The 56,369-nt window shown below is 49.8% G+C and carries 47 protein-coding genes and 2 pseudogenes; 14 read left to right on the forward strand and 35 right to left on the reverse strand.

Annotated features, from left to right (window positions below; all coding sequences use genetic code 11):
* Window positions 1-101: 101 nt before the first annotated feature.
* The 11 genes from BUB16_RS14995 to BUB16_RS15045 all read right to left on the reverse strand — a co-directional run bounded on the left by BUB16_RS14995 (window position 102) and on the right by BUB16_RS15045 (window position 9,038).
* Window positions 102-539, reverse strand: coding sequence for a type II toxin-antitoxin system VapC family toxin (locus tag BUB16_RS14995; protein WP_073066226.1), 438 nt, complete (start codon window positions 537-539; stop codon window positions 102-104).
* Window positions 536-790: a type II toxin-antitoxin system Phd/YefM family antitoxin gene (locus BUB16_RS15000; RefSeq protein ID WP_073066229.1), complete on the reverse strand. Its 255-nt coding sequence runs from the start codon at window positions 788-790 to the stop codon at window positions 536-538. Before BUB16_RS15000 ends, BUB16_RS14995 begins: the two co-directional genes overlap by 4 nt.
* 71 nt (window positions 791-861) lie before the next feature.
* Window positions 862-1,647 (reverse strand): hypothetical protein, encoded by a 786-nt coding sequence (locus BUB16_RS15005; RefSeq protein WP_073066231.1) that lies wholly within the window; start codon window positions 1,645-1,647, stop codon window positions 862-864.
* Between the two features lie 273 nt (window positions 1,648-1,920).
* Window positions 1,921-2,145, reverse strand: a complete 225-nt coding sequence (locus tag BUB16_RS15010; RefSeq protein WP_084088329.1) for a DUF3185 family protein — start codon at window positions 2,143-2,145, stop codon at window positions 1,921-1,923.
* A gap of 239 nt (window positions 2,146-2,384) precedes the next feature.
* Window positions 2,385-3,023, reverse strand: coding sequence for a LysE family translocator (locus tag BUB16_RS15015; RefSeq protein ID WP_073066237.1), 639 nt, complete (start codon window positions 3,021-3,023; stop codon window positions 2,385-2,387).
* Window positions 3,024-3,190: 167 nt separating this feature from the next.
* The gene (locus BUB16_RS15020) at window positions 3,191-4,033 is read right to left on the reverse strand and encodes a maleylpyruvate isomerase N-terminal domain-containing protein (protein ID WP_073066239.1); all 843 of its coding nucleotides are present in this window, start codon (window positions 4,031-4,033) and stop codon (window positions 3,191-3,193) included.
* Between the two features lie 169 nt (window positions 4,034-4,202).
* Window positions 4,203-4,709, reverse strand: a complete 507-nt coding sequence (locus tag BUB16_RS15025) for an SRPBCC family protein (protein WP_073066242.1) — start codon at window positions 4,707-4,709, stop codon at window positions 4,203-4,205.
* On the reverse strand, window positions 4,699-5,031 hold the full coding sequence (locus tag BUB16_RS15030; RefSeq protein WP_073066246.1) for an ArsR/SmtB family transcription factor: 333 nt from the start codon (window positions 5,029-5,031) through the stop codon (window positions 4,699-4,701). The genes BUB16_RS15025 and BUB16_RS15030 overlap by 11 nt, the downstream gene beginning before the upstream one ends.
* A gap of 324 nt (window positions 5,032-5,355) precedes the next feature.
* Window positions 5,356-6,213 (reverse strand): DUF3037 domain-containing protein, encoded by an 858-nt coding sequence (locus BUB16_RS15035; RefSeq protein ID WP_073066249.1) that lies wholly within the window; start codon window positions 6,211-6,213, stop codon window positions 5,356-5,358.
* Window positions 6,210-6,998, reverse strand: a complete 789-nt coding sequence (locus BUB16_RS15040) for a HipA family kinase (protein WP_073066252.1) — start codon at window positions 6,996-6,998, stop codon at window positions 6,210-6,212. The genes BUB16_RS15035 and BUB16_RS15040 overlap by 4 nt, the downstream gene beginning before the upstream one ends.
* Window positions 6,999-7,322: 324 nt before the next feature.
* A complete protein-coding gene (locus tag BUB16_RS15045; RefSeq protein ID WP_211483198.1) occupies window positions 7,323-9,038 on the reverse strand; it encodes a hypothetical protein in 1,716 nt (571 codons plus the stop codon).
* Window positions 9,039-9,405: 367 nt separating this feature from the next.
* Between BUB16_RS15045 and BUB16_RS22270 the strand changes: the two are divergent.
* The 4 genes and pseudogenes from BUB16_RS22270 to BUB16_RS15060 all read left to right on the forward strand — a co-directional run.
* Window positions 9,406-10,371 (forward strand): annotated as a pseudogene (locus BUB16_RS22270) (glycoside hydrolase family 43 protein); the annotation flags it as partial.
* Window positions 10,372-10,398: 27 nt separating this feature from the next.
* Window positions 10,399-11,301 (forward strand): SMP-30/gluconolactonase/LRE family protein, encoded by a 903-nt coding sequence (locus BUB16_RS22275; RefSeq protein WP_350354142.1) that lies wholly within the window; start codon window positions 10,399-10,401, stop codon window positions 11,299-11,301.
* Between the two features lie 139 nt (window positions 11,302-11,440).
* Window positions 11,441-13,867: a DUF5686 and carboxypeptidase-like regulatory domain-containing protein gene (locus BUB16_RS15055; RefSeq protein ID WP_084088330.1), complete on the forward strand. Its 2,427-nt coding sequence runs from the start codon at window positions 11,441-11,443 to the stop codon at window positions 13,865-13,867.
* A gap of 214 nt (window positions 13,868-14,081) precedes the next feature.
* Window positions 14,082-14,615: a hypothetical protein gene (locus BUB16_RS15060; RefSeq protein ID WP_073066256.1), complete on the forward strand. Its 534-nt coding sequence runs from the start codon at window positions 14,082-14,084 to the stop codon at window positions 14,613-14,615.
* A gap of 54 nt (window positions 14,616-14,669) precedes the next feature.
* Here the strand turns inward: BUB16_RS15060 and BUB16_RS15065 are convergent, their stop codons facing one another.
* The 3 genes from BUB16_RS15065 to BUB16_RS15075 all read right to left on the reverse strand — a co-directional run bounded on the left by BUB16_RS15065 (window position 14,670) and on the right by BUB16_RS15075 (window position 17,668).
* Entirely contained in the window at window positions 14,670-14,951 is a 282-nt protein-coding gene (locus BUB16_RS15065; protein WP_073066258.1) for a GlsB/YeaQ/YmgE family stress response membrane protein, read from the reverse strand.
* A gap of 159 nt (window positions 14,952-15,110) precedes the next feature.
* Window positions 15,111-16,157, reverse strand: coding sequence for an ABC transporter ATP-binding protein (locus tag BUB16_RS15070; protein ID WP_073066262.1), 1,047 nt, complete (start codon window positions 16,155-16,157; stop codon window positions 15,111-15,113).
* Window positions 16,154-17,668, reverse strand: a complete 1,515-nt coding sequence (locus tag BUB16_RS15075; RefSeq protein ID WP_073066265.1) for an ABC transporter permease — start codon at window positions 17,666-17,668, stop codon at window positions 16,154-16,156. Before BUB16_RS15075 ends, BUB16_RS15070 begins: the two co-directional genes overlap by 4 nt.
* Window positions 17,669-18,033: 365 nt before the next feature.
* Here BUB16_RS15075 and BUB16_RS15080 point away from each other — a divergent pair, with 365 nt between their 5' ends.
* The 5 genes from BUB16_RS15080 (at window position 18,034) to BUB16_RS15105 (ending at window position 22,641) form a co-directional block, all read left to right on the forward strand.
* Window positions 18,034-18,528 (forward strand): SPOR domain-containing protein, encoded by a 495-nt coding sequence (locus tag BUB16_RS15080; RefSeq protein ID WP_073066268.1) that lies wholly within the window; start codon window positions 18,034-18,036, stop codon window positions 18,526-18,528.
* A gap of 199 nt (window positions 18,529-18,727) precedes the next feature.
* Window positions 18,728-19,648: an alpha/beta hydrolase gene (locus tag BUB16_RS15085; RefSeq protein WP_139240332.1), complete on the forward strand. Its 921-nt coding sequence runs from the start codon at window positions 18,728-18,730 to the stop codon at window positions 19,646-19,648.
* A 465-nt stretch (window positions 19,649-20,113) separates the two neighbouring features.
* The gene (locus BUB16_RS15095; RefSeq protein WP_073066276.1) at window positions 20,114-20,473 is read left to right on the forward strand and encodes an STAS domain-containing protein; all 360 of its coding nucleotides are present in this window, start codon (window positions 20,114-20,116) and stop codon (window positions 20,471-20,473) included.
* 7 nt (window positions 20,474-20,480) lie between these two features.
* Window positions 20,481-20,903: an ATP-binding protein gene (locus BUB16_RS15100; protein ID WP_244545709.1), complete on the forward strand. Its 423-nt coding sequence runs from the start codon at window positions 20,481-20,483 to the stop codon at window positions 20,901-20,903.
* Between the two features lies 1 nt (window position 20,904).
* Complete coding sequence (locus BUB16_RS15105) at window positions 20,905-22,641, forward strand: GAF domain-containing SpoIIE family protein phosphatase (protein ID WP_073066281.1); 1,737 nt, start codon at window positions 20,905-20,907, stop codon at window positions 22,639-22,641.
* On the opposite strand, the gene BUB16_RS15110 is transcribed toward BUB16_RS15105, so the two are convergent.
* The 5 genes and pseudogenes from BUB16_RS15110 to BUB16_RS21960 form a co-directional block, all read right to left on the reverse strand.
* Window positions 22,628-24,136 (reverse strand): MltF family protein, encoded by a 1,509-nt coding sequence (locus tag BUB16_RS15110; RefSeq protein ID WP_073066284.1) that lies wholly within the window; start codon window positions 24,134-24,136, stop codon window positions 22,628-22,630. The genes BUB16_RS15105 and BUB16_RS15110 overlap by 14 nt on opposite strands.
* Window positions 24,137-24,788: 652 nt before the next feature.
* The gene (locus BUB16_RS15115) at window positions 24,789-27,233 is read right to left on the reverse strand and encodes a TonB-dependent receptor (protein WP_073066287.1); all 2,445 of its coding nucleotides are present in this window, start codon (window positions 27,231-27,233) and stop codon (window positions 24,789-24,791) included.
* 22 nt (window positions 27,234-27,255) lie between these two features.
* On the reverse strand, window positions 27,256-27,558 hold the full coding sequence (locus BUB16_RS15120) for a hypothetical protein (RefSeq protein WP_073066290.1): 303 nt from the start codon (window positions 27,556-27,558) through the stop codon (window positions 27,256-27,258).
* Between the two features lie 81 nt (window positions 27,559-27,639).
* Window positions 27,640-28,143, reverse strand: a complete 504-nt coding sequence (locus BUB16_RS21955) for a DMT family transporter (protein ID WP_244545712.1) — start codon at window positions 28,141-28,143, stop codon at window positions 27,640-27,642.
* A 33-nt stretch (window positions 28,144-28,176) separates the two neighbouring features.
* Window positions 28,177-28,494 (reverse strand): annotated as a pseudogene (locus BUB16_RS21960) (EamA family transporter); the annotation flags it as partial.
* Here BUB16_RS21960 and BUB16_RS21605 point away from each other — a divergent pair.
* Window positions 28,409-28,621, forward strand: a complete 213-nt coding sequence (locus tag BUB16_RS21605; protein WP_170864419.1) for a hypothetical protein — start codon at window positions 28,409-28,411, stop codon at window positions 28,619-28,621. The pseudogene BUB16_RS21960 and the gene BUB16_RS21605 overlap by 86 nt on opposite strands.
* 29 nt (window positions 28,622-28,650) lie before the next feature.
* Here BUB16_RS21605 and BUB16_RS15130 read toward each other — a convergent pair whose 3' ends face one another.
* The 16 genes from BUB16_RS15130 to BUB16_RS15205 form a co-directional block, all read right to left on the reverse strand.
* Window positions 28,651-29,058 (reverse strand): DUF4293 family protein, encoded by a 408-nt coding sequence (locus tag BUB16_RS15130; protein ID WP_073066294.1) that lies wholly within the window; start codon window positions 29,056-29,058, stop codon window positions 28,651-28,653.
* Between the two features lie 331 nt (window positions 29,059-29,389).
* On the reverse strand, window positions 29,390-32,743 hold the full coding sequence (locus BUB16_RS15135; RefSeq protein WP_073066297.1) for an efflux RND transporter permease subunit: 3,354 nt from the start codon (window positions 32,741-32,743) through the stop codon (window positions 29,390-29,392).
* A 30-nt stretch (window positions 32,744-32,773) separates the two neighbouring features.
* Entirely contained in the window at window positions 32,774-33,811 is a 1,038-nt protein-coding gene (locus BUB16_RS15140; RefSeq protein WP_084088332.1) for an efflux RND transporter periplasmic adaptor subunit, read from the reverse strand.
* 20 nt (window positions 33,812-33,831) lie between these two features.
* A complete protein-coding gene (locus tag BUB16_RS15145) occupies window positions 33,832-35,466 on the reverse strand; it encodes a TolC family protein (RefSeq protein WP_073066303.1) in 1,635 nt (544 codons plus the stop codon).
* 1 nt (window position 35,467) lies between these two features.
* Complete coding sequence (locus tag BUB16_RS15150) at window positions 35,468-36,139, reverse strand: TetR/AcrR family transcriptional regulator (protein ID WP_073066307.1); 672 nt, start codon at window positions 36,137-36,139, stop codon at window positions 35,468-35,470.
* Between the two features lie 281 nt (window positions 36,140-36,420).
* On the reverse strand, window positions 36,421-37,389 hold the full coding sequence (locus BUB16_RS15155) for an aspartate carbamoyltransferase catalytic subunit (RefSeq protein WP_073066309.1): 969 nt from the start codon (window positions 37,387-37,389) through the stop codon (window positions 36,421-36,423).
* Window positions 37,382-37,945 carry a bifunctional pyr operon transcriptional regulator/uracil phosphoribosyltransferase PyrR gene (pyrR, locus tag BUB16_RS15160; RefSeq protein WP_244545710.1) on the reverse strand — a complete coding sequence of 188 codons (564 nt, stop codon included), beginning with the start codon at window positions 37,943-37,945 and terminating at the stop codon, window positions 37,382-37,384. Before pyrR ends, BUB16_RS15155 begins: the two co-directional genes overlap by 8 nt.
* 94 nt (window positions 37,946-38,039) lie before the next feature.
* Window positions 38,040-39,269 carry a sensor histidine kinase gene (locus BUB16_RS15165; RefSeq protein ID WP_073066313.1) on the reverse strand — a complete coding sequence of 410 codons (1,230 nt, stop codon included), beginning with the start codon at window positions 39,267-39,269 and terminating at the stop codon, window positions 38,040-38,042.
* 376 nt (window positions 39,270-39,645) lie between these two features.
* The gene (locus tag BUB16_RS15170) at window positions 39,646-40,638 is read right to left on the reverse strand and encodes a flagellin (protein WP_073066314.1); all 993 of its coding nucleotides are present in this window, start codon (window positions 40,636-40,638) and stop codon (window positions 39,646-39,648) included.
* A 333-nt stretch (window positions 40,639-40,971) separates the two neighbouring features.
* Window positions 40,972-41,964: a flagellin gene (locus BUB16_RS15175; protein ID WP_073066316.1), complete on the reverse strand. Its 993-nt coding sequence runs from the start codon at window positions 41,962-41,964 to the stop codon at window positions 40,972-40,974.
* A 272-nt stretch (window positions 41,965-42,236) separates the two neighbouring features.
* Window positions 42,237-43,217 carry a sulfotransferase gene (locus BUB16_RS15180; protein ID WP_073066317.1) on the reverse strand — a complete coding sequence of 327 codons (981 nt, stop codon included), beginning with the start codon at window positions 43,215-43,217 and terminating at the stop codon, window positions 42,237-42,239.
* Window positions 43,218-43,224: 7 nt separating this feature from the next.
* Window positions 43,225-44,217, reverse strand: a complete 993-nt coding sequence (locus BUB16_RS15185) for a sulfotransferase (RefSeq protein WP_073066319.1) — start codon at window positions 44,215-44,217, stop codon at window positions 43,225-43,227.
* On the reverse strand, window positions 44,210-45,172 hold the full coding sequence (locus BUB16_RS15190; RefSeq protein WP_073066322.1) for a hypothetical protein: 963 nt from the start codon (window positions 45,170-45,172) through the stop codon (window positions 44,210-44,212). Before BUB16_RS15190 ends, BUB16_RS15185 begins: the two co-directional genes overlap by 8 nt.
* A gap of 54 nt (window positions 45,173-45,226) precedes the next feature.
* Window positions 45,227-45,931 (reverse strand): WbqC family protein, encoded by a 705-nt coding sequence (locus BUB16_RS15195; protein ID WP_073066326.1) that lies wholly within the window; start codon window positions 45,929-45,931, stop codon window positions 45,227-45,229.
* Complete coding sequence (locus BUB16_RS15200) at window positions 45,924-47,015, reverse strand: DegT/DnrJ/EryC1/StrS family aminotransferase (RefSeq protein WP_073066328.1); 1,092 nt, start codon at window positions 47,013-47,015, stop codon at window positions 45,924-45,926. The genes BUB16_RS15195 and BUB16_RS15200 overlap by 8 nt, the downstream gene beginning before the upstream one ends.
* 12 nt (window positions 47,016-47,027) lie before the next feature.
* Window positions 47,028-53,234: an FkbM family methyltransferase gene (locus BUB16_RS15205; RefSeq protein WP_073066331.1), complete on the reverse strand. Its 6,207-nt coding sequence runs from the start codon at window positions 53,232-53,234 to the stop codon at window positions 47,028-47,030.
* Between the two features lie 531 nt (window positions 53,235-53,765).
* Here BUB16_RS15205 and BUB16_RS15210 point away from each other — a divergent pair.
* Genes BUB16_RS15210 through BUB16_RS15225 form a run of 4 tightly spaced genes read left to right on the forward strand, consistent with a single transcriptional unit; the run spans window position 53,766 to window position 56,272 of the window.
* Window positions 53,766-54,092 carry a flagellar export chaperone FliS gene (locus BUB16_RS15210; protein ID WP_073066334.1) on the forward strand — a complete coding sequence of 109 codons (327 nt, stop codon included), beginning with the start codon at window positions 53,766-53,768 and terminating at the stop codon, window positions 54,090-54,092.
* 34 nt (window positions 54,093-54,126) lie between these two features.
* Window positions 54,127-55,521, forward strand: a complete 1,395-nt coding sequence (gene fliD / locus BUB16_RS15215; RefSeq protein WP_073066337.1) for a flagellar filament capping protein FliD — start codon at window positions 54,127-54,129, stop codon at window positions 55,519-55,521.
* A gap of 9 nt (window positions 55,522-55,530) precedes the next feature.
* Window positions 55,531-55,869, forward strand: coding sequence for a hypothetical protein (locus tag BUB16_RS15220; protein ID WP_073066339.1), 339 nt, complete (start codon window positions 55,531-55,533; stop codon window positions 55,867-55,869).
* A 43-nt stretch (window positions 55,870-55,912) separates the two neighbouring features.
* Entirely contained in the window at window positions 55,913-56,272 is a 360-nt protein-coding gene (locus BUB16_RS15225) for a hypothetical protein (protein ID WP_073066342.1), read from the forward strand.
* The last annotated feature ends 97 nt before the right edge of the window (window positions 56,273-56,369 follow it).

The raw sequence follows: 56,369 nt of genomic DNA on the forward strand, positions 1-56,369 counted from the left end.
AGAAGGTACAGAGTTGGTACAGACTTAGGGGAAAGCCTCTATTGTCCTGAATAAGGAGATAGATTACTTTGGCGGAATTCACCTATCGGTAAACAGTTCAGTCAACTGCCACCCTGATACTCCCAGGGATTAATCAACTCTACGCCTGAGGCTTTCATGTCTTTGGTATTTCGGGTAACAACGGCCAAATTATGGGTTAGGGCCGTTGCCGCAATGAGCGCATCAACAGCCGGCAGCGGCGTTCCTCCTCCTTCTTCTGCTTCCGCTAAAACTTTTCCCCATTGATTGACTTCCTTAAGCGTGACATCTAATGCTCTGTTTTTAAATCGGTGAAGCAAATCTTCATTTATCCAGTGGGTGAGCTTTCGTTTCTTTTTAGAGGATGGAAGTTTTTCAATTCCTTTTCGCAACTCACCGAAGGTAATCACACTCAGGTACAGATCAATTTCATTATGATCTGAGAACCATTGGATCACATTATTGTCGGGATCTGATTTGGTCAGCTCAGAAATACAACACGTATCGACCAGATAACTCATAGTGAAATGTCCCGAGCCGGGGATTTATCCCGTTCAAGGTCCAATGCTACCGAAGCGAGCGGGGATTGTTGAAAGAACGCTGCCAGGCTTGTTTCAGGTCGTTCCATTTTTTTATAGTCTTCAACAGAGATCACCACTACACTATCTTTTCCATGCTTTGTAACCGTTTGCGGACCTTCTTCCGTTGCCTTTCTGACTACTTCGCTGAATTTATTTTTTGCTTCCTGGAGTTGCCACTTTTTTAATTTCATATCTATCCTCTCTTAGTTTAAGCTAGTCTGTCTATAATATACATGATGCTAACCAAAAGAAGAAAGAAAAATTACTCCCTGACATCCACTTCCACTTCGGTATAATAAAGCGAAGTAGTAGCTTCAAATCCCGAGCGGGTACCGACCAGCAGCCAAAGGCCGCCCTCAGCGTCGGTCGTAGCGGTTCGGTTTCCCCCGGAAAGCGTCTTGATCTCATACTGCCACCCCTCCTCGCATTCCCGCGAATTGGCTACGTCACCAATCTCGGTGGCCCGGTACCAGCTCTGGGCCTCTCCCTCATATTCTTCTGCGAGGTTCAGGCGATAAAATCCCTCGTCGCGGCTGTCATCCACGATGCGACCGGGCTCTATTCCAGAAGCGTCAACATGCACGGTCACGGCTTCCCCCGGCGGTCCGCCTGCGCCCACGCATCCCGAGGGAGCAGCCGTAGCAAACGATACGTCAAACGCCAGCTCATACGTGGTTTCCGGCTGCAGTCCGCTGATGCGATGCTTTAGAAACATATTCAGATCATCACTGATATTTTTGCCGGACAAATAAAATCCCGTTTCCGTGCTGTCCAATGGGGCGGGCAGCGGACGATATCCGCTTTCGAGCTCAAAATCATCCTCGCGTCCCACTCCATAGTTGCTGAATAAGGCGGACCAGTCGCCGGGCTCTTCGTCAAACTGGTACTCGTAGGATTGCTCGGGATCATCAGATCCGGTAAAGGAATCGCATCCGATGTGCTGAAACGACAGGAGAATCAGAAATATAAAAGAAAGGATCAGTAACGGGGTCGCCCGGGATGAGAAGGAGTTTTGAACGTGATCAACGCTGATGTCAGGGGTTTGCATAACCGTTTCGTTTGAAGCAGTTCGCCTTCTGATTCACTTATCCTACGGGAAGGACCGCCGGATTATTGTACGGAGCGGGGCAACCCGGCCTGACGGACTGTTTCGGACGTCATTGTGCCACTCGTTTCGGTAATATCGTGCCAATTTCCGCCACTACCACGGTTTGTCGCGGACCGAAACGGATCGGAGGAAGCGTTCCCTTACGCTGTGCCATCCAACCCCGTCTGGGTGCGGGTTGGGGTCCCTGCTAAACAACCATATAAAACTTCCAATCTATAACTCGCTGCCTGAATCCTCCAGCCTGTCCCTGAATAAGCCGGTTAATCCGGCGATAGCTGCGGCAGCTCCGACGATGATCATCCACAAGCCCTGGCTCCGTGCGGAAATGCCGAAGAAGGGTTTCGTTTCTGACAGCGGGGACTGGTATTGCTCGCTGCCGATATAGAGAAGCAGCAATCCGCCGAGGAGTAATATGACCGGGATGGCTTTTTTCATCATCACCTGTTAGTAGAGGATTAAAATATAAAAATGGCAAATTAATAGGTGATTGAAAAGTTATTTCAAACGATCTCTAATATTATACTGACCTCGAAAAGGCGCTGAACGGCTGGATCGGTTTCCTTTTGGAAATAATAGAATGCTATAACTACTTCAATTGTTATGCCGCATTCTTTGCCGATCAAATCGGGATTCATAGTCTTGTTGGCATGGGGGTGGCCGCTAAATAGGAATTTTGATCACTTTTCTGAAGTGGCTATTCCAATGCCCAATAAAATATAAACAGTCCCGGAAACCCAGGATTTTACCTTATGAAACAGCGGTCTACCCGTCAGCCATTCCCCCAGTTTCGAAAAGAAATAAGCCACAATAATGAGGATGGCCGTTCCACAGATATTAAATAAAAGTCCCAATAGAATTATACCTGCCGTAAAATAGGAAGAGGCCGGATCAACAAACTGGGGTAAAAATGCCATGAAAAACAAAGCGACTTTTGGGTTAAGCAGGTTCACTAAAATTCCTTTTTTATAAATTTCTGTCAGACTCTTTGTTTTATTAATTAAAGCATCATTTTGCGTGTTGACATTTTTGTAGGCGTTAAGAATAGCTTTTATGCCCAGGTACACCAGGTAACCCGCTCCAATCCATTTTATAAGTTGAAAGGCCACCGAAGAATAGAAAATAATAGCAGACAAGCCAATAGCAGCGCCTATAATATGAAAAAGAGAACCTGTTGCGATACCCAGCGAAGAAACGATTCCAGCCATTTTACCCTGGGTTGAACTCCGGGTAGCGACATATATCATATCCGGGCCGGGGCTAATATTGAGGAGTAAGCCGGCTGAAATGAATACGAAAAAGTGTTCTATCCCAAACATTGTTGTCAATTTATTTAAAATTAAGTCCACCTGATGGCATTGTACCTAAGTGGCGCACGTAAAAAACTTGAGTTGTTTTGCTGAATATTGAACGTAAAACTAAATATCCTGTGTCGACAGAGAACGGGCGAAGTGTCTCCCCCTTAAAAGCGGATTATATCCCAGATTCATTTCATATATGAGACTGTTTTTGAAATCAATTGACCCAGCTTTTGATTTCCTGCAATTTTAATTCTTTTCAGGGCTTCCTGTTCGGTAATATTTTTAGTAAATACGCGCCAGGCGGTATCATCATCCAATTCTATTGTAGTTTTTGCTTCGTCACCATTTGATTCATAAAGTTGCCACCGGTTATTTTCTGTGGTCAGAATCCAACTGTTGTCAATGACACCAGTAATATAAATTTCAATCTGCTCATCCGCATTCTTGTCAGCATACTTATCATAAACGGGTGGAACTCCCCGAATCAACGTATTAAGCAGAGGTGACAACCATTGCTCTCCAACAAGAAGTGGTCTGCCTGTAGCTTCTCTGACTTGCTGCTGGTGATGCCATTTTTCGGTGTATTCACGGGCGATATCGAACCAGTTCTCAGACTCTGCTTCGCCAGCCCATCCTACACTAAATAATGCAGGGTCTTTAGGGTCTAAACCTTTTAGATGCTGAATTACTTTTGGAGTAGTAAATTCCGTTAGCTCAATAAGTAATCTCGGGCTCAATCTCTTTGAAGCTCGAACCCAGGTGTTATTTAAGTCATTCAAATAATCTACCAGCGACTCGTAGCTATTGATTGGATCAGAGGGATCTTGCATTTTATGATTATCTCTGTGAAGAGACAACCTTCTCAAATCACCATCAAGCAGGTGAGCAATAACATCTTTTACATTCCATGTTGAACTTGAGGTAGAATACTCCCACTCATCGGTGGATAGTGATTTCAGTAAAGAGATTAGTTCATGCTGGGTTTTCTCAAAGATTGGAATAGCATCTGTTTCTGGTAAAGGTTGCATCTATACTTTTTGCTACAATTTTGTGTTATAGTGATCATTGTGTTTTATGGGTAGGCGGAACAGCTGAAACTTTTTAAAACCTGGTAGCCGTCGGATAGGTGAATCCGAATGTACCATTCGGGCGATTAATAGTGACTAACATTCCCGGTTTATTAAAGCTTTCTTATAGTTATTGATTGCTTTTAGCGGGCAGTATTTCGGCCAATTCTTGCAGTGTAGCTGTGAACCCTTCCCTGAAGCCCATTTCCAGTACTGTTTCCAAATCAGAGAGCTTTTCATGCCGGATTTCAACATCTACCGCAGTCAGACCATCCGATTCTGCAAAATCAATGTTCCAATCCGACTGAGGCATATCCTGGTTTATATTTCCTTCGCTATCGCAAAAACCTGCACGGTATTTCAAATTTGTTTTGGGAGTAATAGATGTGTAATCGGCAATAGACCAATGTCTTTCTCCTTCCGGACCAACCATGGCGTATAGGCGCCGGCCTCCTTCTCTGAAATCCATTGTCTTGGTTTCAGACTTCCAGGGTTTGGGCGCCCACCACTGGTCGAGCAGCTCCTTCTCGGTCCAGGCCGCCCACACATGGTTTAATGGAGCCATAAACTCTTTTCTTACTTTTATGGTGTTGTTCTGCTTATCTACAGAAAAATCTGTCATTAATTTATTCTTCATCGTCTTGGTCTTTTAGATTAGTGAGTACTTGGTCAAGCTGATCGAAACGGTCTTCCCAAAGCTGCCTGAATTGCTGAAGCCACTGGTCTACATCCTTCATTTTTTGAGGACGAATGTAGCAAAACCGCTGCCTCCCTTTTTTTCGCATGACGACCAGGCCGCTTTCATCCAGTACTTTGATGTGCTGTGAAACAGCGGGGCGGCTCATGTCAAAATTTTCCGCAATGGAATTCAGGTTTAACGGCTTTTTGGCAATCAGGGACAGTATTTCGCGCCGGGTTGGGTCGGCTATAGCCTGAAAAACATCTCTTCGCTTTTCCATATAAGTCTTTATGTAAGTATTTGATTACATAAATATAAGCGTAAGCAAATACTTACGCAAGTTTATTTTTTCTGTTTACTGATTCAACAATGAAAGAGGGAGGGAGGAACTATACGGATAAGTTGCCAAGAGAAGCCCTATAACATAATCTTATTCACATGACCTCTATGGCACATATTGTGTGTATAAAGTTCAAAAAGGTGGGTACAACATCCCACGTTTCTGCTACAGTTTATCCCACGCGAAAGGTTAAAGTGGGTTTGTGTCTATGCCCCTTTAGTTACTTTTGGTAGAAGGCTTTAAACCCAAAATATGGTTTTACGCTTAAGCGCAGGATGAAAGGTGCTCGGCAAGTCGATGGATATAAGTGGATATATGGTCTAATTCGTGGATCTCTTTGGGAGCGCGATTATCTTCCAGAATCTTTAAGGCATTGTCATAAGTTTTAAACAATTTTTGGTCCCGGGGACGGCTGATAATCAAATCAAATTTAAGATTATCCTTCTCTGCTTTTTCTTTAAACTTATCCAGTCTGCCGTGCCAGTTTAATGCCTTATTTTCTATTGAATCTTCAAGCTTTAAATCCAAACCAATAGGAGTAACAAGATTGGTGGTCCCGTTATCCCACGCAAAATTAAATTTTTGAGATAAATAGGGAGTTTCGATGGTATAATCCCGCTTAATTTCCCGACTATAGTTGAAATTAGTATCTTTCAGTCCCTCTTCGAGCTTGTTAAGAATATACTTTTCATCCTTTCGTTCACGCTCTTCACGATTCTCATAAACCGAGAGATATTTATCTTTATAAAAGGACAGTGTTTCTTCTGCATCTTCATATGTCCCCCTGGTGATATCAGAAAAAAGCAGCGCAGTAGCATCTTCTCTGAGGAAAAATTCTTCGATAATTCCCTGAAAATCAGAAGCTTCAAAAAATTTGGGATCTCCGGAGAACTTCTTCGTCAGTTTCCGAGCCTGTTTATTAAAGGCATTCAAATATTTCCGAAGAGTATGAACGTTAAAATCGGGATAAAGTTGAGAAATACGTTGTAACCGCGTGGGATATACAAATTCCACCCTTCCTTCAGTGGGAAGGAAAAAGAGAATACCGACATTTACTTCTTCCGCAAGAAAATAGGAATGACGGTATCGAAGCAGACTATATTGAAATTGCTGTTTGTTCATTGTATTGTCCCCTCCACTACATTCATAAAATAGGAGATATCTTGTTTAAGTTCCCGAAGATACTGTTTAATAACGAGACAGTCATCCGTTTCATATCCCTTATCGAGTAACGCCTCTGCATAATCATCCAAGATATCTATATTTAGACGATGAAAAAGCTCTCGAAATGTTCCAAATTCAGGTTTATGTCCATATTTTGTCTTTCTGTTTAGGACTTCATAAAAGATGTGATCCTTGAAGCCATACCGGCTTAATAGCTGTCTGGGTTCAATATCATTCGCCGGAAGCGCAAATGTATGTTCATGATCAATCAAATAGTATTGGTCATCCCTGAGTAGAATATTTGGTTTCTTATTTCGCCGATCCATGTTCAATACGAGTACATCAAAGGCAAATATAGATTCGATATCATAGTCAGCCAATTCTCTGGTAAGCAACGTCGGGGTATACGTATTAGCGCCCGGGATAAATTTAGATCCGAAAGCAAATCTTGTATGCTTCCGCTCTAATTTTTTTTCAAGTCCAGGCGGTAATGATTCTTTAAACGCTTCATCCAAGGTGATTAATGCAAAGTCCGGTGTAGAAAGACCAAGCTCTCCTGCGAGTACGCTTGTATAAATTTCTCTGCTAAGTGCATTCTGTTGTTCAATATCACGATGTACGAAAAATTTTGTGACATATGAGGCTAATCCATCTTCTGTTTTTACTGTAAGCAACCACGGAATATTTCTACCACCAACCACTTCTCTCTCAAACGTTAACGCTTCATAGACAGCTAAGGACATATTTTTCCATCAACTCGTTTAATTATCCTCAACTATTTTATTAAACTTGTTTCTTTATTCAAAGAATGACTTCTGATGATTAAAATGATCCTGTACGGAACGCAGCCGTTAAGTGGCTGCCCTACCCCCCCACCGCAGCGTCAAATATCCGGACGAATCCAGCTCGACCAAATGGCCAAAGGGTTCGCACGCCCCCCCTGTAACATTCCATGCCAGATGGATTTCCTGCATTTCCTCTTATACTAACTAATCTAATAGCTAAGGGCTTCTTAAGTTAAGCTTTTAAAGAGGAGCTTCTCTTAGCTTATTCAATAAGACCCTAATTTATTCAACGGAACGCAGAATAAATCGTTGTTCTTCTCCTGATTCAAGGGAAACAGTTACGCCATCTAATAACTCATTTCCTTTATGGCTGGTTTGCTCATTTGTCAAAAGATTAACAAGAATATAGTCTTTATCTTTCTCAACCGTAAACCATTCAGCAAACTGATTAATGCGCGGCCAATCGAGGGGTAAGTTTAAATAATATCGATGCCGTGGACGATCAAAAATAAGCTTCCCCGACCAATTTTCATCGGCCGATAGATTGATAAAGAGCTCGTCTTCCTTTTGTATAGCCCCGTAAACCACATCTTTCCGCCATGGCTGTATACTTGTACCCTTTGTTTTCCACATCGCATACATCATCGATGTCCGGGCAAAATTGCCATCCCCATGCCATCCTTCAATGATGCCTGATTCCCTCCACTGTCCTTCAGGGTCATGTGTCCAGGCCGAATCTTGTTTACTCCACATAGTCTGGATTTGTCGGTCCATCCATTTTGCAGTTGAAGAGACAGGTTCGCGGTTATACAGATATAAAACACCTTCAATCACATCTGCGTCACCGTCAGCACTTCCATTTTCCCAATCATAGTCCCCGTAGCCCGAAATCGCATTAAGCCCAGCAAGTGTTGCGTTGTGATAAGACTCAACATTATCTAATTGATATATTGTATAATAGGCATTTAATATGTAACCAAAAGTGTCGGTCAATCCATCATTTAACACTTCACCTGTCTGTGGATTTATCACATTATAAAATAACCCATCATCATTGCGTCCGACTTCAAGAATACGATCAAGCATTTCATATAATGGATCTTGGTATATCCGTGCCTTTTCAGGGCGAGCATAATGAACAGTAGCGTAAAGCTCAGTAAGTCCGGCCACAATTTCTCCGCCGTGATCGCGCAAACGTAGCCGATCGAAGTCACGCGTTGGGTGGTGATCTTCCAGTAAATAATAATCGCCAAGCCGAATTGCATATTCAAGATATTCTTCATTCTGTGTCATCCAATAAATCCGTGACAGGACCTGTAGCAACTCACCATTTACTTCATAGTTAGTCGAAGGAATAAAACCTGAAGGGGTTTTGACCGATGCATGCTCCCAGATATCGTCCATAATACCGATCATTCGTGCGTGCCATGGTGTTTGTCCCAATAGTTCAACAATCGTAATCAGCCCATCTTTAATATACTCAGAGGCTCCAAAAATAATGCGATCAAGGTCTGGTTTTTCATTATTGAAATCACCCTTTGAAAACGAATAGGTGTCGGGTAAACGATCGATCCTGGAAGTTAAGGCTGTTTCGGTAAACAAGATTTCCTGCATTCGTCCATTAAACAGTTCCTGATTGGTAAAATAGGACGTAAGCACGAGAAAGGGATAATTATCAGCTGCTGAATCCTTGGCATTCCAGATATCCTGAGAATCAGAGTCATAAAGTCTTACCGGGAGAAGTCCCGTCCGTGCATCTGTAAAAGTAAGCCAACTGGACATAAGCCGCTGAGAGCGCATAAATGCCTCATTTGCTAATTTCCCATTCTGTGCAGCTTTCTTAAAAGTTTCTTTATTCCTACTGTCTTCAGGGGCTGATTTAAAAGAGCATGAAGAAAATATCATAAGAAAACATACAAACAGGAGGAAAAATACTGTGTTGCTCATTATTTTTATTTCATAAAACACTGTTTTACTAAATTTATTATTTTTCATCATTTTAATGATTATGCTTTTTAAAAGCTATTTATATATAACGCATGGAGCGGTTAAATTATAATGTTTAAAAAATAAAAAAAGCCATGCAGAAGCCTTTGATAACCAGGAATTTTATTCAAAGTCAAGGCAGAGGGAGGTTGGAATCGCAGCATATTAGCCCATATGTAAGAATTTCAACCGACCGATAACGCCGACATTGACCAAAAAAACGGTCTTGCAAAGCGCTCTCGTAACTATTAAACCCGGTATTTTGATGATACGATTTCCTTTTCAGTCAGATCGATTTCCGTTTTTCGCTGTGCTCATAGCAGTGCTGTTTCTTTGGACCGGCCTTACCGCTCCTGAAACGGCCCGCGCCCAGGCTTCCCTGGGCTCCTCGGCATCTGTCGCGGAAGAAGTCCCCTACACGAACCCGCTTATCCTTCAGCGCGCCGATCCCTGGGTCTACCGTCACAGGGACGGCTATTACTATTTTACGGCGACGGTGCCGGAGTACGACCGCCTGGAAGTCCGCCGGGCCAAAACCATAGAGGGACTCCGGGAAGCGGAACCGAAGGTGATCTGGCGCAAGCATGACGAGGGTCCGATGGGGGCTCATATCTGGGCGCCGGAGCTCCACTATATCGACGGCAAGTGGTATATCTATTTTGCGGCGGGCGGGGCTGAGGACGTTTGGGCGATCCGGATGTACGTGCTGGAAAACGACTCCGACGACCCGCTGGAAGGGGAATGGACGGAAAAGGGTCAGACCAAAACCAGGTGGGAAACCTTCTCGCTGGATGCCACGACCTTTGAGCATCGCGGCACCCGCTATATGGTGTGGGCGCAGCACCCGCCGGATATGGATGGGAATACGGCTCTCTATATTGCCGAAATGGATACCCCCTGGAGTATCCGGCAGCCGCAGGTAGAGCTTACGCGTCCCGATTACGAATGGGAAAAGCAGCTGTTTGAGGTCAACGAGGGCGCGGCGGTGATCAAGCGGGGGGACAAGATTTTTATGACGTATTCAGCCAGCGGCACGGATCACAATTATGCGGTGGGCCTGCTTACCGCGGATGCCGGTGCGAACCTTCTGGACCCGGACAGCTGGGAAAAGTCCCCGGAACCGGTGTTCCAAACGTCGGAGGAGAACGGGATCTACGGACCGGGACACAACAGCTTTACGACTACGCCGGACGGGGAGACGGACCTGTTTATCTATCACGCGCGCAGTTACAAGGAGATTGACGGGGATCCGCTGGACGACCCGAACCGGCATACGCGGGTGCATAAGGTCCGCTGGACGGAAGACGGAACGCCCCTTTTCGGGGAGCCCCTGCCGGATAACAGGTATCAAAAGATCGGCAGCATTGAGCAGATGGACCCGGAATTGAGTCGGCTGTTGGACCCGGAGGCCCGGCCGGAGCTGATCGGCGGGGGCTATGCGTGGTCAGAGGGCCCCCTGTGGGTGGATGAGCACCGGTTCCTGCTGTTTTCGGATATCCCCAACAACATTATCTACAAGTGGGAAGAGGGCGAAGGCATTTCTGAGTATCTGAAGCCATCGGGATATACCGGGAAGGAGGAACGGGGCGGTGAGCTGGGCTCCAACGGGCTGATGATCGGACGTGAGGGCGCCCTCATTCTCGCCCAGCACGGGGACCGGCGGATCGCCCGGATGGACGCCCCGCTGACGGACCCGGAGCCCCGCTTTGTTACGCTGGCTGACAGTTTTAATAACAAAAGGATCAATACGCCTAACGACCTGGTGCAGCACAGCAACGGCAGTATCTATTTTACTGATCCGCCTTACGGTTTTGAGCAGCGGGGCGAGGACCCGGCCCAGGAGCTGGATTTCCAGGGCGTGTATCGCCTGGACCCCTCCGGGGAGATGGAGCTGGTAACTGATGAGCTGCATCGCCCGAACGGCGTGGCTCTTTCCCCGGATGAACGCACGCTCTATGTGGGCAACTCCGGCTCCGAGAATCCCATATGGATGGCTTTTGACGTGGATGAGGAGGGGGGTACGTCCAACGGGCGGGTGTTCCTGGATCCCGCGGAGGTGGTGGACGAGCCCGGGGGACCCGATGGCATGGTGGTGGATGAGGAAGGGACTATTTATTCTACCGGTCCGGGCGGCGTCTGGGTTATCACGCCCGAAGCAGAGGTGCTGGGCATTATCAAGACGGGAAGACCCACCTCGAACTGTACCATCGGCAACGACGGGAAGATGCTCTATATCACGGCCGATGACTACCTGCTCCGCCTGCCGCTGAAGTAAGAAGTATCGGCAGCACCTGCAATATCCCGGAACCGGTATCGATCATTCTGATAACTGCATTTGGACATGCAACATCGGCATTGAAAATCAGTATAACGGCATCGCAACAGATGATCCCCAAACAAGATAACCGAATCAGATGTGCTGCTATCCCGATATTGCTAAAAAGATCTGCCTCGCCCTCCTGTTATGGCTGATCGCCCCGCCGGGCATTGCCCAGAAAGTTATACGGGGGACCGTCACCGATGCGGAGACCGGCGAGACGCTGCCTTCGGCCAACATCTCTGTGGATGATACCTTTCGGGGAACCATCTCAAACGAAGACGGCCGCTACTCGCTGGAGATCCCGGACTCCCTGCTGCCCGCCGGGCTGACGGTGCGCTACATCGGCTACCAGACCCGGAGCAGGGTGATCGATGAGGATACGCCCGCCCAGCAGGATTTCGCGCTGCAGCCTTCCGTTACGCAGATGGAGGAAATAGTGGTGACCGACGAAAATCCGGCCGTCCGCATTATGCGCGAGGTCATCCGGCGCAAACAGCAGTGGCGCCGGGAGCTGAATACCTACGAGGCGGAGGCCTACACCCGGCAGTCCCTGGCCAACGACACCAGCATCGTCTCCATTACAGAATCGACCTCCCGGATCTACTGGGATAAGCAGCAGGGTCATCGCGAGGTGCTTACCTCCAAGCGGCAGACGGCCAATATCGAGGCGGGGGAAAACTTTGCGGGCGTCAGCTACCTGCCGAATCTGTATGACGACAATGTGGAGATCGCCGGGTTCAACGTGATGAGCGTTACGCATCCCGATGCCCTGGATTATTACGATTTCAGGCTGCGGGATCAAACTTCCCGGGACGGGCGGACGGTCTATGAAATCGAGGTCAACCCGGCACGCAAGCTTCAGCCCCTCTTCCGGGGCACGGTCTTTGTGCTCGATGAAGAATACGCCCTGCTGGAAGTGAATCTAAAACCCAATGGAGTAGTCAGATTTCCCCGGCCTGTCCAGTCCTTCCGCACCACCTACCGGCAGCAGTTTAACAACTTCGGGCAGGATTTCTGGCTGCCGATCGACATGCGCATAACCGGCGATGTCAAAGTGTCTATGGTCGGACTCGATTTCCCGCTCATCCGGTTCAGGCAGCTCTCGCGCGTGACCAACTACCGGATCAACCCCTCCCTGCCCGACTCGCTCTATGAGCAGGAGGGGACCGTGGCAATCGACAGTACCTCGTCCTCAGCAGCTTCCGATTCGCTCATGGCCCGGCAGGCCTCTGCGGTGCCGCTCTCCGAGGAAGAGGAAGAAGCCTACGCCACCCTCGACAGCACCGCCACGCTCGATAAGGCGTTCAGGCCCAGCGGATTTCTCGCCCGCTTTGTGGATGAGGATGAAGAGAACGAGGGAGAGGGCTCCGGTGACGGCAGCGGATTCCGTCCCCTGCGGCATGTGCCGGGACGCCTTACGCCGGCGGGACGCTTTAACCGGGTGGATGAGGTTTTTGCGGGAATTAACTACCGGTACCGGCCCCTCGACCGACTCACCGTGCGGGGCAACGGCGGCTACAGCACCGGCTACGGGGAGTGGAGCTACGGCGGCGGATTTTCGCTGCGCTGGCTCGACACCCGTGCGATTGACGCTACGCTCGGATGGGATTACAGCGCCCGAACGTCTACCCGCTACACGTCCCATATCTACCAACCCTATTTCACAATCATCCCCAACCTGCTGGGGAATGACGGCTATTTCGACTACTACCGCTCGGAGGGATTCCGCGCTTTTTCCCGGTGGACCCACCCCAGCCGGAATCTCTCCCTCGAGGTGGGCTATAGCAGCGAAGATCACCGATCGCTCCCCACGACTACGGCCTACGACCTCAGGGGCAAATCAGATAATTACCGCTATAATCCCGCTGTTGACGAGGGACGCATGCAGACGGTGGATGTGGTGGCGGGATATAATCTCAATGATGCATATAATTTTGGCGTGACCGGCCGCAAATATATACGCTTCGAGATCGAACACTCCGCCGGAGCTCTCGGCAGCGACTTCGATTTCACCCGGTACGAAACGCGGCTCTCCTGGGTTTTCCCCACTTTTTACCAGCGCCGGCTCCTTCCCAATACGCTGGATATCGGCCTCAAGGCCGGCACCTTCAGCGGAGATCTCCCGTACCAGAAGATGGGCATCGTTGACGGCGCCGTCGGGGTCCTGAGTCCCTACGGCATTCTGCGCGCGGCGCGGGGCCATCCCTATGAGGGCGAGCAGTATGTGTCCGTTCACGCCGAGCACAATTTTCGAACCATCCCGTTCGAGGCCATCGGGCTGCAGCCGCTGGTCGACCGTAATATCGGGCTGATCCTCTTCGGGGGCGCCGCCCGGACCTGGGGACCCGGCGAAATCCCGCCACAGTCATCGGAGCTGTATGCGCCCCGGGGGACAGGTGGAATCCACTGGGAAGCCGGCGTTTCTCTGAACGGCATCCTGGGACTCTTTCGTATGGACTTCGCCGCGCGGATCGACCGGCCTGCCTTCCTGGTCAGTATCGGGGTAGCGCGGCTGTTCTAAGGTAAAGACCCGGGCGGCGGGGATGCTGCGGGATCGAAACGCTGGCAGCACCGTTGTTTTTTGAGACAATGCCTGAGATAAGAGACAAGAACTGTGTATTCAGCGATGACCCGGTCCCTCTTTACCGCTAAATGTATAAAGCTGTTCCACATTGTTATGATTTTTTACTATACTTAGACTCATTTTAAATAAGGAAAAAAATAAGAAACACATCATGGACAAGGTTGGGAGCGGCAGAACGCCTATTTTTACCATTTTAAGCCTTTTTTTGGCCTCGGCACTGATTATTCAGTGCAACACGCAGACAAATGATTCACAGGATCAGGAAACGGAACAGCAGGAGCAGGCGACGCAGAAAGCAAGAGAGGATACGCCCGAGCTGGCCGACGCCATGGGACAGCTTCAGTATTACACGCACAAATATGCGCTGGCGCTGGAGGCCGAGAACCATGAGCTGGCCACCTTCTACTTCCATGAGGTACGCGCTGCGGCCGACGGGATCAAGGAAAACATTCCGGGTTACGAAGGATATGACATTGCCCGTTTTATGAGACTCTTTCTCGACCCCACTATTGAACCGGTGGAAACAGCACTGGCCAACAGGGACTGGGAGGAAGCCCGCCAAAAGACCATCGAGATGGTGAATTCCTGCAACTCCTGTCACAATGCCACCAGCCACGGCTTTGTTAAAGTCACGCCCGGCTTTTCAGACAACCCGTACAACCAAGATTTTTCCGCTCCCGAGTAACCGCCGAGTGAGAAATAGGTGCTAAGCCCTGTTTCTCACCAAGAAATTCGTGCTTCAGCGGCGTCCTCGTCCCCGGGTAATCAATCCGATAACGATCGCAAAGAGAGCCGACCCGATAATAGACCAGAGAATAGGAAACGTTTCCCCGTCGATTTCGACCGGCAGCATCAACGTAAGTCCCATTTCAGCAGCAAGCCATTTACCGATAAAGGCTCCGATAAACCCGACCACAATAGAGACCAGGCAGCCTCCCAGGGAATAGCCGGCTATACTTTGGCCGATCCCTCCGCAGATAGCGGCAATAAGTAACAAAATTAACAGACCTGTTAAAGACATAATAAATGATTTTATTTAATGAGGTCCTTGCAAAACCGTTGTTTTGCCCAATCTTTGCATTTTCGCGATTTCAACATCCCCATGTATCGTCTATACACTGCTGTTTTGAAATCACTCAGGGTTGGTATTGAACAAAATTTCTGGTTTTTCAAAGGCCTCTTAATTTCCGCCTTCTAAAATAACCGCCGATTCAAGGGGCTTGATGACAACCGCATCGCCCGGTTCAAATATGATACGATTATCGGTATGAACCAAATATTTTTCGTCGTTCAGCTCAACGTGGTACGTTATATCGTGACCTTTGAACTCCCGGGCCACCACCGTCCCCACTTCCTCGGGGGGCTGGCCGGCAGGTTCTTCGAGGGTCAGGTGCTCCGGACGAATAGAACATAAGACCTTTCCGCAGGCATTACAATTCAGGCTCATCAGGCCGAGGCTGGTGCTCACTTCGGATCCCCCCGTGGCATCGGCATGAAAAAGATTGGTCCGTCCCAGAAACTGGGCGACAAACTTTGTTTTGGGATGATAATACACCTCTTCGGGCGTGCCGATCTGTTCAATTTTTCCCTCGTTCATCACCGCAATACGATCGGCAAAAGAGAGCGCTTCTTCCTGGTCGTGGGTCACCAGCAACGCACTCATCCCGGCCTTTTTCAGGATAGAGCGTACTTCTTTGCGGGTGGTTTCCCGCAGCAAAGCATCCAAATTCGAAAAAGGTTCATCCAGGAGCACCAGCTTCGGCTTGGGGGCAATGGCCCGCGCCAGCGCCACCCGCTGTTGCTGTCCCCCGGAAAGTTCATTGGGACTGCGCTGCTGGTAGTCCCCCATTCCCGTCCGGCACAACACCTCCTCGGCATACACGTTGCGCTTGTGCTTCGGTATATCCGTCAGCCCGAATGCAACATTTTCAATCACCGAAAGATGGGGAAAAAGCGCATAATCCTGGAATACAAAACCGATGCCCCGTTCCTGCGGCGCCATATGATCCTCCGGCGACTCCAGTACCTTTCCTTCGATAGCGACGGATCCGCGGTCTGCCCTCTCGAAACCCGCAATAAGCCGGAGACTGGTGGTCTTGCCACACCCGCTGGGCCCCAGCAAGGCAAAGATTTCATCCTCCCGCACCTCGAAATTGATGCCGTCGACGACGGGCCCGGTCTCATCAAAAGCCTTAGTTAAATTGGTGACGGTCAGTAAATTTTTCATGTCTTCTTCCACTCTTTCGAAAATAAAAACCCTACAAACAGGGATGAAAATAATAAAATTGCAAGTGCAAAAGGAGCGGCTTCTGCAAACATGGCCTCCCCGGTATAGGACCAGACTCTCAGTGCGAGGGTATCAAAACCGATGGGAGATAACAGAAACGTTATAGACAACTCTTTCATTGCAGATAAAAAAACCAAAGATGTGGCGGCAATCATTCCACCGCGCAACAGCGGAAGCGTAACCTTGAAGAAAGACTTGAAAGATGAATAGCCCATCGACTGGGCTGCCTCTTCCAGCTGGGGCGGCGCCTGGTACAGGGCGCTGCGTACGGGTCCGATCGCTTCGGCTAAAAAGTGCAGGGAATAGGCGATGACCAGCAGCAACAGCGACTGGTACAGCCAGGAGGATACGTAAAGGGAAAAAAAGACCAGCGCCAGGGCAAAAGCAAGAGGAGGGGTGGCGTAGCCCAGGTAGGCCACACGTTCCAGGGGATTGCTCAGTTTCGTCCGATAACGCACCCCGATATAAGCCAGCGGGAGCGCCATGAGGGTCGTTAACAATGCGGCCGGTGCAGAGGCTTTGACGGAGTTCAGAAACGCATCAAAAAGGTTCCCTGCCATGGCTGCAAGCGATGCCTCATTGAGCCAAAAGCCAATGGAGGAGACCGGAAGCAGCACCGCAACTAAAAACAGGACAATCACAAAAAGGTAGGCCGGCACGGCCCACGGACCCAGTTCGAGAAAAGTGTTCGTCCGGGCGGACCCTCGTCCCAGCCGGTGAAAGATCGCCTGCTTCAACAGGCGGTATTCCAGCACCAGGGCGCCGGTGGTCAGCGCAAGAAGCATTAAGGCCAGCCAGGCTGCGTAGATACGGTCGTAGGCCGACAGGTATTGCAGGTACAGGGCATAACTGAAGGTCTCAAAACGCATCAGCGAAACAGTCCCGAAATCGCCGATCACATGCAGGCACACCAGCAATCCCCCGGCCAAAAGCGCCGGTTTGAGCTGCGGCAGGATCACCCTGAAGAACGTAGCCCTCGCATCATGCCCCAGTGACCGCGAGGCCTCTTCAATCGATTGGTCTAATCCCATAAGGGCCGTCCTGATATTCAGATACAGGTAGGGAAAAGTGCAGATCGTCAGAACGATCAGCGACCCTTCAAAGCCGCTGATGCGCGGAAAATTCCATCCGAACCATGCATGGAAGGTCCCGTTGTATCCTCCAAGCCCCAACAGGGCATAGGCCATAATATATCCCGGCATCGCCAGAGGTAGAACTCCCAGAAGCGTAATGAGTCGGCGTGCCCTGATCCTGCATCGCACGGAAAGATAAGCCAGGGGCAGGGCAATAAGAATATCCAGCGCGAGGACGCCGCCCGCGAGCAGCAGGGTGTTGCCTAAAAGACGCAGGTTTCGCATCCTGAAAATGACATTGCTCAGCATGTCAGGTGAAGCGTTGAACGCACGGATCAACAGGTAAACCAGCGGCAGCAGCACTCCGATGGCAATCATGCCCGCAAATGCCAACAGGTACCACGGCGGTGACTTTCTATGTATTTTTGTGTCTTTAATAGTGGGTTACGTGCAATGAGACGTGAAATATTTAGACCAAATCTAAATAGAAACCAGCTCTATAGCAACAGCCAACACGCCGGATTGGAACAATTTCAAAAATATTATGTTTAATAACGTTCCGATATTTTTATACATTCCTTTAAGGCATTGTGCGGTTACCTTTTAAGCAACCTGTCAGATTCTGGAAGCATGGATACGCTGACGGGAACCAGTGGTACGGTGGCTGGTCTATTTTACTTTTTAACCGAACAAAGGCACGTATAATCATTGACTATCACCCAAATCCTTAACCAGGCAGCATTATGAAGCAGTGGATTATATTTTTAATCATTACAGCTATTTCCATCGGGATGCTATATGGATGCGGTCCCAGCGAAGAGGAACAAAGACGTGCGGAACAAGCGCGACAGGATTCTCTTGAACAAGTGCGCCAGCAACAGTTGGAGCAACAACGCAGAGACAGTATTGCCAAAGCACGGGCAGACAGTCTTGCCGCACAGAAAGAGGAAGAATCGGAAGATCAGATTGATGTGACGTTTGACCCGGACGGAGCCTATGCCGTACAGGTGGAGGCGTGGCGCTCAGAGCGGAAAGCGGAAAGTCAGGTTGACAAATGGGTTAACCGCGGTTTCGAAAATGCTTTTGTGGTAAAACACGGCCGGGAAGAGACCGGGGATGTCTGGTTTCGCGTGCGCCTGGGACGCCTCTCCAGCCGGCAAGCCGCTCAGGAACTTCGGCAGCAGCTGCGAGAACAGTACGATGCCCCCTCCTGGATTTCGACTACTTCCGGCGGCTGATTTTTCCGGAGAACGGAGGCCGGAAGTCGGACAGCAGGAAGCTTGACTTCGAAGCCGGAGATCCACTCTTAATCTTTGTACGTTCTTCAGGATTCGGGCCTATGGCTTAGCGGGGATAGGATCTGAACGCTGATTTTAAGTTCCGGACACCTTGTCCCCGGTATCGCATCGACGGCCCTTTTTTATTATCTTGGCCTCTATGAATGTACCGCCCGACATCCCCCCCGAGCTCTCACAACTGGATGACTTTCTTGCTGACAGGGAAGCGGCGCATGATTTAAAGCCCGGCACCGAAGCTCACATCCGCTGGCAAAAGGGACAAGAGCACCACCAAACCGACTATGCCCTGGTTTACCTGCATGGATTTCGCGCCTCTCATCCGGAGGGACATCCCGTACATCGAAAAATAGCAGACTTTCTGGGAGCCAACCTGTACCTGAGCCGCCTGCAGGAACACGGTATCCAATCATCCGATCCATTGCGAAATCTAACAGAAGAAAAGCTCCTGGCGTCGGCTCGTTTTGCTCTTGCCGTCGGCGAAAAAATCGGCCGCAAGGTGATCCTCATGGGCACCTCCACCGGGGGGTCGCTCTCCCTCTATCTGGCCGCCCAGCCCGCCTTCAAAAAGAATATTGCCGGAATGGTCCTTTACTCGCCGCTTATCCGTTTTTTCGGTATGAAAGAAAAACTGCTGCAATATGGGATCAGCCGCAGGATACTCGGCTGTATACCGGGCAAATCGCATCTGGTTCGGACACTCCGGACCACGTATGCCGAGGATCGCATATGGTATCCCTCCTATGCGCTCCAGGGCGCCCTGGAGCTGGGCGCCTTTGTAGATCATTACATGCGTCCCCCTCACTTCCATCAAATAGAATGCCCGGTTTTTGTGGGTTATTTTTATAAAAACAGGTGGGAGCAGGATGATGTTGTTTCGGTAGCAGCGATTCAAGGTATGATTGACCATCTGAAGACAAATGCTCAAAAAGTCTATACTGCGAACTTTCCGAACGCCGAAAACCATGTAATATGCAACTACCTGGTGTCGAAATCGGTAGAAAAAGTAATTCAGGAGACACAGATATTTTTTGAATCTATTGACCTGCACGGAAATAAGTGATTTTTATCAAGCTAAAACAATTTAATATTGATCTATACATAATTTTAAGAAAACACTTGTATAGTATAGGAGAAATACTTTATATTATAAATGCGCTCAAGTAGCGTCTCTCTTGATGAATAGTCAGGGCCTCACACCTGATACGTGTGAGGCCTTATTTATTTTTATTTTTTTGAATCCTTTCTTATCAATCTTCGTATACTTTTATATATTCTGAAACCCATAATCTTACGATACGTTTTTAAACCGTCCCCATTACCCTTCAGGATCAACACTTTAACGAATTTCAACGGTTTGATTCCAGCGCTGCATGTTTGATTATTAATTAAACTCAGAATAACCATATCGATAGACATAAAAGCATTTTGCTTCAAATTTTGCTTTTTTGGCATACCATGTTAGAATAATTTGGTTATGTTATGAGCTGAATTTTCCGGAATCGATAGTTAACTCAATGTTGCAATAATGAAAAATTTAAATATCAATCACAGGCAGGTAGGAAATTATGACGTGCTGGAGCTTATCGGTGAGCTGGACGCCCATACGGCTTCACAGCTCGAAAAGGTCCTTAAACGATTGATCAATCAGGAAAAGCATAATATTATTGTCAACTGTGAAGATCTCGAATATATAGCAAGCGCAGGGCTGGGCGTGTTTATGGCCTATATTGAAGATGTCCGCTCCGTGGGCGGTGATATCAAACTGAGTAATATGAATCCCAAAGTCTATAATGTATTTGACCTTTTGGGCTTCCCTACGCTGTATGATATTGTCCCGGAAGAGGAAGAAGCCATTCAAAAATTTGAATCCGACGAAAGCGAGTAGGCCAACTGTGGCAAAACCAGCAGCTACATATAAAATGACCGTCGAAGCCTCTACAGAACACCTGTCGGAGGTACGCGACTTTGTAGCTGAGCACGCTGCGGCTTTTGGTTTTAATCAACAGGAGGTAGCCGACATACGGCTGGCAGTGGACGAAGCCTATACCAATATTATCAAACATGCCTACCAGAATAATGCCGATGAGACGGTCGAAATAGAATTGGGATACAATAATACCAAATTCTGGGTAACGCTGCTGGATACCGGCAACACCTTTGATGTCACCAAATACAGCAAGCCCAACATTTGTCAGCGAATTAAGGAAAAGAAGCGCGGCGGGGTGGGCGTCTACCTGATCCGAAAGCTGATGGACGACGTCGAGTACCAAACAGAAGATGCCACCAACACCATTCGCATGACCAAAATAAAATAATATGTTGAGTCGTTCTGCCAACCAAGGAGAAGATCATCAGTCGCGATTTGAGCTTAATACCCTTCTTGAGACGTCACGGATGCTTGTAGAATCTCAGGATATGGACTTCGTGCTTAATAATCTGCTGCTCATTACGATGGGCAAGCTCATGGTAAGCCGGGCTATGGTCATTATTTACCAGCCGGCGACCGACAACTATAAAGTTTCCAAGTCAAAAGGGCGAAATTGTCCCCCCGAAGGCCAGTATCTTTCATTTCAGTTTGGAGATAAGGTACGGGAACAGTCTGTTATCCAGTGCGGCATTGACGATATCGAACTGCCGGAAATACTGGAAGGAGACCACCGATGTACCCTCTTCAATCTGCGAACCAGCAATAATCATATCGGTTTTCTGTGTCTCGGCTCCAAGGGCAATGATCAGCCGCTGAACGAGCACGAGATTGAATTTATCGAAAGCCTCTCCATTATCTCTTCGGTGGCTATTGCCAATTCTCGAATGTTTACTGAACTACGCCGGATAAATCGCAAACTCGACCGCAAGGTCTATGAGCTGAATACCCTGTTCGACCTGAGCAAGGATTTCAACATTATGGTCGACCGGCAGGAGATCGTACGCATCTTCAAGTTTGCCATGCTGGGGCAGATGCTGATCCGCAAGTTCTTTTTTATTCTTGAGCAGGATGGGGAGCGGGAGGTGGTCACAGCCAGCGGCATTCGAACGACGCCGGATCCCGCTGATATTGATACGCTTTTTGAGCGGGAACAGGATTTGATAGAAGTCGATCAGCAGCTGGCAGATGATATTCCGTTCCTGGCGGAAAACGATATCCGGGCAGTGATCGGCCTTCACTTTCAACACGAAAAAATTGCTCTTGTAGGTGTGGGGTCACGGGCCAACGGTGAGCCGTACAGCAGCTCCGACTACAATTTCTTGCGCTCGCTCGGCAACCTGGCCCTCCTCTCCATCCAGAAAACCTACCTGCTGGAAGAGCGCATCGAGAAAGAACGTCTCGAAGAGGAGCTTAATATTGCCAAAGGCATCCAAAAGGGGCTCTTGCCCGACCCCATTCCGGGCTGCGATAAGCTGGACATCGCGGCCCGGAACATCTCCTCTTCCCAGGTAGGAGGCGATTATTTCGACATCCTGGAAACGCCGGACAAGCGACTGCTGTTTGCGATCGGGGATGTGACGGGTAAAGGAATTCCTGCCGCCCTGCTGATGGCGAATCTTCAGGCGATGTTGCACGTGCTGCTTCCCATCGACATCTCCCTGACGGAGGCCACGGGACAGGTCAACGACATCATCCACCGCAACACCCCCGCCGACAAGTTCATCACCTTTTTCTGGGGCATTCTGGACCCGGACGACCTCTCCTTCCGCTATGTGAATGCGGGACACAATCCCCCGGTCCTGTTCCGGGCCGACGCCGACCAGCCGCAGGAGCTGCAGGAAGGCGGACTGATACTGGGAGCTATGCCCACACTCAATCCCTATGAAGAACAAACCGTTCCCCTCTCATCCGGAGATCTGCTGGTCTTTTATACCGACGGCGTCACCGAGGCAATGAACCCGGACCGATCGGAGGAGTTCGGCAAGCAGCGGCTGCTCGATTGTATCCGCAACCACCGAAGCAAGTCCTCCGAAGAGATTGAACAGGCCATTATCAAGGATGTCCAATCGTTTGCAGACGGAGATCAGTCGGACGACATCACTCTTATCGTCATCAAGGTAAATTGAAAATGCCCATTATACTGGGCAGCGATTGCTGCCTGTTTTGTTCATTCATGGCAATAACATTTTTGTAGATTTTATACCTGTTCCTGATTTCCCGGACATACCGTACGGTTTCTATGCCGCGGCAAAATCCATGGCGGGCATTCCGGTAGTAGGTGCGGTGCATCAGCTTGAGCAGCGCATCGGATACATTTTCCCATTTATTGGGATTTTTATTCTGATCGATGGCCAGGCGCCGGGCATCACCCAGGTGTCCCTGTCCCGCATTGTAGGCTGCCAGTGAAAACGCCCACTGGTTGGTGCTGTCCATATAGGAATAGTGGTCCAGGTGCTCCTTCAGGATACGCACCCCCTCCCGCAGGTTCACCTCCTCGTCGTAGAGCAGCGTGGAATCCTCCACCTGCGAGTAGCGCGGCAGAATCTGCATGAGTCCCACCGCCCCGGCCCAGCTTTTGGACTGGGGATTAAATCTGGTCTCCTGCGCCACGATCGATGCAACCATCAGCCAATCGAGTCCCGCCGAATCGGCAACCGACTGGATCAGATCATCATAGGGGGAGATAATTCCTTCGTTCTCCAGCTCGGGGGTAGGACTGTAATAATCGGCCAGGGGCTCGCTGTCATCGAAATAGCGTTCGCGCAGTATATCCAGAAAGAGCGACCGCTTGGGTTCCCGGTCTTCGCCGCGGAATTGAAAATGATCCTCCAGGTAGGCATTGAGCTCTTCTTTCAGGCGGGGAGCATTTTTGCGAATAGCCCAGGCGATGGTATCGTGCTCGGTAATCGTGGGTCCCTGTGCCAGTCCCTCCATATATTTGACGGAAGCCTGAAAAATATTGTCATCGGCCACCGTAGCCTGGTATTTGTTCTGCGATACATCAAACAGCAGCGATTCGGTATCGAAGTCATTGGGCACCAGGTCGACCGAGAGATCGATCCCCTCGTCCTGCAGGTCACGGATGTGATGATAGTAGGAACTGTTGCTGCGGATGGTCACGGGAATATCGCTGAGGGCCAGCTCCCGCACCGTCTGCGGCGGGTCCTCGACCGCCCCCGAATAGATCACGAGCTGATTGACCAGGTTATAGGGACGCGTAAAATCCACCACGGCCCGCCGCTCGGCCGTCTTGGTGTAATTACCCGCAATCAGGTCCCCCTCCCCGCTGTTCAGCAGGTCATAGGGATTCTCCTCCTCTCCGATGATCACCACCTCGAGGGCCAGGTCATGCTCGTCGGCAAAGCGTTTGACAAACTCGTATTCAAAGCCCCACTCGATCCCCTGGTGCAAAAAATAGGTGTTGGAGCTGTAGCGGGTGATCATCCGGATCGCCCCATCCTCCCTGATCGCATCGAAGTCCCGCTCCACCGGCTCCGTCACGCTGACATCGAGTCCGGGTTCCCCGCTCTCCTCGGGGGCACCGCAGCCGTGCAGAAAGAGGCCCATGCCGAGGGCGGCCAGCAGGTAGGCACCCGGAAGTCGACTGATATGTTGTTTCATTGGTCCCAATCGTTTATTAGCGACATACTGACAAGAGCACTTTGTCACACTGTCCTTTTGACCAATCCCTGTACTTTTGCGCATTCGACATCCTCGCATATGTGGTATATGCGGCGGTTTTGAATGCGCTCAGGGGCTGACAGTGAACCACCATTGCCGGTTTACAAAACGCTCTGACAAACCAGTCAGATGTATGTATGCCTCAAATACTGTACCAAGTATAAGGAAAAAAGCAGAGAATTGTGGGGGGTTCCATTTTTTCAATCATGAAAAAACGGAACCCAAAAAAATGACCGGCGGAATTCCGTGTGCCGGCGCTCCCTTCGCCTCCGCTAAAATCATTTAACTCGTCCCGCTGGTCCTCACACAGAAATGATTTTTTTACGCTCCGGCTCCGGTCACGCTTCTCAGCACACGGAATGAGGCCGGGTGGGATGGGGGCCGAGAAAAATACGGCCTTGAAAAGTCAGCGGCCCGGCTGGCGGGTGCAAGGCGGAGGAACAAGAAAAATATCTGTCTGAGCCCGACCGTGTCGGGTGAGTTTATATTTTTCTCCGGAGCCGCAGCAAACGCCGGGCGCTGAGTTTTCCCAGCCGTCGACGTTTTTGGGTTCCGTTTTTGCGTCGTTCCAAAAATGGAACACTTCAAAAATCTATAACTCACCACGTAAAGACACCGACAGATTTCGTCCGGGGGCGCTGATGCCGGAGGAATAGGGACGGTAGTGCTTGTCCAAAACATTCTCGAGGCCCACATCCACCGTGAATGTCCCGCTAAAACGATAGGAGGTCCTGATGTTGAGCGTGGCCCAGGCGGGGGCCCCCTCGGGGGTGTAGAGATGCGGTTTGTTGCGCTCGGAGGGGGCGAGATCGTCCCACTTCTTCGGGCCGTTGAATTCCGTGTAGACCTCCGCCCTCAGCTTGTCGGTCTCATAGGAGATCCCTGCCGTCCCGAACAACGGCGCCGCATGCCGAAGCGGCTCCCCGCCGGAGCGGTCCCGCCCATGGGTGTAGGTCAGTTCGGAACGAATGCCCAGCGTCCGGTTCAGCTCGGCCGAGAATCCCAGGCTGGCCCCGTAGACATAGGCCGCTCCCGCATTCACCAGGGCCTCCACATTGCTCATGGTCCCGTCATAGCGGATGGAATCGGCTCCCCCGAACCGGACGCTTCGGCGGACCATCGCATCCTCCAGCCAGGTATAGTAGGCGTTCAGCTCCAGCCGGAGACGCTCTTCGATCTCGTTGATGACCGTGAAATCCAGGTTGTAGGCATGCTCGGGACGCAGTTCCTCGTTCGGCACCACCACGGTGCCGGGCTCGGAGTCGAACACTTTGGCGGCGTCGTCCACATTCGGGGCGCGAAAGCCGGTGGAGCCGTTCAGGCTAAGCTGCAGCTCCTCGAGGGGACGGAAGGTAAAACCGAGGCTCCCGCTGAACGCCCCGGTCTCCAGCTCGATGGTCCCGAAGGGCAGGTCATAAAAATCACCGCTGAAACGGGCGTCCAGCAACACATGGCTGTAGCGGGCCCCGGCCACGACCGTCATATCCGAAGTCAGATCGTGCTGGTATTTTGCATAGCCCGCCAGCTGCCGGTAGCGGCTCCCCTCATCCGGGTACCGGGTGGGCGCCGGCGACCGCGCGCCCGTTTCGATATGCACCGACGCCGCCCTCGACCGCACGTCGTTATAGAGGCCCTCCAGTCCGTAGAAAAGCTCGCTGGTTGTCCCCCAGCGCTTGTCAAAGTCCACATTCGCCGTAAACAGGTCCAGGTTCTCCTCCCGGTTCCGCAGCTCCGCCTCCCCGAACTTCCGGTCGTTCCGGCTCTCCTGGAACCACTGGTGCGACAGGACCACGCTCATCTTGTCATAGAAGGTCGTCCCCTCAAGATGATCGGCCTCCACCGCATTCATCATCCAGATCTGGGGACCGTAGTACCACTCCGCATTGACCAGGGGACCGCGGTCGCCCTCCTCGCGCTGGATCAGCCGGTCGTAGCGCGGGATATCGCTCGTCCCGGCATAATGAAATCCGTATGAGAGATCCCAGCGGTCCCCGGGCCGGTAACGGACCTTCTGCATCAGGTTGAGCTGCCGGTAGCCCGAGGGACGCTGCCGGGTCACCTCATCGTTTTCGACGACCACATCCTCTCCCTGCCGGCGCACCACATACGCTTTGCGCTTGCCGAAATCGGGAAAATCATCATAAAAATCATCCCCGGACCGCAGATCGTCAAAGTGGCTGTAGGTGACGCTGGTCAGTGTACCCCAGTTCTCATAGCCGATCCCCGCGTCGGCGTGGATCGTCCGCTCGTGGTTGGCCGAACTGTAGCGGGTCAGTCCCGCCGCCGTGACGGTGGGGGCGTCCCCGGAGTAGGAGAGCGACGGCCTCTTGGTCCGGAAATTCATGACGCCGCCCAGCGCATCGCTCCCGTAGATGATGGAACCGGGACCAAAGAGCACTTCCGTACTGCGCAGCGCATTCGGGTCGACGGCGAGGACATTCTGCAGGTTGCCGCTGCGAAAGATAGCGTTGTTCATCCGAACGCCGTCCACGGCAATCAGCACCGAATTGGCCGCAAATCCCCGGATCATGGGACTCCCGCCCCCCATCTGGCTCTTCTGCAGGAACACCTTCCCCGAACTCTGCAGCAGGTCCCCGGCCGTCTGCGGGTTCCGGAACTGCAGGTGCTCCTCCCCGATCTGCGTGATCTTCTGCGGGATATCCGAGAGCGCCTGCTCCCACTTGCTGGCCGAAACGTACACCTCCCCCATGACCGTCCCCCGGTTGGTCAGCGCCACCTCGTAGTCCCGCTCCCCCAGCCGGGAAAACCGGATGGCAAACGGCTCAAAGCCGGGATGCTGGAAATTCAGGGTATCGCTCTCCGAAAAGGGCTCCAGCGACGCCTCTCCCCCTGCATCGGTGACGGTCATTTTATTCTTGCCGTTATTGTAAATATAGACCTGCGGGATCGCCTCGCGCGTGGTCTCCTCCACCACCTTCAGCGTCTGGGCGGAGCTGCCGGGCGGATACAGCAGGCCCAGCAGGAGCAGCAGGGGCGGAAGGAACAGGGCCGGGGGATGTCGTAGCCAGTGGTTCATGCGGAGTCTGATTCGTTAGCCGTTAACAGGGGACCATCACCATGGACGGTCTTCCCGTCAACCTTGCGTTGAAATAACTATTCATAACCTGGGATAACCATTCAACCGTATCGGTCGCAATGACATACCGTATTGATCGCATAAGGTTAAGGAATTCGGGGGACCTTGTACATACCATGATCATGTGATCCCCGATTTCATCCATCGCTCGTGCGGAAAACATTTTGTCCCCCGCATTCCCGCGGTAACGGGCGAAGCAGGCTGACCCAATTCCCGCAGCATCGGCGAGAACGGCCCGCCGCGCTTCCGACTTTCCCTTCCTCATTCCGGCCCTGAGACAAACAGTACAGGCGGCGGGGGACAGGCGTAACCAACCGCCGGCGGGAACACGGGCGAAATGTAGAAATCACTCCCCGAAACTGACCTTCCGGCGCCAGGTCAGGCCGACGCCCAGCAAAATAACAAGCATCGCCGCCATGGAGGTGAGGGGCGGGAGCTCCGCAAAAAAGAAAAAAGCGAGGGTGGAGGCCAGCAGCGGCTCCACCAGGATCAGCGTGGAGAGGAGCGTCGGAGCCACATACTTCACCGCGAAGTTCATCGCCCCGTGTCCCAGTACCTGCGGACCGAAAGCGAGTCCCGCTCCCGCCCATACGCCGATGGTCGTGATATCCAGCAGATCCCTGCCGGAGATCAGCGCAATAGCCACGCAGGTCCCCGCCGCAAAAAAGTAGATCGGAAAGACGTAGTCGATCCACGCCCGCTTTTTCCGGATCTTCTGTCCGATCAGCAGGTAGACCACGAAGACGAGGGCGGCCGTGAAGGCCAGGGCGTTTCCGAAGAGCGGGTCGGCAAAGGGCTGGTCGATCTGGCTGTCGGACACCCCCAGAATCAGGGAGCCCGAAAAGGCCATCAGCACGCCGGTCCAGGTCAGTTTGCTGAAATACCGTCCGAACCAGAACCGCTCGATCAGGATCATGATGATGGGGTGGATCGTGACCAGCACCGAGGCCGAAGCCACCGAGGTGTAGTACAGCGAGGCGATCCAGCAGGTAAAGTGAATGCCCAGGCAGGCCCCGGAAAGCGCGATCCAGAGACGCTCCCTGTTTTTGCCGCTGCGCGGCTCCCGGCTGCGCTTCCAGAGCCAGAACGGCACCAGCATCAGGGCGGCGAACACCGTGCGGTACACCACCAGCACCAGCGGCGAGGTATCCGGGGCCAGCCGCACCAGGATGGGCGCAAAACCAAAGGCCGCGAGTCCCACTACCAGCGCCGCCAGGACCTCGATCTTCGGGTACTTCCCCGGAGAACCGGAAGGGGCATGGGGGGCGGAGCTGTTCGTGGAAGAGGAGTTGTTCATGGAAGAGGAAGTGGAAGCGGCCATTCGGTGAAAAATTAGTGAGTTAGAAGCCCCGGAAACCTACCGGATGCGGTCCATCGACTTGACCAGGTTGATATCGTCGATAATCTTCTTCCGGGCAAACAGGGAGGTCCCCAGCGCCCCCACCATCAGGAGCAGTCCCACGCCCTCCTCCCACAGGAAGGGTCCGAAGTCCCCCAGCGAAACAAAGATGCCCGTCCCCATCCCCAGCGCCAGCAGCTGTACCCACAAGCCGGCGGTGACCCACCGGCGCTGCCGGGGCCGGTGGCCGTACAGGAAGATGCTGATCAGGGGAAGCAGCGCGGCCAGGGTCAGCAGGATGGCAAACGCAAGGCCGATCCAGCCGGCGGGATCCGCGACCGCCTGGCGGTAAAGGGCCGTAAAGAACACCGCCCCGTTCAAAAGAAAACTCAAAAAAAGCAATAGCGATTGAATCCGTTGAATCACAATTCTGACATTAGGTTCTGTGTTAACGTTAAGCGTTCATGTCAATGGACGTCCCGGTAGCAAAGGTCCCGGGGAATAATGGAATCATCAAAACGTTGCCGAATCCCGGTAACCCTCAAGCAAAAGCCGCAGGGAAAGGACTCGCTGGTCGCTAGGGAAATGAAACCGCCTGGTACAAGACCGGAAATACGAAAAGCCTCATCACAGCGGAGGCTGCACCGCCCTCCCTCGGACAAAGACCCGTGGACCTTTTAACACCGGGACCATCCATTAAACAAACGCCCAAAGATACGATATTTTGTGATGCCGGTCATCCCCCTCCGGCCGTCGATTATCCGCGCTGCCCCATCCACTCCTTCGCTTTCTGTTTCGTCTGTGCGCCGATATAATACATCGAAGGCACCAGGAAGAGCGTCAGGAAGGTCGCAAAGCCCAGCCCGAAGACGATGGTCCACGCCAGGGAGCCCCAGAAATCGGCGTTGTCGCCCCCGAAAAAGATATTGGGACTAAAGCTCGCAAAGAGCTCATAAAAATCGATATTGAGTCCGATCGCCAGCGGAATGAGTCCCAGTATCGTCGAAGCCGCCGTCAGGATCACCGGATTCAGCCGTACTTGTCCCCCTTCAATCACCGCCTCGCGCAGGCTCCTGCCCTCCTTTCGCAGGATATCGGTGTAGTCGATCAGGATAATGCCGTTTTTCACCACAATTCCGGCCACGGCGATAATCCCCATGCCGGTAAAGACCACCGAGATATCCATGCCGAAGGTCGCAAAGCCGATAAAGACCCCGATCAGGCTGAACAGCACCTGCGACATGATAATCATCGGCTTGGCGATGGAGTTGAACTGCGCGACCAGCACCAGGAAGATCAGCGCCACCGCGGCAAACAGGGCGATCGACAGGAAGTTGGCCGCCTCGGCCTGGTCCTCCTGCTCCCCCGTCAGCGAAATGGTATAGCCCTCGGGCAGTTCGAAATCCTCCATCGACGCCCGGATCTGGTTGTTGATCTCATTGGCGTTGTAGCCCTCCAGCACGTTGGAGGAGATGGTGACCACCCGGTTCAGGTCCAGGCGGTTGATCGAGCCCACATTCGTCACATACTCCGCCTCCGCCACGGCCGAAATGGGAATCATCGCCCCGGCGGGCGTCGGAATCTTCAGGTTCATCAGGTCCGTTATATTCGAGCGGTACTCCTCCTGCAGGCGCAGCCGGATGTCATACTCCTCATCCTGGTCCCGGAACGTCGATATCGGCTGTCCCAGCAGCGCCGTCCGCAGCTCCATCCCCAGCTGGGCGTTGCTGAGCCCATAGCTGTTGGCCTTCACCTCGTCGATATCCACAATGATCTCGGGATTGTTATTCTGCAGGTCCGAGCTCAGCTGCTCAATGCCCTCGATATTCTGCGACTCGATATGGCTGATCACCCGGCTGGACAGCGAAACCAGCTCGTCAAACTCATCGCCGGTCACCTCGATATTGATCGGCTCGCCCGCAGGGGGACCGCTTTGCTCCTGTTCCACGGTGACCTCCGCGCTGGGAATCCCCTTCACCGTATCCCGGATCTGGTCCATCAGCCGCCGCGTGGAGACCCCCTGCCGGTTCTGGTAGTCGACAAACGAAATCGCAATGCGGCTTTTGTTCGGACTCGGGGTCTGGTCGATCTCATTCGGCGGGGCGGCTCCCACGGCTACGTTGGTAATGACCGACTTCACCACCGGGTTCTCCTCCCCGAGCACATCGTAGACCCGCTCCTCGAGCCGGCCGGTCACCTCATTGGTCACTTCCAGGTCGGTGCCCACCGGCAGCTCGTTGTAGATATAGACAAAATTCGGCTCCGTCTCCGCAAAGAAGACCACCTTCGGGGAGCGAATCCCCAGCAGCACAATGCTCGCGATCAGGAAGAGCACCGTAAATCCCAGCGTATACCAGGGACGCCGGCCCTCGAGGATCCACGCGATGGTGTTGCGGTAGCGCTGCTGCACCCACGGCAGCACCGATTCGTTAAAGCGGACGATCAGCGGCTTCAGCACAAACCGCTCCAGCAGGTACAGCAGGTAGAGGAACAGCAGGAGATTGGCCACAAACCAGATATCCAGCAGGAAGAAGACCGCCGCCACCGCGCCGATCACGCCCCCCGCAATCCAGACCCCCCGGTTATCCCCGTGATTTCCCGCACCGCTCTTCGCGTCCTCTTTCTCCATAAACGAGACCGCGAACACCGGGTTCAGGAAGAGGGCCACCGCCAGGGAAGCGGTGAGCGTCAGGATAATCGTGATGGGCAGAAAGACCATAAAGCGTCCCACGATCCCCGTCCAGAACAGCAGCGGCACAAAGGGCGCGATAGTGGTGAGGGTCCCGGTAATCACCGGCAGGGCGATCTCGCCCGCCGCCCGCTTGGCCGCCTCGATCTTGCTGTACTCCGTGGTGGTGATATAGCGGTAGATATTCTCCACGATCACGATGGCGTTGTCCACCACGATCCCCAGTCCCAGGATCAGGGCGAACAGCACCACCATGTTGATGCTGTAGCCCTCCATCGCCGGCATCACCGCAAACGCCACCAGCGAGGAGAGCGGGATCGCCAGTCCCACAAAGACCGCATTCTGGACCCCCATGATAAACATCAGCACCAGCACCACAAAGAAGAAGCCCAGGATGACCGTATTAAACAGGTTCGACACGCTCTGACGGGTGTCGTCGGAGCGGTCGCCCGTATACTCGATATTGAGTCCCTCGGGCAGCTGCGACGCCCGCATCTCCTCCACCGTCTGCCGGGTCAGTTCCGAGGTTTCAATCAGGTTGGCGCCCCCCTGCTTTTTGACATTCAGGGTAATCACCTCCTCCCCGTTCAGCCGCGCATAGCTCTCCCGGTCGGCAAAGCCGTCCCGTATCTCCGCGATATCCCGGAGGTACACCTGCCGGCCGAGTCCGTTGGTGATCACCAGGTTCTGCAGGTCCTCGGCCGACGTCACTTCCCCGTCCACCCGGACCGCCCGCTCCATCCGCCCCATATCGAGTCCCCCGCCCGATATGGTCACGTTGGTGCTGGCCACGGCCTGACGCACATGCTCGAAGGTCACCCCGGCCGCCAGCATGCGGGGCAGGTCCATATTGATCTCGATCTCCCGGTCCAGGGCGCCCACGATCTCCGCCTCGTTGATCCCCGACAGGCTCTCCACCTCATCCTGGATCTGGTCGGCAAAGCTTTTGAGCTGCACCAGGTCATAATTCCCCGACAGGTTGATATTCAGGATCGGCTGGTCGTCCAGGTTGATATCCGTGACTTCCGGCTCCTGGGTGAGCTCCGTCGGCAGGTCCGTGCGCGCCTTCTCCACCGCATCATTCACCTCCTGCTGGGCCACCAGCTTGTCCTTGCTCGTCTTGAAGACGATGGTCACAATCGAAGCCGCCTGCTTGGAAACACTGCTGATCTCCTCGATCTCATCGAGTCCCCGCAGCTCCTGCTCGAGGGGACGCGTGATCAGGTTCTCCACGTCCGCGGGCGAGGAGCCCGCCTGCAGGGTGACCACGTTGAAGACCGGTATCTCGACCTCGGGAAACTGCTCCTTGGGCAGCATGATGTAGGCAAAAATACCCGCCAGGGTGAGCAGCACCGTCACCAGGTACACCGTCGTCCGGTTGTCAATGGCAATGCTTGAAGGCTTAAACTCTTTGAAATCCATTATCTCCGTATCTGTAACAATTCTGTTTGATTAGCGGTCCTGCACCGAAAGGGGATCCCCGTCGTTGATATTGTCGTAGCCCACCGTGATCACCTGGTCCCCGGCCTGCAGTCCCTCTTCGACCACGATCGCATCCCCGTAGCTGTTGCCCGTGACCACCGGCTGCTGCCGGGCCACCCAGCCCTCCGGGGTCTCTTCGGCCAGGAACAGGAAGCCCTCTTCGTTGGTCTGCTGTATCACATTGATCGGCACCGTCAGGGCGTTCTCGCGCCGGAAGTCGTTGATATTCAGCTTCGCCAGCATATTGGGACGCACGAGTCCGTCGATATTCGGGATGTAGACCTCGATGCCGAACGTCCGGTTCGCCGGGTCGATCACCCCACTCACCACGTCGATCCGCTTGCTGAGCTCCCGGTCGATGCTTGGCAGCTCCACCCGCACGCTGTCGGTCGTCTCCACCCGGTTGATATAATACTCCGATATCTCGGCCGTCACCTTCAGCGCCTCCGAGTTGGCGATCTGAAAGGCCGGGTCGGCGGGACCGATATTCTCGCCCTCCTTGATCATCACATTGTTGACCGTACCCCCGATCGTCGCCCGGATGGTATAATTGTCATATTGCTCCTGCAGGGTAGCCAGCTGATTTTCCAGCGAGCGCACCTGGGTCTCCAGCTCCAGCAGCTGGATCTCCGAGCCGATGTTCTCCTCCCGGAGATTCTGCTGGCGCTCATAGCGGGTTTCCGCCAGCTTCAGCTGCGATTGCACCTCGTCAATCTGGGTGCGGGTCACTTCGCCGTCCAGCTCCGCCAGCACCGTCCCCTTGCTCACCTGGTCCCCCGCCCGCACGTGGATGCGCTCGACCGTGGCCGTCACCCTGGGCGTGATGGAGATCGTCTTGTCCGACTCCACATTCCCCTGGACATTGAGAAAGTGTTTGAAGGTGGACGGCTGCACCTCCGTGATATTCACGGAAATCTGCCGCTCGCCGTTCGTCTCCGCCTCGGGACCATTGTTACAGCCCCCAATGGCCAGGAGTCCCCCTGCTAATAGCACTAATAATTGTCTCATCGCCTTACTCACTTTATCGTTTATTCGAGTTCAATATTCTTTCTGATCGCATCCGTATCCTCCTCCACATAGGGAACTTGTCCCACTGCCTGATCGTACTGCGCCTTGGCCGACAAGTAATTGAAAACCGTCTGCGCGTAGCCCGTCTCTGCCTCTCTGAGCTGCAGCTCCGCATCGTTGACCTCCTGCTGGGAACCCAGTCCGTTCTGATAGCGTTTCAGGGCCCGCTCGTAGCCAATTTGCGCCTGTTCCAGAGCCCGCTTCCGCGCCTGTTCCACCTGGAACGCCTCCCGGATCCCCTCTTCGGCCGCCGTCAGTTCGCTCTCGGCGGTCCGTTTGGCCTGGTACTCCTGCAGCTGCAGGTCCTTTTGCTGGATCTGCGCCTGCTGTATCGCCGCATCGCGGCTGAAGCCCTGGAACAGCGGAAGCTGCAGCCCGATCATAAACGTCTGCGAGCGGGCCCGCTGCTGCTCCGAGCCGAAAAAGACCGGGGTGCCCGCCTGGGCCGCCGACCACTGCAGGTTGTAGCTGGCCGTCACGCTGGGCAGGTACTTGCTTTTCTCCGCCTGTATCCGCTTCTCCTGCAGCTGCTGACGGATATCCAGCATGCGCAGGTCCCCGCGGTAGTCAAACGCCCGCCGCAGCAGCATCGAGTCGCTCTCCATCGAAAGGGGCGTCATCCGGTCGACCTCCTTCAGCGCCCGGTTCTCCCCGTGCTCCACGCTCTCCGAGCGGATATCGAACCGACTGAGGTCCCCCTCCACTTCCAGTCCCAGGCTGACCGGCAGTCCCATCGTATCGAGCAGGTTGCGCACCGCCTCCCGTTTCGAAAACTCCGCCGAGGTCAGTTCCGGTCGGATATTCTCCAGCTGTACTTCCAGCTGTATCACCGCGTACTCGTCCACCATCCCCTGCTCATACATGGTGCGGGTATCCTCCAGGTTCTCCTCCACGCGGTTCAGCCGGCTCTGCTGCAGCCGCACCTGCTCCCGGGCGATCAGCACCTGGTAGTAGGCCATCCGGGTCTGCGTGACAATGCCCTGGGCGGTCGCGCGCATCCCCTCCGTCTGGGCGGCCTTGTACAGGCTGGAGGTGCTCACCCCCACAAACGCCTGCCCGTTGAACAGGGTCTGCGAGACCGTAAAGCCCCCCTGCCAGTTGTTGTCCGTCCCGAACGCCACCGGCACCAGCGTGTCGGGGTCCCCTTCCGGGTCGAACACCACCTCCGGGATAAAGTTGACCGGCACCTCGAGGTTGCGGGTGTAGTTGGCCGAGGAGGTCACTTCCGGGAGCACGTTGCTCCAGGCGGTGCGCACCTGCTGGTCCGCATCCCGCACCGACAGCAGCGAGCGCTTGATCTCGGTATTGTTGGCCAGCGCTATCTGTATCGCCTGGTCCACCGAAACGGCCTGCGGCTGACCCCTGATCTGCTCAAAGGTCGTCCGGTCCGTGCTGTCGGGCTGCTGGGCCTGCGCGGAAAAGGTCCCCCCGCACAGCAGCAGCGCCGCCAGCAGTCCCATTGTCCTCCTCATCATCATACGTACTTTTTGTGCAAACATAGCCTTTCGCTTCTGATAATAACTAAAGATATAACGGTTGCGGAGCTCTTCTACGATCACCGCGGGACAATGTTTCAGGAAATGACCCGCAGTCATGTTATGACTCCTTTTTGTGTTTCCCCGAGGCGATCCCGCTGGACAGCAGCGCCAGGTAGCTGTCAAAGAGAGCGCCGGTATCGATCTCCATCTCATCGAGCACCCGGAAATAGTGGCCCTCCCCCTTCATGTGAGTCACGGTGGTAATGCCCCGCGTGCTGGCCCAGAGCACCATCGCCAGCTCCCTCGGGTCGTACCGCTCATCGATGGTGCCGTCCTGCATGCCGATCTGCAGGGCCCGGATGATAAAGCTGAGCGCCTCGCGCCGGTTCTCCTCGCACTGCCCCGCAATGTCGCTCTCGCGGAGCTCCTCCACGTCGCTCATCGACTCGTAGTGCATAAACGCCTTGAAATAATCCGGGTGCTCCTTCACAAAATCCAGGTACAGGCGTCCGAGCTTCCGAACCAGTTCCAGTCCGCTGTGATCGTCCCCGAGCGCCCGGGCGAACCGGCGGTTCAGCATATCCGATCCGCGCAGGGTGATGGCCGTGTACAGCTCATTCTTGCTTTTGAAATAGAGATAGAGCGTGCCTTTGCTCAGCTCCGCCTCGCGGGCGATCTCCTGCATGGTCGCCTGCTCAATGCCTTTGGAAAAGATCACCTTCTCGGCCGCATCGACGATCACGTTGTATCGCTCTTCTTTTTCCCGCTGTTTTCGTTCTTCGATTCCCATAGAGGTTACTCCGATTAAAATGACTCGCAGTCATAAAGTGACCCAAGGTATGGATTCGGAGGAAAATCTCCAAGAGTTCAGCCATAGATATTATTTATCGGGGGGTTCACAATGGATGGGCGCTACAGGCAGGATGGCCGCCTGCTCCACCGGACTTCTGGAATGCGCATGCGTCCCTGCCGTGGAGCAGTATGGAGATTCCGGTCAGAGTACAGCCGAAATGGCATGGGAGAGATGATGAAAAGCTTTCTACCTTCTACTTTAGACTTTAGACTAACAGCTCAAACTCTCGTGCCGCCGCTGAGCAGGTAGAGAATGGCCATGCGCACCGCCACGCCGTTGGTCACCTGACTCAGGATAATCGAGCGGTCGCTGTCGGCCACCCGGCTCTCCATCTCCACCCCGCGGTTGACCGGCCCGGGATGCATGATCGTAACATCGGGATACTTCCGCAGGTGCTCCATCGTGATGCCGAACAGCTGGTGATACTCGCGGATGCTGGGAAACAACTCCGTCCCCTCGTCCTGTCGCTCCAGCTGGATGCGCAGCGCCATCGCGATATCGCACCAGCCCAGGGTCTCCTCGATATCGTAGGAGACCTCCGCGCCCAGCTCTTCCACAAAGGCCGGCATCATGGTCTTGGGTCCGCACACCGTAACCTTCGCTCCCAGTTTGCGGAGGCCCAGAATATTCGAGCGCACCACCCGGCTGTGGGTGATATCACCGATAATGGCAATGTGTTTTTCCTCCAGTTCCGGATAGATCCGCTGCATGGAAAACAGGTCCAGCAGCGCCTGCGTGGGATGTTCGTGCGCCCCGTCGCCGGCATTGATGATCGCCGCATCCACGCAACGAGTCAGAAAATGAGGTACGCCGGGGCTTTCGTGTCGTACGACCACCATATCGATTTTCATAGAGCTGATATTGCGAATGGTATCTTTCAGCGACTCTCCCTTCTTGACGCTCGAGGATCCCGTGGAGAAATTCACCACATCGGCACCCATCCGCTTCTGGGCCAGCTCAAAAGAGAGTCGCGTGCGGGTACTGTTCTCATAGAAGAGATTCACGATGGTCTTGTCCCGCAGCGTAGGCACCTTCGGTACGGGGCGGTCCAGGATCTCGCGGAAGTACTGGGCCTGCTCCAGGATATAGAGGATATCCTCCCTGGAATAGTCCGATAGCCCCAGCAGGTGTTTATGCTGAAAATCGTACTCGGTGTCGGTATTATCCAATATGAACTCATCACTCATGGCGATCCCCCTCCTCATCCTCCGGATTTTGTACGACGTAGACGGCGTCTTCATCATCCAGTTCCCGAACCTTTACCAGCACCTCCTCCTGCACATGGGTCGGCATCCTCGTGCCCACGTAGTCCGCGCAGATCGGCAGCTCCCGGTGTCCCCGGTCCACCATACAGCAAAACTTGATGCTGCGGGGACGACCGTAATCCATAAGCGCGTCCATTGCCGAGCGGACCGTGCGTCCCGTGTAAAGTACATCATCAATTAATACCACATCACGATCGTAAAGATCAAACGGAATTTCCGTGACTTTCACCTCCGGCATCTTCAGCCGGGTCCGAAAATCATCGCGGTAGAAAGTGACGTCCAGCAGCCCGAAATCAATCTCATAGCCGAACTGCTGACTGATCATTTGTACGATACGCCTGCCCATATGGACCCCGCGGGTCTGCATACCGATAAGCGCCAATTGTTCGGGATGGTCGTGCGGCTCTAAAAACTGGTGGGCAAATCGCAGGTAGGTGCGATTTAAATCTTCGGCCGACATTATTTTGACAGTGTTCAAACGAAGCTCCTCGCTCAGTGTTTTTTTAAGGAGTAAATGTAGGCAATGCTCGAGAGGAACTCAATGTCTTTTATCTCTTATTCCCTCCCTGAAGTTATTTATATACTTTCACCCGGGGTAACCTGACCGTAAATAAGCTACCCTGTTGCAGTTTGCTCGCTACACTGATAGCACCATCCATCAAATTTGCAAAAAAGGAAGCGATATAAAGCCCCAAACCACTTGACAAGGCATCCGCCTTTGACTTGTCCAATTTTACTGAGGGGGCAAATATTTTGGACTGGTCTCTCTTCCTGATGCCTATGCCGGTATCTTTCACAACCACGCGTACCTCATCGGAACACGAGGCTATTTTCACGACAATCCTTCCGCCTACGGGAGTATACTTTATGGCATTGGATACCAGATTATACACAATACGCTTCAGCTTGACTACATCTGCTTTTACAAAAGCAGGTCCCTCAGAAAGCTCAAGGGTAAAATCAATATCTTTTTTTATGGCCTGGCTTTCGAGCAGGTCACATACTTTTCGAACAGGCCAGTTAAGATTCACCTCAACCAAATTCAAACTGATCGTCCCGGATTCAATCTTGCTTAAGTCACTAAATTGTTTAAGCATACCCATGACTTCAGACAACCCGAGGTCAATACGCCTGTGATACTTATTCAGCCGATTATAATTGTCTTGTCCGCCTCGCTTAATACACTCTCCCATCAAATCAACATAACCGGATATAGCGCTTATCGGAGAATTCAGATCGTGGCTTGTAATACTGAGCAGCCTCAGGTTATACTCCTGCTTTTTTTCCAGCTCCTGCTCCCTCTCCGCAATTTGTTGCAATTTCACATCAAATTGCCTTTGCCGGCTCATGATCTCCAGTTCCCTGGCTATCAACACGGAATAGGCGTCGGCCATTTCTCTCAATAAGATGTCATCACAGGATACACCGGATAGCTGGACGGCAAGGTAACCAATAACATGCCCCTTAACTGCAACCGGCTGAAAATAATGATCTCCTCCACCCAGGGGGGTATTGGAAAAAAGAATCTGTTCATCAGACTCCGTTAGATCAGCTTCCTCCACTTCACCCGTCTTTGTCAACAAGACATCCTGGATAAGGCTCAGGTAAAGATAAGCCCCACCGGCGATCGGATTTTTTTCAACAAGTTTTGAAAGGTGTTCCGTGATTGTCGTTTTTCCGTAAAATTCTTCAAAAGCATATTTATATGCCTGATCCAGTCGAATTTTCGAATAACGACCGTATCTTTTTTTCGAAGAACTCGTGCGGTCCTCATCCCGACGGACATACTGCACTTGCTCCATGTATTGTACCCAGTTTTATTTAAATAACAATGTTATAAAAGATAAAAAAAATATGACGTATTAGAAAGGTTATTTATTACAATTATCGTAATAAATAATATTACATGTGGTACGCTGCGTAATCCCCGACCAGACAGCATGCCATTGGCTTAAAGCCGGTTGCAAGCTTAACCGAACCGGTAAATTACAGAGCTTATGGATACTGCACTATTTGAACATCAACCGCATAACGAGATATATATTCGGATTTCTCCTTCCGCTGACCAGTTCACAATGTACCGGACTCCTTTCACTGTCCCCAATAAAAAAATCCATGCCGCCCGTCAAGGCAGCATGGATCGTAAGGGATGTTGCTTGAAGTATACTTTGTTGTTTTTTAGCCGATAAATCCGAGCACCGACTGCGGGCCGTTGTTGGCCTGCGCCAGTGAGGAGGTCGCCGTCTGCTGCAGGATCTGCAGTCGGACCGACTCACTCTGGGCCTTCGCAAAGTCAGTATCCATAATTCGACTCTTCGCCGATTCGTTGGCACTGATCGACTCCGAGAGTGTCTGCTCACGCACCGACAGCGACGACTGGGTAATTCCGATGTCGTTTACGTTTTCCGACATGGTTGTAATCGCACTATCTACCGCATTGATAAAGGAACGGTAATCAGCTGAGTTGGCAGCCGTACCGGCATCTGTCTCAAAGGAAAGAGCTCCTCCGGGATTAGCAGCACCAGCTGTTCCGGCAGGATCGGCATGAATAGCAGACCCATCAGCAACCGCCCCGTCACCATCACTGTTTCCTAATGAATCAGCAGTCGTGCCTCCATCAGTGAACAATTCACCCACATTTACCGCATTAAGGTCCGCTTCAATCGTATCCGACTCTCGCTCTCCGACCTGGAACGTCAGACTAAGGGACCCTGACAACGTTGTGGTATCATCATTACCATTCAGCAGATCATAGCCCTGATAGACCGTCTGGTCAGCAATCTTGTTAATGTCTTCGCCCAGTGCCTCAAGCTGGTCACCAATGAACCCACGCTCATCTTCACCCAGCGTATCGTTGGCCGCCTGCGTGGCCAGTCCTTTCATTTCCACCAGGTTGTCCATGATGGTACCGAAGCTCGATTCGGCGATATCCAGGACCGACTTCGCATCTCCCACGTTCTGCATCGCCTGGCTGAGTCCGCCCACACGACTGCGCAGCTTCGTGGCAATCGAAAAACCGGCTGAATCGTCTTCCGCGCGGTTAATCCGTTTACCCGTCGACATGCGCAGCTGGTTTTCGGCCATCTGCTTGTTAATCTGGTTCAGCGACAGCTGAGAATCCAGCGACTGAATGTTTGTGTTTACTCGGTTTAAATCTCCAAAACTTGCCATAACTTTTTCTCCGTTTTTTGTTGTTGTATAGTTTCTAAAAGTATCTCCATGACAAGGGTATTATCGTTGGACTATGAAGGTTCTTAAGTTTTTTATCAAAAATAATTTGAAATTCCTTTGGAAGCAGACATATTTTATCCGTTCAGTGTCTTTTAAACAGGTTTGCCTTCAATTTTTTTAAGAAGAAAAAGTTCCTATGAACTTTAAAGAAAACACTCTGTACCTAACGTGCAGGATTTTAAATCCGGGTTTAAGACCAATAAAAAATCCATGCCGCCCGTCAAGGCAGCATGGATCGTAAGGGATGTTGCTTGAAGTGTACTTTGTTGTTTATTAGCCGATAAATCCGAGCACCGACTGCGGGCCGTTGTTGGCTTGCGCCAGTGAGGAGGTCGCCGTCTGCTGCAGGATCTGCAGTCGGACCGACTCACTCTGGGCCTTCGCAAAGTCGGTATCCATAATTCGACTCTTCGCCGATTCGTTGGCACTGATGGCCTCTGAAAGTGTCTGCTCACGCACCGACAGCGACGACTGGGTAATTCCGATGTCGTTTACGTTTTCCGACATGGTTGTAATCGCACTATCTACCGCATTGATAAAGGAACGGTAATCAGCTGAGTTGGCAGCCGTACCGGCATCTGTCTCAAAGGAAAGAGCTCCTCCGGGATTAGCAGCACCAGCTGTTCCGGCAGGATCGGCATGAATAGCAGACCCATCAGCAACCGCCCCGTCACCATCACTGTTTCCTAATGAATCAGCAGTCGTGCCTCCATCAGTGAACAATTCACCCACATTTACCGCATTAAGGTCCGCTTCAATCGTATCCGACTCTCGCTCTCCGACCTGGAACGTCAGACTAAGGGACCCTGACAACGTTGTGGTATCATCATTACCATTCAGCAGATCATAGCCCTGATAGACCGTCTGGTCAGCAATCTTGTTAATGTCTTCGCCCAGTGCCTCAAGCTGGTCACCAATGAACCCACGCTCATCTTCACCCAGCGTATCGTTGGCCGCCTGCGTGGCCAGTCCTTTCATTTCCACCAGGTTGTCCATGATGGTACCGAAGCTCGATTCGGCGATATCCAGGACCGACTTCGCATCTCCCACGTTCTGCATCGCCTGGCTGAGTCCGCCCACACGACTGCGCAGCTTCGTGGCAATCGAAAAACCGGCTGAATCGTCTTCCGCGCGGTTAATCCGTTTACCCGTCGACATGCGCAGCTGGTTTTCGGCCATCTGCTTGTTAATCTGGTTCAGCGACAGCTGAGAATCCAGCGACTGAATGTTTGTGTTTACTCGGTTTAAATCTCCAAAACTTGCCATAACTTTTTCTCCGTTTTTTGTTGTTGTAATAGATCGATAGATCGTTCGTTTCGTGCTACAACTGGATTATCGGGATGGGAGAGCCATTCTTAAATTTTTTTTTAAATGTTATTTATTTTACTTAACCACAGGTAAGCAATAAACTCCATTAGAAATGGCATCGAAAATAAAACAATTGGAGTTTTAATATTTTTAAATGGAAATAAGATCCCGGCAGAATTGATACGTAGGGTATTAAATCATTATGCATAAACCGATTCCTTCGGGTTTTGCTATAACAATTGTTGATAAAATATTTTCTTCGCTTCCATATTTTTTACTACCCCGTTTGTTCTCTTTAATTCAATTCTTTCCAGCTCTTTTTTATTTAACAGTTCTACTTCTTGATCCGAAATAGATTTCAATTCTTCCCATTCAAATTCTGTTTCATAATCAAGATATCTCATTTCAAAGAAACAGATCTTTTCTATTATCTTTATTTCTCTTTCTGTCAGCTGATCTTGATATTTTTTTTTATTATCGGAAATAACTGATTTGGATAAGTTATTCCATGCTTTCTGCATATTTGCATTTTGTTGCGTCAATCTATCCTCATGGAATGCCATCATCCCGGGTTCGTATGTCAGCCCTAAGAAGTTAACTAACTTTTGGGTATACTTTTCCGGTTTCGAAATTAAATTTTCATACGTTACCAAATATCCTTTATTACGTTTTTTTAGCTCATTAAAATTCTTGAGGTTATTCTGCTGATCTTTTCGCCATTGTCTGGCCGCTTTTACCACTCCCCCGGGATGCACAGGATTTTTTTTCCACGATAACGCCATATCTCTCGGGTCACGTACTTGATAAATATACTTGGATTCCGAAAAATGAATCAAAAGATAGGGCAAAAACTCGTAAATCTGATTCTCCTTAACAAAGATATGCTGTTTTCCGAATTCTTTTGCTTCTTCAAAGAAAATATTTCTCAAGAGCGAGTTAATATCTCCCCTTGGCGCTAAATCCCTCAGGTCTTTTTTGGTAAAGGTATGCTTCCATATCGAGAAACTTACATCAATAAGCTGAAACAGATCTTCCAGCAATGCCTCCCAGTTTTCTTTCCTGGATAGGGGCTCATAGCGAAATAAATTTCTTAAAACCGGATTAAAAATATGTTTTGTAGAAGGCCCGCATATATTTGAATGGCCGTTTAACAGTTTAGTAATAAAATTACTTCCGGATCGCTCCGAACACATTAAAAAATCTAATGACATAAAAAATTTATTCAGTTACTGTTAGGCTTTTTATAGCCCCCTTAGCTTTGGAAATATCAAATTTGCTGTCCGTTATCGTATTTCGAAGTTCGATAACATTTGGGCCCTGATACTCTTGTTCTATTTTGTATCCCTTTCTATCCAGCAGTTCCCGGATTCGTAAAAAAAGCTGTCGTGGATTCGCACAAAAGTCTTCATAATTGATCGATATTGTATCTCCTTGAGCAGCTTCAAGACCTTCAACTATAGCACGATTTGTATACTTCACTTGGCCGGCTAATTGCTGATACACATTCAGATTTTTTAAAAAAGCATATTCCGGAGGTTTGAATGAATACCATTTATTAATATCGCCAAAAAATTTTTTCCTAGCCGTATACAAAGAATGCATATTATATATCACATCTCTTTGAAGATGAATAAAGACAGCGTTAGTTAAGATTTGTTTTAGATATTCGAGATTCCAATTCAGGATCATACCCTTAAGTAAAAGCGGCTTATCAAATGCCCCTTCCAAGGCAGCTAATTCTTTTACAAAAGATTCGGAATCTACCTGAGATAAATCTTTTTTACTCAGCTTTTGTATTTCATCGAAATCAAAAAAGCGTCTCCAAAAATACCAAAATTCATGGGGCGAAACACCTCCTTTGGTTTTACCCAATGTTGATTCAAATGTAAGTTCATGTCCCCCTAATAGCTCCCTAAACTTGTCATAGTGTACAAATACTTTATGAATTAAAGCTCCAACATAAGGCGCCTTGTAAAAGCGGGATATAATATTACTCGGATATGCGAATAATCCTGTCGACGCCAGCCATTGATATAAAAGGGTTGTCCCACTGCGTGCATTACCCACGATAAAGAAAACCGGGTATCTCGGCTTTTCAAAGTTTTCCGTTAAATCTTGTTCATCATCTGCAAGTGCTTCATTTAGAAGATGCAAAACACTCTCTAATTCATCATTACGTTTATTTTGAGATATCCGATCTTTATTATCCATACCTTTTTGTAATCACATCAATTATATAGTGCATTTCTTTCTCATCATACCTTTGATCAATGGGAAGCGCTATTAAATCATTTGCAAATTGATATTCAATACAATCGTGGGTTGATAAATATTTTTTGACATCAGACCAATACTGCGGAATATAGATTTTTTCCCTTAACAGATCTTTCCTTCCAATAGCTTCATTTCTAAATGGATATATGAGAGGACAATTATAAGACGATTCAGCCAAATCCGACAACTCGTTTCTATCCCCCAAGGCTTTATGGAGAATGTTATAGTTTTCGGCTCTTCGTTGTCTTACTCCCTCGTAATCAATGTTCGATAACAGACGCTCGGAAAGATTGGACATTCGCCTTAATGGGCGCCCGGCAAACCTTTGTTCATTGTCCCGATACTTTTTATATCCAGCCTCAGGCCCAATATCTGTTCGAATAAGCAGATGCTCGGACCGCTCATAAGTTATATCCCGCTCAAAAGCTTCTATATTTGACGCCGGTCCATAGGCATATCCTCCTCCCGGAACTCCAAAAAATTTTCGGGGTGAATAAAAGGTATCGGCTCCCTTTACAGGCCGATCATAAAAAGCCTGGGAGTTATCAATAATCAGATTATTAACAGACCTGTATAATTGATCAATATATGCTCCTTTCAGTCCAAAATAATTTATATAAAGTATATATGAATCCTTGTTTACATCAGGCAAAGTCTTTAGCTCAAGATTCTCATCTATCCGATAAAACTCATAGCTAACATTTAATTCTTTTATAGGCTCTATAACAGCCGTACATACATAATATGGAATATAAATGTGATCGACCTCACGTTCCCGCAATAATAGCCTTAATGCATTTCTCCCACTATTCGTAGTTACAGCATTATCATGATAGGTACCACTTCCACAATCAGATAATTCTAACTCTAAATATCCTCCTATCGCTTTCATTTTCTACATATATTTGATCCTTTAAAACCCATAGTGAAAAGTAATCCACTATTTTTATTGAAGTGTATACCTACCTAATAAACCATCTTTAATCCTTGCCGGCGCATTAAACATCATAACATCAAGTATGGAAAGCCATGGGATAAAGTCTTCCCCGAACTGTTTGTATTCCTGTTTCTCCGCTTTCAGAAAGTGTAAATTTATCCCTCTTTCCTGGAAATACTCTTTTTGATAAAGTTTTTTTCCTCCAATCGGGTTAATTAAATTATCCACCTCCTCTTGCCTACAAATATCAATCAACCGATCAACAGTATCATATTCCTGGTTCTCAAATTCTTGCGAACTTTTCAAGAAGGAACATGTTATTCCCAAGTATTCTGAGCTCTTTTTAACGCTCTGCATTGCAAGTTCATTTATATAGTCAGTTCTTAGTGCTAATACTTGCTTAACTACCTCGTATACCTCATCAAAATACGGAGCATTACTATATGTAAATTTGATCTTTTTTAGAAGTTTCTTTCGTACCCGCTGATTTAACCCATGCTCGATATCTTTTATTTTTTTATACGAACTCACATCCTTGCACGGAACAGTAAAGTATTTAGGATGTCCGTTTATCAATATTCTATTTCTATTTATCCAACCGTTTTTGATAAAATTCACATCATCATAAAAAACAAATTTATCAACGACCTTTATCAACTGGAAATATCCAATATATGGAAAGAAATAAGGTTGCATAACAGTGAGGCTATTCATAAACAACTTCCTTTATATTCTCCTGAATGACAGATATAACTTTTTTTTGCTCTTCCTTTATTAAATCATAGTATAACGGTAAACATAATACGCGCTTTGATATATCATAGGTTCTATTAAGAAGAGGGCCTTCCATATAATCAAGCTCACTCAGACTCGGATAAAAATACCGTCTCGGATAAATCTCATTCTTTTCCAAAGATGCCTTTACCTTCAGCATTACTGTTTCACTTTCAAAGACCACTGGGAAATAGGCATAGTTAAAATTCGCCGCTGGATGAATAGTGATGCCTCTTGCATTCGCATATGTTAAAAAATCGGCATACCTAAGCCACTGGTTTTTTCGAGATACCAAGATTTCATCAATGTAATTAAGAATGCATAATCCCATGGCTGCATGAAATTCCGAATTTTTTCCGTTAATACCCACCCCTTCAAAATTACCGGGGCCGGCATGACCAAAATTTCGCATGCGTGAAATTTTATGATTTACATCCTCATGTCTGGATATTACCGCTCCACCCTCGATCGTATGATAAAGTTTTGTGGCATGGAAGCTTACGGTACTCACATCTCCGTAATCAAACACCGACTTTCCTTCAAATTCAGTGCCGAAACAATGGGACGCATCATAAATCACTTTTAGGTCATACTTATCCGCTATCTCTTGAATAGCCTCCATATCGCAGGGATTCCCGTAAACGTGGGTTGCTATAATTCCCGAAGTGGTATCAGTTATAGCATCTTCTATAAGATTCGGATCTATATTCAAGGTGTGTTCATCTATATCAACAAATACCGGCGTACACCCTTCCCATACGATGCTGCTGGCTGTTGCCACATACGAATAAGGAGTAGTAATAATTTCACCTTTTAATCCCAACGCATTGATCGCTATTTGTAAAGCAATAGTTCCATTGGATACAAACAATAAATGTTCTATATCCAGATATGCTCTTAATTTTGCTTCAAGCTCCTGAACAAGCGGACCATTATTTGTTAAATACTCGCGCTGCCATATTCCTTCAAGGTATTCTTCATACTCGGCACGGGGCGGCATAAAAGGCTTGGTTATAGGAATCATGTTAGTATACGTTTATTTATTCTGTAACTTAGTATTCATTTTCCTTAACAATAATCGGCAAGAACCTTCTTGGGTGTACCTGCTGTCCATAACCTTTTTGCCACTATCTGCGATTTCCTGAAAATCTATTCTCTCTGACTGCAATAATTCTCCAAGATTGGTTTCCTTGTCGACAAAAAGTAAGTGTTCTTTGTTATTGAATCTTTTAGAAAGACCGGGGATTCGGTCAGTAATAACACAGCATCCCCATCTCATCCCGCTTTTTACGCGACCGTGCAGATAATCCGGGTAGGTAGGATTGCAGTTTAATACAATTTTTGAGTCAGCATATAAACGATCCAAGTGCTCGGCGGTAACTTGTCCGATCCATTGTATAGAAGACTTCGAGTGTAACTTGTTGTATCCGTTTGCCTGTTTCTTATCAGCAGTAATTACGATGTTAAATTTATCTGACGACAAGTCACTAAGCTGTTGAAGCATATCAAACCGCCTTCTGTGGCGCACATACTGGTCCACCAAATGAAGCATCTTCATCCAACGATAATCTTCTTCTGTTTTCTCTCTGCTAAACTGATAAGTACCTCCAACTACGGAAGCATAACACTCTTTGAAAACAGAAAGAACAGATTGATCATATATCGACTTCATTTCCCCCATTAATACTTCTCCTACAGAAACAATATTTTCATCCAGCTTAGATATCTCTTGAAGAATGAGTGCCGAATCTGCATAACCTGCGTTCAGAGCCCAAGGTATTAGGACATCGATTTCTCTTTTTTCCAATTTTTTTTGGGCTTTTTCCTCATCGACCTCAGTTACGGGAGGGAAGAAATCGATAGTAAAAGAGGGATTTGTCCCCGGACCCAAAACATCAAGTTCATCAAGTATGGCTTGATCTTGAGAATAAAAAATAGTCTTAGAACCCATCTTTTTAAGACGTTGCCACATAAAATCGGCAAAGAGATGATCCCCCAGCATAGCGAAAATATCTACATTTAAAAGATCAAATAAATTGGCACTTTGTACACGGTCAATCATTACCCAGGAAGGGTATCCCATAATTCCGGAATGAATTGCATGTCCGGGCTCTTTGCTAATTTGTACGATTTTCTCTAAAAAAAGAGGGTCTGTCAGATACAATATTTCTGATTTTACGCCTTCATTGCGGGTTTTTTCAGCTAAAATAGCAGCCCGCTTATTATGCAATCCATAAGCCATATCTGCATTCCCCGGCGCCAGATAGCTAACTTTTTTTAAAGCACTATACTCTGAATCATTAATGGTTTTAGTTGCCTTTGTATTTGAAGTGAATTTTTCGGGCCAGCTATATATAACATTATCCAGATTATCGTACATTGCATGCACCAAATGATATGACGTTTTGAGAAGCTTATTTTTCCGATTTTGACCGGCAGGAGGTTTTATATAGTCATGCCGTAAAACAGCATCCGGAAAATAGATCAATTTTTCTCTTTCATAGCCCCGGCTATAGTATCTGTAGCTTAGCTCCATTCCCTCATGGTACACCAACAGGCTGTCTTGCCAACCATCGATGTCAAAAAAAGGCGTTGAACGAAAAGAGGTATTACCTTCCAAAAAACATACTGCGGGTTTTGTCTCCGACCCGAGGTAATAGTGCCAGGGCGTTTTGCCTCCCTTATTTTTTGGCAAATATACGCCCCGAGCCACATATGCATCCCTTCTGGCATAAATACGTTTGTGCGCCTGCAACAGACCCTCTTCTGGGATACCGTCATCATCGATAAATAACAAGTAGCTTCCCTCTGAAAAAAGGGCGCCAAAATTACGAGCCAAACACGCACCCGCATTCTGTTTTAAATGAATCAGTACATCGACATATTTATTTATTTTTTTAGTTGCACCTTCACTCAGCCCATTATTAACAAAAATAACTTCCGTTTTTTTATCTCTTTGCCTGTGGATCTCCTTCAGGTTCTTCAGGACTTCCGTATTCATCTTGTTACTGACCACAATTACAGACAGCTCAGGTACTCTAATACTGTCAAATACTTCTTTATAGTTATAGAAGTAGGAATAAAGTGTTTTTTTAGATTCCCAACCCTTTTCATGAAGCTGATGTATCAACTCTGAATCAATCTTTATTGAGTCATGATAATCTATTGATTGCAGGGCATGGACCATGATATAAAAGGCCATACTATCGGTACCATCCCGATCAATCCTATCCTGACACTCCCTCACAATTTTTTCCCTGTGGTCCGCAAGTTCCCCATTTTGTAATTTATCGGCTATAGCTACGGCTATATTTGCTTTCTTTCTGCTTGTAGGTGTCTGCCAAAATTTTCGCGGTATAATTCTGAGAGGCGTCCCCGAATCAAATGAATTGTCAAATTCATTTGTATAACCATTACTGATCAGAGATCGGTCATTCTTTTTTTCTTTCCTATGTAATAAGTTCGCATTATTGCCCAGACTTTTTTCAATTTTCTTAAACTGTTGCTCCGTTAAATTCAGTTTTTGTTTTAAAACTACCAATCCAAGTCGCCTATTGATCCAGGCGGTCACTTCCGGGTTCCCCTCCAACGCCTTCAACATCTTTTTCTCTTGCTCTCCGCTCATATAGGTCGACGGATCTTTCAGTATAATCCAGGCTTCTACAACACGCACCGTCAGCCATTTGGAGAAATCGGTCTGAATATCTGTGTCATCCTGTTCCGGCAGCGGTGGAAGAAAGGGCAGCAGGGGCTCCACTTTATTTCCGGAGTTTACCGTTTCCATCAGTTCTTTTATCATCTCTACGGCCTGAGTTCGTTTACCCAGCTGATTCATTACGCGAACATAGGTCATAGCCACCGAGACGCCTGCTTTACCGCTGTTAAATAAGCCAATCAATTGTTGGGCAGCTGCCAGCATGGTCGCTCCTTTGCGCGACCGGGAATGAGCATTGCCTGCACTTGTATCCATCTGCTCGGCAGCACAAATCATATTCAGTGCCTTCATATATTCTTCCTGTGCTCCGGAAGAAATTTTCTCTTCCCAGTCATCCATCAGGGAATCCGTCCACGGCGAGATGCTCAATGTTTTTTTCCATACTGTCTTCTCCGGCTGTTCGGGAGTTGCCTCTTGATCAAAAATCCATCCCGATTCTTTAAATTCCTTGATCCGATTTTCTTTAATAGCGACTATATTCATTAAATAGGGATCAACACCTGCTTCGGGATCGTGCTCAGCCAGCAGCGCGGGGCCCGGAATATATTCATACACCACATAGTTCATTTCAGTCAGCTGATCTCGCAGTCCCGCGAAACTTTCATCACTCTCTCCAATAGATGCCAATACAACGGGGTGAGCTGCCTCAAGTGTTTTTGAAGCCCCCTGCAACACCTCCGTCTCCATGCCGTTGACATCTATCTTCACAAATTCTATGTCGGGCTGGCCCGCAAATGTCCACCAGGCATCAAGAGTGGTGACAGAAATATCCTCTTCACCATCCTCATCAATAGTGTTAAATTCGGAGCTTTCGGCATTCGTTAACCTGCCTTTACCAATTTCCTGTCCGAGTGCCCGCTCTATAATCTCCAGTTGATGGAATCCATTTTCTGACTTGCTCATCTCCAAATGCCGTCTGGCTACCGCACCTGGCTCAAAAGCATATACCGCTCCCTCCCCGCCTACTTTTTTTGCCATGGGTAAAGTGAAAGCGCCGAACGAGGCCCCCGCATCTACCACCTGCATTCCGGGCTGCAGGTACTGCCGGATAAAATCCAGCTCCGGTTCAAACCACTGTTCCTGCTCCAATAGCACATAGGGAGTGAGCATCTCAAGATCTGCAGGCGTACAGATCGTCACATCGTCTTTCGTTTTTATGTAATAGGTTTTGTCTTGATGACAAGTCATGTCCTGCTGTCGACCATTCCTTTGTTGGTGGGCCTGCTGACCGTTTACCGCTGTTTTTGTCATCATTTCCTCTGTTGCTACAGGTTGTTGCAAATCTTTATCTTGCGGCTGAAAATCATTGGCCTCTTCCTCTCTTATAGCCTTATTGGCATCGTCTTCCTTTATCATGATAAGAGGAGTGGTATCAGGTCCGTCAGTCAACTGCTCAATCTCTTCTTGAGATAATGGTTCGATCTCAATATGATCCTGCCATTCTTCCAGACCATTCGTATACCCATCGACCCATTGCTCCCACATACGGCGAAAAGCCACCGAGAGGTGCGCGCCAAATCGTTTGCCATCGCAGACGGGTGAATGTAATATCTGTTCCCTCAACCTTTGTCTCGTTGCACCCAGCGTATCCCGGTCTTTTGCCAGCGCCACCACCTTTTCGGTATATTCCACCCAGCTATCCGTCACCCATTGCTGCAGGCCGGCATTTACAAGATGTGTGGTCGAGTGACGCCCTGCGAAAGTAGGTCCGGGCATCGTAACTACGGGCACCCCCATATAAAGGGCTTCACAGGTCGTGAGTCCCCCTGAATATGGCCAGGGATCAAGGGCGATATCGAGACTGTTATAGGCCGCAAGGTGCTCGTCATGGGAGGTATGTCCCTGAAATTCAATGCGATCGCCGGAAATTCCCTCCTCTGCCATTACCATTGTTATTTGATCTTTGAAAGAGGGGGTATCGTACTGCTTGCTTTTCAGAAACAGGCGGCTCCCGGGTATCTCCTGCATAATCCCCGCCCACTGTTTCAATACGACCTCATTTACTTTTGTGGGATTGTTAAAGCATCCAAAAGTGATATACCCATTTTTTTCGGCCGGCAGCTCACCCACTTCCGGAGCGTAGGCCGGGGGCGTAAACGTGATATAATCATCCGGCAGGCGTACCAGCTTTTCGGTATAGTACGGCTCTTCTCCTTCGGGACTTTCATGCCAGTCGCTGATCAGATAATCAAAAGCTTCAAGTCCGCTCGTATTAAATAATCCGCCAACCCACTTCACTATGATGGGCGCCGGTTTTCGTGACATAACATCCAAACAATTATCGGCAGAGTGGCCGGACAGGTCCACCAGTATATCCAGCTCGTCCTCACGAATCAGGTTCTCAATAACATCCGGATTGTATCCCACGACCGATCGCCACGTATCAATATTCTGGTGGATGCGCCGGGTAACAAAATCATATTTATTATTTGTCGTATAACAATACAACTCAAAACGATCTTCCGTCAGCTGCTCCAGAGCCCCGGCGATCATCCAGCCGACGGGATGGCGACGAAATCCACCCGATACAAAGCCGATTTTCAACTGTTTATCCTTTTCTGTATTGGGAAGAACGGTAATCGCACGGTCCTCTTCAGGAATAAATTCTCTACCTAACCGCACGTGCTCCTTGAATATATATTCTCTGCTGTTTTCGGGATTGTAATGCAGTCCCATAAGGTAGTTGGAAATAGCCTTTTTCGGATCCGCCATATCTTCAATAGCCCGGCGGTAGTGCTTCTGGGACTGTTCAAACCGGCTTACCTCCTGCAGGCACAAAGCATAATTAACCCGAAGTATGCCATTGCGAGGCTCCTCCTCAAGTAATTGCTCATATAGATCAATGGCTTTATCATAATCTCCCTGCGATTTATAAAGCTCTGCTTCGCTTACCTGAATAGGAGTTTGGGTGCTATGCCTTTCCTTGGCTTCCCCAATACAACGTAATGCTTTTTCATAATTACCCTGCTTTTTATACACTTCTGCCTTCTCCAGAATAGCGTGCTTGTGATCTTTCTCAATCTTCAAAGTGATATCAAATAGTTTCAGGGCCTGCTCCAGATCTCCCTGGTCCCGGTAAATTTCTCCAATCCTAAAAGCGACTCCGGAATTTTTAGGATCCAGCCGGTTGGCTTTCTGATAACACTGCAGAGCCTCCTCGAGCTTGGCCTGAGCCCGGTACACCGAACCCAGGTTCAGCCATCCTTTCAGGAGATCCTCTTTCCTCTGCACCGCCTCATTTCCATATTTCTCGGCTTCTTCGAACTTTCCCAGGTTATAGTAATTCACCGAGAGCATGTGATAGGTTTCCGGCTGCCCGGACCCAAGTTTTATGGCCTTTTCCAGATATCGCATTGAGGATGCATGATCCCCTTTCAGTGATAGCGCAATCCCCATCATGTGATTGGGCACCCATCGATACTCTTTCTGGATTTCATTGCTTTTTAAAACGGTGCGAAGTTCGGCTATCGCCTGGTTGGGCTCTTCCCATTCCAGGTATTTTTGGGCTTGCTTAATCTTTTTTTGCACAGACTATGCTGTTCGTTGCTGTTCTGTTTCAAATATCACCTATCTATTTTGCAAATAAAGTGCCATCAGGTCTGTTGCCTTCCATATCCGCTCTAATGGGTGATTATGCGTGTAATTTCTTGTTGACGCCGGAAATTATTTCTTGCAAGCGGGAATATTTGGTAGCCCGGTCCCCGGGAGAAGGCATGCCGTAGACGTTTTAGCGAAAAATATCTGGGTACTTCACCGGCGCCTGCCTGTGCGGGCCAGCCGCTGAATGCACCCTATATTTTCGAATGATTCCTTTCCAAGCGTTTGTTGACCCGGGTATGGGATGCTTTTGTGTCACAATATTTCAGGAGAGGTCCCTCTCACTCACGACGGGTTCCCCAAGACTGCAGGATCAGCGGCAACTCTGGCATATTTTTTGAATATTTCTACTCTATGGGTATCCTGATAATGCCGGCCAAACTTTTCACTTAAGTTTTTTTAGTCTTGGCCGATAATAGCGATACCTGGCTATTTTAAACGTTTTTGTTAAATAAACCATCTATGCCGAATCCACAGCAAATATATCAACGACAGGCAGTAATGAATGCTTCACCACTACGGCTGGTGGTAAAGCTGTATGATCTCGTCCTGCAGGCTACTTACCAAAAAGACGCAGAGCGCGTGAAGGATGTCCTTGCCACCCTCATCGAAAGCTTAAACTTTGACTACGAGCCCGCCGGTGAGCTTTTTCAGCTCTATCAATACTGCCAGGACCTGGCGCGAAAGGAGGAGTACGAGGAGATAAGAGAAATACTGGAACCCCTGAGGGATGCCTGGGAAGCGGCTGACAAGAAGGAACAGCCAAACGGGGACAGCGTCTCCGGTTAAGCTATATGGTACAGCAAACTAAAATAGTGATGACATGAATTCCATTAGCAGTCTCATACAGCAAACCAATCCCTATGAACAGTTTGTTCAGCAGCTGGTACAGATTGAAAGCCAGAAAAAATTTAGGCTGGAAGACCAAAAGGATACGCTCAACAAGCAGCAGTCTGCCCTGAGCGACGTCAGCTCTGTAATCTCTGATTTCACGAACAAGATTGATGAGCTGACCAGCGGCACGTCCAACAGTTTTAATCCCCTGAAAGCGACCTCCGGTGACGAGGGGGTGGTACGAGTGGATTCCATAGCGGGGATGGACGAGCCGAATAACTATGATATTACGGTACATCGCAAGGCAAACAAAGATATCATGCTGTCCAATGTAATGGATGGGGCGGCGACGGGTCTTGCGGCAAGCGGCGACGGTTCGGTGGATATTACCATCGGGGATAAAACAGAAACGATTTCGGTCACGACCACCCATGATGACGGGACGGACAAAACCAATCAGGAAGTGTTGGAGTCGTTCTCAACGGCCATCAACGACCTGCTGGGGGTGGAATCGGACAGTGATGTGTTTGAGATTGACAACGACGGCAACGTACAACTTTCTATTAAAAGTGCCGAGACGGGATACGACCAGCGTATCCAGTTCAGCAACGCTTCCGGAGCACTTGCCGATGTTACCACGAATATGAGCCACCTCACGGATCCGGCGCAGCTGGATAGCGAATTTACCGTGGACGGTATTACCTTCACAAGAGGCCAGAATACCGTGGATGATGCCATCTCGGGGATGACGTTTACGATCCTCGATGACCCCGGTACCACCGAACAGATTTCAGTGAATAAAGATGTGGAGACAGCCAAGAATAACATTGAAGAGTTTATTTCCACTTTTAACGAAATGAATAAGAAGATCCGCAGTCTGACCTTTATCAACGGGGAAACCGGCAACAAAGGGCCCCTGCAGGGCATGCGATCCATTCGAAACCTGACGCTCAACCTGCGCCAGACAGCTCTGACGGACATGTCAGCTGCTGCGGCCGGGGAACTGGATAACCTGATGGATATCGGTATCGGATTTGAAAATGACGGTACCATGAAAATTGATGATGCCGACCTGCTGGAAGATGCTCTTACGAACCGTCCCGATGAAGTAAGCAAATTGTTTACCGATGAGACGTCCCCCGTCACGGCCATGTATAACCAGGCCGAAACCTATACCCAGGCCAGCGGCGTTATATCCTCACTGGAAAGCGGGCTGGATCAAAAAGTCGACTTTCTCGATAATCGTATCGAATCCGAAAATAAATATTTGGAACGGTATGAGGAACAACAGAGACAACTTTTTGCGGAACTCCAGCAAATGCAGACCGAAGGACAGAATCAATTCAACGCCATCATGAGTTATCAATCGAGCTTAGGCTTCTAATAAAAAGATATGAAGTCATTTACTATACATCTTCGCAAGCTTGTCAGAATTAACCGGAAGATCATACAGGAGCTTCACAGGGATGAAACTTCCGTTGCTTCGCTGCGCGAAGCGTTCGACAAACGGGCCCTGCATAGCCGTAAAATGGGTGAGCTGATTTCTGACGTTAACAAGGATATGCTATCCGATGAGGAATCGGCTGTCATCCAAACGCTCTTTGACCAATTTAGACGACAATCAAAAAAAATTCAGGACGCGCTGGATGTGATTATCGACCGCACAAGGGAAAGACTGGGTGATGCGGTAAACCAACGAAGGGCTGAAAAAGGTTATCAGTCTTTAAAATGAGCAGAGAATTCAGTAACTTTAAACAGAACTGAACAACGATATCATGGATATTAATAAAATAGAAAACCGAGTCAGCGGAACAAATCTCAATAAAACGGACGCTGCCTCTGAGGGAAAAGAATCCGCCGGATCCACAAAAGATAGTTCCGCACCGGATACGCCCGTAGACAAGGTTTCCATTAGCGACTACCCTTTCCGGAATAACGATGAGCTGTTTGCCAAGCTTGAATTGGAAAAACTAAACGAATCTTCTTCCGGCCGGGTTCAGGAAGTCAAAGCAGCGTTGAATGAATATATGAGCGCCTCCGAAGTTTCTTCGGAAGCCGCTGGCGAAACAGAACTGGGACAAAAGATCAATGATCCGTCCGTCTGGGGAGAAATCGCCCATAAAATTCTGCAATAACTTGAAGTAGTCACGATGAAATCTGACAGTTTAGTTAGATTAGGAGATGCAACCAACTAATCACTAAACCCAGATTCACCATGACTACCCAAGATAA

The sequence above is a fragment of the Fodinibius roseus genome (genome assembly GCF_900129315.1).
GTDB lineage: Bacteria > Bacteroidota > Rhodothermia > Balneolales > Balneolaceae > Fodinibius > Fodinibius roseus.

Coding starts and splice junctions, on each gene's coding strand:
- BUB16_RS15110 (WP_073066284.1), bottom strand. CDS start 24,136: ATGAAACAACATATCAGTCGACTTCCGGGTGCCTACCTGCTGGCCGCC.
- BUB16_RS14995 (WP_073066226.1), bottom strand. CDS start 539: ATGAGTTATCTGGTCGATACGTGTTGTATTTCTGAGCTGACCAAATCA.
- BUB16_RS15170 (WP_073066314.1), bottom strand. CDS start 40,638: ATGGCAAGTTTTGGAGATTTAAACCGAGTAAACACAAACATTCAGTCG.
- BUB16_RS15095 (WP_073066276.1), top strand. CDS start 20,114: ATGAAAAATTTAAATATCAATCACAGGCAGGTAGGAAATTATGACGTG.
- BUB16_RS15180 (WP_073066317.1), bottom strand. CDS start 43,217: ATGTCATTAGATTTTTTAATGTGTTCGGAGCGATCCGGAAGTAATTTT.
- BUB16_RS15175 (WP_073066316.1), bottom strand. CDS start 41,964: ATGGCAAGTTTTGGAGATTTAAACCGAGTAAACACAAACATTCAGTCG.
- BUB16_RS15035 (WP_073066249.1), bottom strand. CDS start 6,213: ATGAACAAACAGCAATTTCAATATAGTCTGCTTCGATACCGTCATTCC.
- BUB16_RS15210 (WP_073066334.1), top strand. CDS start 53,766: ATGCCGAATCCACAGCAAATATATCAACGACAGGCAGTAATGAATGCT.
- BUB16_RS15010 (WP_084088329.1), bottom strand. CDS start 2,145: ATGATGAAAAAAGCCATCCCGGTCATATTACTCCTCGGCGGATTGCTG.
- BUB16_RS15005 (WP_073066231.1), bottom strand. CDS start 1,647: ATGCAAACCCCTGACATCAGCGTTGATCACGTTCAAAACTCCTTCTCA.
- BUB16_RS22275 (WP_350354142.1), top strand. CDS start 10,399: ATGGACCCGGAATTGAGTCGGCTGTTGGACCCGGAGGCCCGGCCGGAG.
- BUB16_RS15055 (WP_084088330.1), top strand. CDS start 11,441: ATGTGCTGCTATCCCGATATTGCTAAAAAGATCTGCCTCGCCCTCCTG.
- BUB16_RS15000 (WP_073066229.1), bottom strand. CDS start 790: ATGAAATTAAAAAAGTGGCAACTCCAGGAAGCAAAAAATAAATTCAGC.
- BUB16_RS15060 (WP_073066256.1), top strand. CDS start 14,082: ATGGACAAGGTTGGGAGCGGCAGAACGCCTATTTTTACCATTTTAAGC.
- BUB16_RS21955 (WP_244545712.1), bottom strand. CDS start 28,143: ATGGCCTTTTCGGGCTCCCTGATTCTGGGGGTGTCCGACAGCCAGATC.
- BUB16_RS15015 (WP_073066237.1), bottom strand. CDS start 3,023: ATGTTTGGGATAGAACACTTTTTCGTATTCATTTCAGCCGGCTTACTC.
- BUB16_RS15150 (WP_073066307.1), bottom strand. CDS start 36,139: ATGGGAATCGAAGAACGAAAACAGCGGGAAAAAGAAGAGCGATACAAC.
- BUB16_RS15200 (WP_073066328.1), bottom strand. CDS start 47,015: ATGATTCCTATAACCAAGCCTTTTATGCCGCCCCGTGCCGAGTATGAA.
- BUB16_RS15140 (WP_084088332.1), bottom strand. CDS start 33,811: ATGAGACAATTATTAGTGCTATTAGCAGGGGGACTCCTGGCCATTGGG.
- BUB16_RS15085 (WP_139240332.1), top strand. CDS start 18,728: ATGAATGTACCGCCCGACATCCCCCCCGAGCTCTCACAACTGGATGAC.
- BUB16_RS15225 (WP_073066342.1), top strand. CDS start 55,913: ATGGATATTAATAAAATAGAAAACCGAGTCAGCGGAACAAATCTCAAT.
- BUB16_RS15195 (WP_073066326.1), bottom strand. CDS start 45,931: ATGAATAGCCTCACTGTTATGCAACCTTATTTCTTTCCATATATTGGA.
- BUB16_RS15115 (WP_073066287.1), bottom strand. CDS start 27,233: ATGAACCACTGGCTACGACATCCCCCGGCCCTGTTCCTTCCGCCCCTG.
- BUB16_RS15145 (WP_073066303.1), bottom strand. CDS start 35,466: ATGACTGCGGGTCATTTCCTGAAACATTGTCCCGCGGTGATCGTAGAA.
- BUB16_RS15185 (WP_073066319.1), bottom strand. CDS start 44,217: ATGGATAATAAAGATCGGATATCTCAAAATAAACGTAATGATGAATTA.
- BUB16_RS15220 (WP_073066339.1), top strand. CDS start 55,531: ATGAAGTCATTTACTATACATCTTCGCAAGCTTGTCAGAATTAACCGG.
- BUB16_RS15120 (WP_073066290.1), bottom strand. CDS start 27,558: ATGAGGAAGGGAAAGTCGGAAGCGCGGCGGGCCGTTCTCGCCGATGCT.
- BUB16_RS15075 (WP_073066265.1), bottom strand. CDS start 17,668: ATGATTGCCATCGGAGTGCTGCTGCCGCTGGTTTACCTGTTGATCCGT.
- BUB16_RS15040 (WP_073066252.1), bottom strand. CDS start 6,998: ATGTCCTTAGCTGTCTATGAAGCGTTAACGTTTGAGAGAGAAGTGGTT.
- BUB16_RS15135 (WP_073066297.1), bottom strand. CDS start 32,743: ATGGATTTCAAAGAGTTTAAGCCTTCAAGCATTGCCATTGACAACCGG.
- BUB16_RS15190 (WP_073066322.1), bottom strand. CDS start 45,172: ATGAAAGCGATAGGAGGATATTTAGAGTTAGAATTATCTGATTGTGGA.
- BUB16_RS15155 (WP_073066309.1), bottom strand. CDS start 37,389: ATGAGTGATGAGTTCATATTGGATAATACCGACACCGAGTACGATTTT.
- fliD (WP_073066337.1), top strand. CDS start 54,127: ATGAATTCCATTAGCAGTCTCATACAGCAAACCAATCCCTATGAACAG.
- BUB16_RS15165 (WP_073066313.1), bottom strand. CDS start 39,269: ATGGAGCAAGTGCAGTATGTCCGTCGGGATGAGGACCGCACGAGTTCT.
- BUB16_RS15025 (WP_073066242.1), bottom strand. CDS start 4,709: ATGAAGAATAAATTAATGACAGATTTTTCTGTAGATAAGCAGAACAAC.
- BUB16_RS15045 (WP_211483198.1), bottom strand. CDS start 9,038: ATGATGAAAAATAATAAATTTAGTAAAACAGTGTTTTATGAAATAAAA.
- BUB16_RS15020 (WP_073066239.1), bottom strand. CDS start 4,033: ATGCAACCTTTACCAGAAACAGATGCTATTCCAATCTTTGAGAAAACC.
- BUB16_RS15030 (WP_073066246.1), bottom strand. CDS start 5,031: ATGGAAAAGCGAAGAGATGTTTTTCAGGCTATAGCCGACCCAACCCGG.
- BUB16_RS15070 (WP_073066262.1), bottom strand. CDS start 16,157: ATGAAAAATTTACTGACCGTCACCAATTTAACTAAGGCTTTTGATGAG.
- BUB16_RS15065 (WP_073066258.1), bottom strand. CDS start 14,951: ATGTCTTTAACAGGTCTGTTAATTTTGTTACTTATTGCCGCTATCTGC.
- BUB16_RS15105 (WP_073066281.1), top strand. CDS start 20,905: ATGTTGAGTCGTTCTGCCAACCAAGGAGAAGATCATCAGTCGCGATTT.
- BUB16_RS15080 (WP_073066268.1), top strand. CDS start 18,034: ATGAAGCAGTGGATTATATTTTTAATCATTACAGCTATTTCCATCGGG.